The sequence below is a fragment of the uncultured Alsobacter sp. genome (assembly GCF_945952055.1).
GTDB lineage: Bacteria > Pseudomonadota > Alphaproteobacteria > Rhizobiales > Beijerinckiaceae > Alsobacter.
This window is the reverse complement of sequence record NZ_CAMFHB010000023.1, coordinates 53,920-96,669: the sequence shown is the minus strand read 5'-3', so window position 1 is coordinate 96,669 and position 42,750 is coordinate 53,920. Positions and strand designations below refer to the sequence as shown.

General features: G+C 69.2%; 42 protein-coding genes (1 of these 42 only partly in view). 19 read left to right on the top strand and 23 right to left on the bottom strand.

Annotation, left to right across the window (positions count from 1 at the left end; all coding sequences use genetic code 11):
- The 4 genes from Q0Q47_RS17735 to Q0Q47_RS17720 form a co-directional block, all read right to left on the bottom strand.
- Positions 1-825 (bottom strand): lyase family protein (locus tag Q0Q47_RS17735; protein WP_293862738.1); only part of this gene is annotated, 825 nt, incomplete at its 3' end.
- A complete protein-coding gene (gene rpe, locus Q0Q47_RS17730; RefSeq protein ID WP_293862736.1) occupies positions 822-1,499 on the bottom strand; it encodes a ribulose-phosphate 3-epimerase in 678 nt (225 codons plus the stop codon). The genes Q0Q47_RS17735 and rpe, both read right to left, overlap by 4 nt.
- A gap of 90 nt (positions 1,500-1,589) precedes the next feature.
- The gene (locus tag Q0Q47_RS17725; RefSeq protein WP_293862734.1) at positions 1,590-2,255 is read right to left on the bottom strand and encodes an EF-hand domain-containing protein; all 666 of its coding nucleotides are present in this window, start codon (positions 2,253-2,255) and stop codon (positions 1,590-1,592) included.
- Between the two features lie 114 nt (positions 2,256-2,369).
- Positions 2,370-3,329: a hypothetical protein gene (locus Q0Q47_RS17720; RefSeq protein ID WP_293862732.1), complete on the bottom strand. Its 960-nt coding sequence runs from the start codon at positions 3,327-3,329 to the stop codon at positions 2,370-2,372.
- Positions 3,330-3,435: 106 nt separating this feature from the next.
- On the opposite strand from Q0Q47_RS17720, the gene Q0Q47_RS17715 reads away from it, so the two are divergent.
- Complete coding sequence (locus Q0Q47_RS17715) at positions 3,436-4,692, top strand: FAD-binding oxidoreductase (protein ID WP_293862730.1); 1,257 nt, start codon at positions 3,436-3,438, stop codon at positions 4,690-4,692.
- A 271-nt stretch (positions 4,693-4,963) separates the two neighbouring features.
- On the opposite strand, the gene Q0Q47_RS17710 is transcribed toward Q0Q47_RS17715, so the two are convergent.
- A complete protein-coding gene (locus Q0Q47_RS17710) occupies positions 4,964-5,962 on the bottom strand; it encodes a P1 family peptidase (protein ID WP_293862752.1) in 999 nt (332 codons plus the stop codon).
- A gap of 120 nt (positions 5,963-6,082) precedes the next feature.
- Between Q0Q47_RS17710 and Q0Q47_RS17705 the strand changes: the two genes are divergently transcribed.
- Positions 6,083-6,811 carry a cytochrome c biogenesis CcdA family protein gene (locus Q0Q47_RS17705; RefSeq protein ID WP_293862728.1) on the top strand — a complete coding sequence of 243 codons (729 nt, stop codon included), beginning with the start codon at positions 6,083-6,085 and terminating at the stop codon, positions 6,809-6,811.
- Positions 6,812-6,826: 15 nt separating this feature from the next.
- Here Q0Q47_RS17705 and bmt read toward each other — a convergent pair whose 3' ends face one another.
- The 11 genes from bmt to Q0Q47_RS17650 all read right to left on the bottom strand — a co-directional run bounded on the left by bmt (position 6,827) and on the right by Q0Q47_RS17650 (position 18,345).
- On the bottom strand, positions 6,827-7,834 hold the full coding sequence (gene bmt / locus Q0Q47_RS17700; protein ID WP_293862726.1) for a betaine--homocysteine S-methyltransferase: 1,008 nt from the start codon (positions 7,832-7,834) through the stop codon (positions 6,827-6,829).
- 313 nt (positions 7,835-8,147) lie between these two features.
- Positions 8,148-9,263, bottom strand: a complete 1,116-nt coding sequence (locus Q0Q47_RS17695; RefSeq protein WP_293862724.1) for a branched-chain amino acid ABC transporter substrate-binding protein — start codon at positions 9,261-9,263, stop codon at positions 8,148-8,150.
- 153 nt (positions 9,264-9,416) lie between these two features.
- Positions 9,417-9,776 carry a DUF6867 family protein gene (locus Q0Q47_RS17690; RefSeq protein ID WP_293862722.1) on the bottom strand — a complete coding sequence of 120 codons (360 nt, stop codon included), beginning with the start codon at positions 9,774-9,776 and terminating at the stop codon, positions 9,417-9,419.
- A 10-nt stretch (positions 9,777-9,786) separates the two neighbouring features.
- Positions 9,787-10,560, bottom strand: coding sequence for an ABC transporter ATP-binding protein (locus Q0Q47_RS17685; RefSeq protein ID WP_293862720.1), 774 nt, complete (start codon positions 10,558-10,560; stop codon positions 9,787-9,789).
- Complete coding sequence (locus tag Q0Q47_RS17680) at positions 10,557-11,426, bottom strand: ABC transporter ATP-binding protein (protein WP_293862718.1); 870 nt, start codon at positions 11,424-11,426, stop codon at positions 10,557-10,559. Before Q0Q47_RS17680 ends, Q0Q47_RS17685 begins: the two co-directional genes overlap by 4 nt.
- Positions 11,426-12,982 (bottom strand): high-affinity branched-chain amino acid ABC transporter permease LivM, encoded by a 1,557-nt coding sequence (livM, locus tag Q0Q47_RS17675; protein WP_293862716.1) that lies wholly within the window; start codon positions 12,980-12,982, stop codon positions 11,426-11,428. The genes Q0Q47_RS17680 and livM overlap by 1 nt, the downstream gene beginning before the upstream one ends.
- A 3-nt stretch (positions 12,983-12,985) precedes the next feature.
- Positions 12,986-13,900: a branched-chain amino acid ABC transporter permease LivH gene (locus tag Q0Q47_RS17670; RefSeq protein ID WP_293862714.1), complete on the bottom strand. Its 915-nt coding sequence runs from the start codon at positions 13,898-13,900 to the stop codon at positions 12,986-12,988.
- Between the two features lie 313 nt (positions 13,901-14,213).
- On the bottom strand, positions 14,214-15,224 hold the full coding sequence (locus Q0Q47_RS17665; protein WP_293862712.1) for a 4-hydroxyproline epimerase: 1,011 nt from the start codon (positions 15,222-15,224) through the stop codon (positions 14,214-14,216).
- Between the two features lie 62 nt (positions 15,225-15,286).
- A complete protein-coding gene (locus tag Q0Q47_RS17660; protein WP_293862710.1) occupies positions 15,287-16,519 on the bottom strand; it encodes an FAD-binding oxidoreductase in 1,233 nt (410 codons plus the stop codon).
- A 165-nt stretch (positions 16,520-16,684) separates the two neighbouring features.
- The gene (locus Q0Q47_RS17655) at positions 16,685-17,104 is read right to left on the bottom strand and encodes a DUF126 domain-containing protein (RefSeq protein WP_293862708.1); all 420 of its coding nucleotides are present in this window, start codon (positions 17,102-17,104) and stop codon (positions 16,685-16,687) included.
- Positions 17,095-18,345, bottom strand: a complete 1,251-nt coding sequence (locus Q0Q47_RS17650; protein ID WP_293862706.1) for an aconitase X catalytic domain-containing protein — start codon at positions 18,343-18,345, stop codon at positions 17,095-17,097. The genes Q0Q47_RS17655 and Q0Q47_RS17650 overlap by 10 nt, the downstream gene beginning before the upstream one ends.
- 189 nt (positions 18,346-18,534) lie before the next feature.
- On the opposite strand from Q0Q47_RS17650, the gene Q0Q47_RS17645 reads away from it, so the two are divergent.
- The 10 genes from Q0Q47_RS17645 (at position 18,535) to Q0Q47_RS31165 (ending at position 28,448) form a co-directional block, all read left to right on the top strand.
- Entirely contained in the window at positions 18,535-18,984 is a 450-nt protein-coding gene (locus tag Q0Q47_RS17645; RefSeq protein ID WP_293862704.1) for a CoxG family protein, read from the top strand.
- Positions 18,985-19,235: 251 nt separating this feature from the next.
- Positions 19,236-19,733, top strand: a complete 498-nt coding sequence (locus Q0Q47_RS17640; RefSeq protein ID WP_293862702.1) for a (2Fe-2S)-binding protein — start codon at positions 19,236-19,238, stop codon at positions 19,731-19,733.
- A 153-nt stretch (positions 19,734-19,886) separates the two neighbouring features.
- A complete protein-coding gene (locus tag Q0Q47_RS17635; RefSeq protein WP_293862700.1) occupies positions 19,887-22,253 on the top strand; it encodes a xanthine dehydrogenase family protein molybdopterin-binding subunit in 2,367 nt (788 codons plus the stop codon).
- Between the two features lie 50 nt (positions 22,254-22,303).
- Complete coding sequence (locus Q0Q47_RS17630; protein ID WP_293862698.1) at positions 22,304-23,107, top strand: xanthine dehydrogenase family protein subunit M; 804 nt, start codon at positions 22,304-22,306, stop codon at positions 23,105-23,107.
- A 303-nt stretch (positions 23,108-23,410) separates the two neighbouring features.
- Positions 23,411-24,337, top strand: a complete 927-nt coding sequence (locus Q0Q47_RS17625; RefSeq protein WP_293862696.1) for a MoxR family ATPase — start codon at positions 23,411-23,413, stop codon at positions 24,335-24,337.
- Positions 24,338-24,341: 4 nt separating this feature from the next.
- A complete protein-coding gene (locus Q0Q47_RS17620; RefSeq protein WP_293862694.1) occupies positions 24,342-25,592 on the top strand; it encodes a VWA domain-containing protein in 1,251 nt (416 codons plus the stop codon).
- A gap of 145 nt (positions 25,593-25,737) precedes the next feature.
- Positions 25,738-26,061, top strand: coding sequence for an XdhC family protein (locus Q0Q47_RS17615; RefSeq protein WP_293862692.1), 324 nt, complete (start codon positions 25,738-25,740; stop codon positions 26,059-26,061).
- A gap of 45 nt (positions 26,062-26,106) precedes the next feature.
- A complete protein-coding gene (locus tag Q0Q47_RS17610; RefSeq protein WP_293862690.1) occupies positions 26,107-26,814 on the top strand; it encodes an XdhC family protein in 708 nt (235 codons plus the stop codon).
- A gap of 9 nt (positions 26,815-26,823) precedes the next feature.
- Entirely contained in the window at positions 26,824-27,840 is a 1,017-nt protein-coding gene (locus tag Q0Q47_RS31170; protein ID WP_367278262.1) for a molybdopterin-binding protein, read from the top strand.
- The gene (locus Q0Q47_RS31165) at positions 27,840-28,448 is read left to right on the top strand and encodes an NTP transferase domain-containing protein (protein ID WP_367278261.1); all 609 of its coding nucleotides are present in this window, start codon (positions 27,840-27,842) and stop codon (positions 28,446-28,448) included. The genes Q0Q47_RS31170 and Q0Q47_RS31165 overlap by 1 nt, the downstream gene beginning before the upstream one ends.
- 30 nt (positions 28,449-28,478) lie before the next feature.
- Here Q0Q47_RS31165 and Q0Q47_RS17600 read toward each other — a convergent pair whose 3' ends face one another.
- Positions 28,479-28,631 (bottom strand): DUF2256 domain-containing protein, encoded by a 153-nt coding sequence (locus tag Q0Q47_RS17600; protein WP_293862688.1) that lies wholly within the window; start codon positions 28,629-28,631, stop codon positions 28,479-28,481.
- Positions 28,632-28,734: 103 nt separating this feature from the next.
- Between Q0Q47_RS17600 and Q0Q47_RS17595 the strand changes: the two genes are divergently transcribed.
- From Q0Q47_RS17595 to Q0Q47_RS17565, 7 genes are all read left to right on the top strand, one after another.
- Entirely contained in the window at positions 28,735-29,487 is a 753-nt protein-coding gene (locus Q0Q47_RS17595; protein WP_293862750.1) for an SDR family oxidoreductase, read from the top strand.
- An 8-nt stretch (positions 29,488-29,495) separates the two neighbouring features.
- On the top strand, positions 29,496-31,022 hold the full coding sequence (locus tag Q0Q47_RS17590; protein WP_293862686.1) for a cryptochrome/photolyase family protein: 1,527 nt from the start codon (positions 29,496-29,498) through the stop codon (positions 31,020-31,022).
- Between the two features lie 252 nt (positions 31,023-31,274).
- A complete protein-coding gene (locus Q0Q47_RS17585; protein ID WP_293862684.1) occupies positions 31,275-31,544 on the top strand; it encodes an usg protein in 270 nt (89 codons plus the stop codon).
- A 200-nt stretch (positions 31,545-31,744) separates the two neighbouring features.
- Positions 31,745-32,764, top strand: coding sequence for an ABC transporter substrate-binding protein (locus Q0Q47_RS17580; RefSeq protein ID WP_293862682.1), 1,020 nt, complete (start codon positions 31,745-31,747; stop codon positions 32,762-32,764).
- Positions 32,765-32,815: 51 nt separating this feature from the next.
- Complete coding sequence (locus tag Q0Q47_RS17575) at positions 32,816-33,583, top strand: ABC transporter permease (protein WP_293862680.1); 768 nt, start codon at positions 32,816-32,818, stop codon at positions 33,581-33,583.
- 1 nt (position 33,584) lies between these two features.
- Complete coding sequence (locus Q0Q47_RS17570) at positions 33,585-34,343, top strand: ABC transporter ATP-binding protein (protein WP_293862678.1); 759 nt, start codon at positions 33,585-33,587, stop codon at positions 34,341-34,343.
- A 100-nt stretch (positions 34,344-34,443) separates the two neighbouring features.
- Positions 34,444-35,046 (top strand): exopolysaccharide biosynthesis protein, encoded by a 603-nt coding sequence (locus Q0Q47_RS17565; protein ID WP_293862676.1) that lies wholly within the window; start codon positions 34,444-34,446, stop codon positions 35,044-35,046.
- Between the two features lie 223 nt (positions 35,047-35,269).
- Here Q0Q47_RS17565 and Q0Q47_RS17560 read toward each other — a convergent pair whose 3' ends face one another.
- The 6 genes from Q0Q47_RS17560 to radC all read right to left on the bottom strand — a co-directional run.
- Complete coding sequence (locus tag Q0Q47_RS17560) at positions 35,270-37,501, bottom strand: EAL domain-containing protein (protein WP_293862674.1); 2,232 nt, start codon at positions 37,499-37,501, stop codon at positions 35,270-35,272.
- 105 nt (positions 37,502-37,606) lie between these two features.
- Positions 37,607-38,362, bottom strand: a complete 756-nt coding sequence (locus Q0Q47_RS17555) for a peptidase (RefSeq protein WP_293862672.1) — start codon at positions 38,360-38,362, stop codon at positions 37,607-37,609.
- A 122-nt stretch (positions 38,363-38,484) separates the two neighbouring features.
- Positions 38,485-39,297 carry a transglutaminase family protein gene (locus Q0Q47_RS17550; protein WP_293862670.1) on the bottom strand — a complete coding sequence of 271 codons (813 nt, stop codon included), beginning with the start codon at positions 39,295-39,297 and terminating at the stop codon, positions 38,485-38,487.
- A 58-nt stretch (positions 39,298-39,355) separates the two neighbouring features.
- The gene (locus Q0Q47_RS17545; RefSeq protein WP_293862668.1) at positions 39,356-40,297 is read right to left on the bottom strand and encodes an alpha-E domain-containing protein; all 942 of its coding nucleotides are present in this window, start codon (positions 40,295-40,297) and stop codon (positions 39,356-39,358) included.
- Positions 40,290-41,708 carry a circularly permuted type 2 ATP-grasp protein gene (locus tag Q0Q47_RS17540; RefSeq protein ID WP_293862666.1) on the bottom strand — a complete coding sequence of 473 codons (1,419 nt, stop codon included), beginning with the start codon at positions 41,706-41,708 and terminating at the stop codon, positions 40,290-40,292. The genes Q0Q47_RS17545 and Q0Q47_RS17540 overlap by 8 nt, the downstream gene beginning before the upstream one ends.
- A 351-nt stretch (positions 41,709-42,059) precedes the next feature.
- Positions 42,060-42,750 carry the 3' portion of a DNA repair protein RadC gene (radC, locus tag Q0Q47_RS17535; protein ID WP_293862664.1) on the bottom strand. 17 nt of this gene lie beyond the right edge of the window, so only the last 691 of its 708 coding nucleotides appear in the window; its start codon lies off the right edge, out of view — the gene reads right to left on this strand; it ends in the stop codon at positions 42,060-42,062.

Below are 42,750 nucleotides of genomic sequence, written 5' to 3'. Positions count from 1 at the left end.
GACCGGGTTGCGCTTGTGCGGCATCGCCGAGGAGCCCTTCTGGCCCGGCGAGAAGTATTCCTCGGCCTCCAGCACCTCGGAGCGCTGCAGGTGGCGCACCTCGATGGCGAGGCGCTCGATGGAGGAGGCGACCACGCCGAGGGTGGCGAAGAACATCGCGTGACGGTCGCGCGGGATGACCTGCGTCGACACGGGCTCGGGCTTCAGGCCCATGGCCTTGGCGACGTGTTCCTCGACGCGCGGGTCGACGTTGGCGAAGGTGCCGACGGCACCGGAGATCGCGCAGGTCGCGACCTCCTCGCGGGCGGCCACGAGCCTTGCGCGCGCGCGCTGGAACTCGGCATGGGCATAGGCGAGCTTCACGCCGAACGTGGTCGGCTCGGCGTGAATGCCGTGCGACCGCCCGATCGTCGGTGTCGTCTTTTGTTCGAAGGCCCGGCGCTCGAGGGCGGCGAGCAGCGCGTCGACATCGGCGATCAGCAGGTCCGCGGCACGGGTCAGCTGCACGTTGAGGCAGGTGTCGAGGACGTCGGACGACGTCATGCCCTGGTGGATGAAGCGCGAATCCGGGCCGACGAACTCGCCCAGATGCGTCAGGAAGGCGATGACGTCGTGCTTGGTCTCGCGCTCGATCTCGTCGATGCGCGCGACGTTGAACTCGGCCTTGCCGCCCTTCTCCCAGATGGTGCGGGCGGCCTCCTTCGGGATCACGCCGATCTCGGCCAGCGCGTCGCAGGCATGGGCCTCGATCTCGAACCAGATCCGGAAGCGCGCCTCCGGAGACCAGATCGACACCATCTCCGGCCGGCTGTAACGCGGAATCATGCTTCTCTCCTGGCTTGGGCCGCCTCGCGGATGGCCTCGATGTTGGCGGCGTAGGCGCTTGCGCCGCCCTTGAACACGGCGGAGCCGGCCACGAGCGCGTTGGCGCCCGCCGCCGCCACGAGAGGGGCCGTTTCGGGCGTGACGCCGCCGTCGATCTCGATGTCGATGGGCCGGTCGCCGACCATGGCCTTCACGCGGCGCACCTTCTCGACCACCTCGGGGATGAAGGCCTGACCGCCGAAGCCGGGGTTCACCGTCATCAGCAGGATCAGGTCCACGCGGTCGAGCACGTATTCGAGCACGCCCTCGGGCGTGCCCGGGTTGATCGACACCCCCGCTTTCTTGCCGAGCGAACGGATCGCCTGCAGCGACCTGTGCAGATGCGGGCCCGCCTCGGCATGCACGGTGATGATGTCGCAGCCCGCCTTGGCGAAGGCCTCGAGGTAGGGATCGCAGGGGGCGATCATCAGGTGGGCGTCGAAGACCTTCTGCGAATGCGGCCGCAGCGCCTTGATCACGTCCGGGCCGAAGGTGATGTTCGGCACGAAGTGACCGTCCATCACGTCGAGGTGGATCCAGTCGGCGCCGGCGGCGTCGATTGCGCGGACTTCCTCGCCCAGCCTGGAGAAGTCCGAGGCCAGGATGGAGGGGGCGATGAGGAGCGGACGGGTCATGTCCGCGCCGGTAGCACCCCGGGACCCGGGATGCAATTCGTCAGGTTGCGATTCGCACCGCGATCAGGAGAGGGCTCTCCTCGCGCTGCGTCAGGCGGCCGCGCTCTGCGTGGTGTCGGCGGTGGCCGTCGTGCCCGCCGTCGCGCTCGTCGTGGTCGACGTGGTGGTCGTCGGCGTCGACGCCGTCAGGCCCGACCATTCGTGACGATGGTGGCGGCCATGCCGGTTCTGGGCGGCGTTCTCCATGGCCGACTTCAGCTCGTCGGCCGAGATCTTGCCGTCCTTGTCCTTGTCGATCATGGCGAACAGGGCATCGAGCCCGTTCTTGCTGGCATCGACCTGCTTGCTGCCGGCCAGGCCCGCGGTGAGCTCGTCCATGGAGATGGCGCCGCTCTTGTCGGCGTCGAGCTTGTCGAACAGCTTGCTGGCGCGGTTCGACTGCTGGCTGGCCTCCTGCACGGAGAGCAATGCGCCGAAGGTGCGCGGATCGATGGCGCTCGCCGCCGCCGAGGAACTGTTGCGGGCCGTCTTCAGGCCGGTGGAGAGTTCGTCCTTGCTGATGCCGCCGCTCTTGTCCGCGTCGAGGGCGGAGAACAGCGCCGCCGGGTCGAAACTTGCCGGCCCCGTCGTCCCCGTCGGCAGATTTTGCCCGGTGGCGGAGGCGTCCTGGGTCCCCGCGGTGGAGCCGGACGAGGCACCCGACGATCGCGCCTGCAGCATCTTGAAGAGGCTGTAAGCGGTTGAAAGTCCTGCCATTCCCAAAGCTGCGACCATGACCGTCTCCTTCCTGATGCCCCGCCTCGGGGCGTCCGGCCCCGTCGAACCGGACGGGGTACTTGGCCAGGAGCCGTGCAACCGGCGGGCCAGCGCTCAGGGAGAGGCCTTGAGCCTTCGCACGAGCGGCCCGACGACCAGCGGCGCGCAGTAGATCGGGATCTGCAGGAGGGAGAAGAACAGGTAGGTCGTGGTGGGGCAGGCGGCGCCGAGGCTCGCGACGAGGAGCCCGCTGTTGCGCATGCCGGTGCCCAGGCCGAGCACGAAGGCGTCGGGGCGCCCGATGGGGCGCATCAGCGCGTAGGTGGTCGCCAGTCCGACCACCGCGATCCCGCTGCCCACGGCCAGATGGAGCGCGACCGTGCCGGGCGTGTTCAGGGCCGCGTCGATCACCCCGTCCATGGCGGCGATGGCGAACACGAAATAGATGAGCACGTTGAGGCCATCGAGTTCGTGGCGCAGCCGCGCCAGCCGCGGTGGGCCGACGAAACGGCGCAGGAGCAGCGCGAGCAGGCCGGCGCCGCCGAGCAGGGTGGCGAGGCGCAGGCTCAGCACGACCGGGTCGATCGGCACCGCGGCGCCGGCCACCAGCGAGGCCATCGAGGGCGCGATCAGCGGCGTTGCGGCCAAGGTGATCAGCAGGAGCGCGATGCCGATGCTGTTGTCGAGGCCGAGCAGGGCGGCATAGGCCGGAAACCCCATGAGCGGCGGCGCGGCCGCCACGAGGGCGATGCCGAGCAGGAGCCCGGGCTCGATGTGGTCGCGCCCGATCGCCATGACGGAGGGCAGGATGATCACCGGCATGCACAGCGTGATCCAGCCGGTCATCAGCACCAGTCGTTGCCTGGCCGCGAAGACGCGGCGCACGCCGGCGAAATCGGCCCTGGCGAAGGTGAGGGCCACGAACAGGAAGATCGTGACGGGCAGGACCGGCCGGAAGGTGTTGGCCAGGCCCGGCAAGGCGATGCCCGCGATGATCGCGATGGCGAAGCCGGCGGCGCCATGGCGGCCGACCCAGGCCAGGCTGCGGATCAGGGCTTGAACGAGACCGGTCACGAGATCCGCACGGCAGGAACGGGCTGAGGCAAAGCAGCCTGCTGACGCTGGCCCGTCCTGCCTCTATTGTCGCGGCGCAATCGAGCATGGAGCCACGGACAAAGCAATGCAGCGCGACGCAGTGGTGCTGGGCGCAGGGATCATCGGCCTGGCCACCGCCCTGAAGCTCCAGGATGCGGGCCGCTCGGTGGCGCTGGTCGACCGGCAGGAGGCGGGGCAGGGCACCAGCTTCGGCAATGCCGGCATCATCGAGCGCGCCTCGATCTATCCCTACGCCTTTCCGCGCCGGCTCGGCGACCTCGCCCGCTATGCCTTGAACGGCGCGCCCGAGGCCTACTACCACCCCTCCGCCCTACCCAAGCTGCTGCCCTTCCTGTGGCGCTTCTGGCGCGCCTCGGAGCCCGAGAGCCACGAGCAGGCGATGCGGGCGGTCCTGCCCCTCATCGAGAACTGCTTGGCGGAGCACGAGCCGCTGATCGCGGCATCGGGGGCGGAAGCGCTCCTGCGTCGTACCGGCTGGGTGAAGATCTTCCGCTCGCCGCGCAAGTTCGAGGAGGCGCTCGCGGCGGCGCGGCTGCTCAAGCCGTTCCGGCTTCACTTCGAGATCGTCGACGCGGCGGGGCTGGCGAAGCTGGAGCCGAACCTGCAGGAGACGCTGGCCGGCGCGGTGCACTACCACGACCCCGTCTGCGTGAGCGATCCGGCCGCCCTGTCGATGGCCTACCTGAACCTCTTCCGGGCGCGCGGCGGGGCTTTCCTTCACGGCGACGCGGCCACGCTGGTCCAGGAGAGCACGGGCCAGCAGAGTGCGGGCCGCTGGAGCGTGAAGACCGAGGCCGGACCGGTCGCCGCGCGCGACGTGGTGGTGGCCCTCGGGCCGTGGTCCGACACGGTCTATGGCCCGCTCGGCTACAGGCTGCCGATGGCCGTCAAGCGCGGCTATCACATGCACTACCGGCCGGCCGGCAACGCGGTCCTGAACCACACGCTGCTCGACGCCGACAAGGGCTACGTCCTGGCGCCGATGGCGCGCGGCATCCGCCTGACCACGGGCGCCGAGTTCGCGCTGCGCGACGCCCCACCCACGCCCGTGCAACTCGCCCGCACCGAACCGCACGCCCGGCGCCTGTTTCCGCTGGAGACCCGGCTCGACGCGAGGCCCTGGATGGGCAACCGCCCGGCCACGCCCGACATGGTGCCCGTCATCGGTCCGGCACCGCGACACCCCGGATTGTGGTTCGCCTTCGGCCACGCCCATCACGGGCTGACGATGTCGGCGGTCACCGGCCGACTGATCGCCGAACTCGTCACCGGCGCCACCCCGTTCACCGACCCCGCGCCCTACAGCGCGGCGCGGTTCTGAGCGACAGGCGATCCTGCAGTCTTCGGCAAGCCACCGCTTGCCGATGGCTTGCGCGCATCTCCCCTGCCGGCACCCATCTCTCCGCCGTCATGGCCGGGCTTGGCCCGGCCACCCACGACTTGCGGATGGCCCCGGCAAAGTCGTGGATGCCCGGGCCAAGCCCGGGCAGGACGTGCGGAGGGATAGCAGCCTGTTTCGGCCGAAGGTCCGAGGGCGGGAAAGCCACGGCCCTGGAGCGCCCGATCGCGTGACGGCCGCATCGTTCCGCCGCTCACCGGTTGGCGAAGCGGTCCTTCCAAGCGATCGGGGCGTCCGTGAACGGCAGCGACGTCGCCTCGTAGACGCCCCGGGCAACGGCGCGCGCGAGGCAGTCGGCGGCGGCCATCGCGATCTCCGCCAGGGCGGCCACGGGCATGGGGCCCAGCGGCTTGCGGCCGGTGGCGGCGGCGAAGACGAGGTCGCCGTCGAGCGGCGTGTGCGACGGGCGCAAAGCCCGGGCCATGCCGTGGTGGGCGGCATTGGCGACGCGCTTGCATTCCGCCTTGCCGAGGATGGCGTCGGTGGCGACGATGGCGATCGTGGTGGCCTGGTTGGGCGCCGCACCCTTGATGCGCAGCTCGAGCGCGTCGGCAGGCCAGGGATGCGGCAGGCCGAGGCCGCCGAACTCGCCGTTCTGCTCGAACGGCGCCGCCCAGAAATGCGGGCCGCTTCCCACGAGGGGCGAGCCGACGGCGTTGACCGCGACCACCGCGCCCACGGTGAAGCCCGAGGCCGTGCGCATGCTGGCCGACCCCAGCCCGCCCTTCACCGTCGACGTCGTGGCGCCGAAGCCGGCGCCGGCCGTACCGAGCTGGAAGTCCGCCGCGATCGCCTCGCAGGCGGCCGCGCCCAGGTCGAAATAGGGGGGCTTTCGGCCCCAGTGCTTGTCGCCGCCGTTCAGCAGGTCGAACAGGATGGCCTGGGGCACGATCGGCACGGTCATGTCGCGAATGCGGAAGCCTCGCCCGTGCTCGGCGAGCACCGCCTGGACGCCGCCCGCGGCATCGAGCCCGAAGGCGGAGCCGCCCGAGAGCACCAGGGCATCGACGCCGTCGACGGTCATCTCGGGCTCGAGCAGCGAGGTGTCGCGCGTCCCCGGCCCACCGCCCAGGATGGCCACCGCCGCCGGTGTCGGACGGTCGAAGACCACGGCCGTGACACCGGTCGCGCGGTCCGGATCCGACGCGTTGCCGACGAGCAGGCCGGGGACGTCGGTGATGAGATTTCGCAGAGGGGCTGTCATGGGCGCCATCCTGCGGGAGGCGGCGCGGGGCATCAAGCCCGCGTGGGTGTGAACACGGATGCGCGTGTGGTGCCTTGGTCGCGGGCGCCCGACACGCTAGAAGCGGGCATGGCCGATGTCTCGATCCCCGCGGCGGTGCTTGCTGGCGTGCTGAGCTTCCTCAGTCCCTGCGTGCTGCCGCTCGTTCCGCCCTACCTCTGCTTCCTCGCCGGCACGACCATCGAGGAATTCGCCGAAGGGGGCGAACGACGCGCACGGCGCGACGTGATGATCGTCGCGACCTTGTTCGTGCTGGGCTTCTCCACGGTTTTCGTGCTGCTCGGTGCCACCGCCTCGGTGCTCGGACAGGTGATCCGGCAATATCTCGACACGCTGTCGTGGCTCGCCGGCATCGCCATCATCGCGATGGGGCTGCACTTCCTCGGCGTGTTCCGCTTCGCCTTCCTCTACCGGGAGGCCCGCCTCACCGTCGAGAAGCCGGTCGGCATCTGGGGCGCCTACGTGATGGGGCTCGCCTTCGCCTTCGGTTGGACTCCTTGCATCGGCCCGATCCTCGCCGCGATCCTGGCGGTGGCCGGATCGGAGGACACGGTGGCCCGAGGCGCCTTGCTGCTGGGGGCCTATTCGGCCGGCCTCGGCATCCCGTTCCTCGTGGCCGGCCTCGCACTCGAGGCCTTCACGGGCTTCATGAAGAGCTTCCGCAAGCGCATGGGGCTCGTGGAGAAGGCCATGGGCGGCCTCCTCGTGATCACGGGCGTGGCCTTCCTGACCGGCAGCTTCACGCAGATGTCGTTCTGGCTGCTCGAGACCTTCCCGGTGCTGGGCAGGCTGGGCTGAGGACCGTCTCGGCGATCAGCCGCGCCGGCCCGAGCGGGTCCGCTCCTTGGCAGCCTTGGGGCGCGTCACCGGGCCGAGGCTCTCCTCCACCGCCTCGAAGGTCGGGCGGGGCGGGCGCACGCCCGCGTCGATCGCCTTGCGCATGGCGGCGATGTGGCTCGGCGACGTGCCGCAGCAACCGCCGATGATGCGCGCGCCCGACGCAATCGCGAGGTTGGCGTAGCACCCCATCAGTTCGGGCGTTCCGCCGTAGTGGACCTTGTCGCCCACCCACTGCGGAATGCCGCAATTGCCCTTGGCCACGAGCACGTCGCCCGGCGAGGCGGCGCTCATGGCGAGCGTGGAGACGACGAGATCGCCGGGGCCGATCCCGCAGTTGGCTCCGTAGGCGAGGGGAGCGACCGGCATGCGTGCGGCGATCTCGCCCATCTGTTCGGGCGTCACGCCCATCATGGTCCGGCCCGCGGTGTCGAAGCTCGCGGTGAAAACGTAGGGAAGGCCGGCCGCGATGGCGCCGCGCGCGGCCGCCTCGAGTTCCTCGGCGGCGGACATGGTTTCGATCCAGGCCAGGTCGGCGCCGCCCTCGGCCAGCCCGCGGCACTGCTCCGTGAAGGCTTCAACGGCCGCATCCATGGTGAGCGCGCCGAGCGGATCGAACAGTTCGCCCGTCGGGCCCACCGAACCGGCGACGATCACCGTGCGTCCCGAGGCGTCCGCGGCCTTGCGGGCGATCGAAGCCGCCAGCCGGTTGAGTTCGCGCGTGCGGTTTTCGAGGCCGTGGAGCTTCAGGCGATAGCGGTTGGCGCCGAAGCTGTTGGTCAGCACGATGTCCGAGCCGGCCTCGATGAAGGCGCGGTGCAGCGCCTCGACCTTGTCGGGATGCTCGACGAGCCAGGCCTCGGGCGGCTCGCCCGACTCCAGTCCCATGTCGAAGTAGTTCGTCCCCGTCGCGCCATCGGCGAGCAGGACTCCCTTCTCGGCGAGCAGGGCTGACAGGCGGTCGGCGGCAGGGCGATCGAGCATGGCAGGGCCTCGGCAGACAATCGCGCACTGCTACTTCACGACAGTGCGTTTGTCAAAACGGACGATTCGTGCCGTATACGGGACGGGGCCGTGTTTGGACCATAAACGCTCTGAATTCTCTCAGCCGTCCTGGCCAGGCTTGGCCCGGCCATCCACGACTTTGCTTGGGCCGTTCCGAAGTCGTGGGTGCCCGGGCCAAGCCCGGGCATGACGCGCGGAGGTGTTTCGGCTTTGCGTCAACCGACCTTTGTGTCGCGCCCAAAACAAAAGGGGCGCCTCGCGGCGCCCCTTCGCAAGCATCGCCGTGAAGCGATTACTTCTGCTCGACGTAGGTGATCTTGTCACCCTGCTTCTTCCACACGTACATCGTGTAGTCGGGGCGGGTGATGTCGCCCTTCTTGTCGTAGGCGATGTCGCCGATGACGGTCTTGAACGGCTTGCCGGAGTGCATGGCCTCGGCGACCTTCTTGGGATCGGTCGACTTGGCCATCTCGGCCGCCTGGGCGAGGATCTGCACCGCGGCGTAGCTGTAGAGCGTGTAGGCCTCGGGGTTGAACTTCTTCGCCTCGAACTTGGCGACGATGTCCTTGGCCTCGGGGCGCTTGCGCGGGTCCGGCGGGAAGGTCATCAGGGTGCCTTCGACGCCCGGGCCGCCGATCGTGGCGAACTCGTCGGAGGTGATGCCGTCACCCGACATCAGCACGGCCTTGACGCCCTGGTCGCGCATCTGGCGCACGATCAGGCCGCCTTCGGTGTGCAGGCCGCCCCAGTACACGACGTCCGCGCCGGACGACTTGATCTTGGAGATCAGCGCCGAGTAGTCCTTTTCGCCGGTGTTCACACCTTCGTAGAGGACTTCCTTCACGCCCTTGCCGTTCATCGCCTTCTTGGTCTCGTCGGCGAGGCCCTGGCCGTAGGTCGTCTTGTCGTGGACGACGGCGACCTTCTTGCCCTTCAGGGTCTTGGCGATGTAGTCGGCGGCCACGGCGCCCTGCTGGTCGTCACGACCGCAGGTGCGGAACACGTTCCACATGCCCTTCTCGGTGATCTTCGGGTTGGTGGCCGAAGGGGTCACCATGACCATCCCGTTCTCCATGTAGACGTCGGAGGCGGGGTTGGTGACGCCGGAGTTGAAGTGGCCGACCACCCACTTGACGCCGTCGCCAACGAACTTGTTGGCAACCGACACGCCCTGCTTGGGATCGGACACGTCGTCGCCGACGCTGACCGTGATCTTCTGGCCGAGGACGCCGCCCTTGGCGTTGATGTCCTCGACGGCCTGTTCGACGCCGTTCTTCAGCTGCGCACCGAAGGCCGCGTTCGGACCCGTGATCGGCCCGGCGACGCCGAGCTTGATCTGGGCCTGGGCCACGCCCGACAGGGCCATGACCGCGCCGAGCGCGATGCCCGTCATCAGCAGTTTCTTCATCAGATTTCCCCTCTGATCGATGGATCCCCGTGGAGACCCGGTTTTATCGCGTGCCAACCACCGGATGGGGCGGATCATTGCGCCTTTTTCGGTGGGTGTCACTCGAAAAGCTAAGCTCTTTTCGGCGTTTGAGAAGGCCTTGGCTGGTCCTTTTCAAGCCGCGCCCGCGGCCTTTTCGCGCCAGCTGAACGGACCGGTCTTCTCGTACATCCAGCGATACTGCGTGGTCATCTGCTGGGTGCGCCGATACCGGAAGCCGAGCATTCCCAGCACCATCAGGATCACGGTGTCGACCGCGTAGAACTGGAGGCTGAGAAGCGTGCCCTCGAACAGGGCGAAGTGGATGAAGCGCACGGCGCAGCCCAGCACCAGCATGTAGGCCGGCACCTGCCACAGGGGACGCCACGTCTGCGCGATCGACTTGCCCGTCGCCCAGGCGGCCGAGCCGCCCATGACGACCGACACCAGCAGGAACAGCCAGATCGAGCTTTCTTCGTAGAGGATGCCTGACATCGCCCGGTTCCTAGTGGTGTCCGCCTTCGAGATAGGCCGCCCGCACCTGCGGATCGGCCAGGAGCTCGCGGCCCGTCCCCGACATCGTGATGAGCCCGTTGACCATCACGTAGCCGCGGTGCGCGAGCTTGAGGGCGTGGTAGGCGTTCTGCTCGACGAGGAAGACCGTGAGCCCTTCCTTGCGGTTGAGGTCGCGGATGGCGTCGAAGATCTGCTTGACGATGAGCGGCGCCAGCCCGAGCGAAGGCTCGTCGAGGAGCAGCAGGCGAGGCCGCGCCATCAGCGCGCGCGCGATGGCCAGCATCTGCTGCTCGCCACCCGACAGCGTGCCGCCGCGCTGGGAGATGCGCTCCTTCAGCCGCGGGAACAGCGTGAACATGCGCTCGAGGTCTTGGTCGAAATGGGCGAAACCGTTGATGGAGGCGCCCATCTGCAGGTTCTCGTAGACCGTCATGCGCGGGAACACGCGGCGGCCTTCGGGCGACTGCGAGATGTTGAGCCGCGCGATCTCGTGCGTCGGCATGCGGGTGATGTCCCGCCCGTCGAACGTGATCGACCCTTCGCGAGCCCGCGGATTGCCGAAGATCGTCATCATCAGCGTCGACTTGCCGGCGCCGTTCGCCCCGATGAGCGTGACGATCTCGCCCTGGCGGACGTCCATGTCGACGCCCTTCAGGGCGATGATGTTGCCGTAGTAGGTCTTCACCCCACGGACGGCGAGGAGGGACGGACCCGGTGCCGCCGCGGCGGGCTTGCCGGCCATCGTGTCAGCCACAGTGCTCATCGGCCGGTCTCCGCCACCTGTTCGGCCACGCTCTCGACCTCGGCCTCGACGCTCTCGACCTCCTCGTCCTCGACGCCCAGATAGGCGGCGATGACCTTCGGGTCGTTCTGGATCTCCTTGGGCGTGCCGTCGGCGATCTTGGTGCCGTAGTCGAGCACGACCACGTGGTCGGAGATCTCCATCACCACCGACATGTCGTGCTCGATGAGGAGGATCGAGGTGTCGTGGTCCTTGCGGATCGAGCGCAGCAGCTCGTTGAGCTCCAGGCTCTCCTTCGGGTTGAGGCCCGCCGCGGGCTCGTCGAGGCACAGCAGCACGGGCTCGGTGCACATGGCGCGGGCGATCTCCAGCCGGCGCTGCGCGCCGTAGGGGAGGTCGCCGGCCGCATCGTCGGCCCGGTCGATGAGCCCGGTCTTCTCGAGCCAGTAGATCGCCTTGTCGATCGCCCGACGCTCATGCGTCTTGTACCCGCCGACGCCGAGCACGCCGAGGAAGGTCATGCCGGACGCGATCATCAGCGTGTTGTGCTGGGCGACGAGCAGGTTCTCGAGCAGGGTCATGCCCTGGAACAAGCGGATGTTCTGGAAGGTGCGGGCGACCTTGGCCTTCCAGTTGATCCTGAAGTCGGGCATGCGCTCCAGCAGCCACGTGCCGCCATTGGGATGGTTGAGCGACAGCATGCCCTCGGTCGGCTTGTAGAAGCCGGTGATGCAGTTGAACACCGTGGTCTTGCCGGCCCCGTTGGGACCGATCAGGGCGGTGATCTCGCCGCGGCGCGCCTCGAAGGAGAGGTTGTTGACGGCCACGAGGCCGCCGAAGCGCATCGTCAGGTGGTCGACCTTGAGAAGGGGAGTGGCGGTGGTCATCAGCCGTGGCCCTCCTTCACGAGCGAGCCGGAGACGCTCTTGGATTCCTTCAGGAACGCGGTGGGTTCACGCGTCGACACGAGGCCGCGCGGCTTCCACAGCATGATGAGCACCATGGCCAGGCCGAACAGCAGTGTGCGGTACTGCGTCGGGTCGAAGGACTCGCCGAAGATCAGCTTCAGGAAGTCCAGTTCGCGCAGGATCTCGAAGCCGCCGACCAGCGCGATCGAGGCGATCACGACGCCGACGAGGCTGCCCGTGCCGCCCAGCACCACGATGGCGAGTACCTGGGCCGACTCGATGAACGTGAAGCTTTCCGGCGAGATGAAGCCCTGGCGCGCCGCGAAGAAGCAGCCGGCAAAGCCGCCGAACATGGCACCCAGCGCGAAGGCCGTGAGCTTCGTGTTGGTTGTGTTGATGCCCAGCGAGCGGCAGGCGATCTCGTCCTCGCGCAGGGCTTCCCAGGCCCGGCCCACCGGCAGGCGCCGCAGGCGCAGCGTCACGAAGGCCGTGAGGAGGGCGAGGCACAAGATCACGTAGTACAGGAAGATCGTGCGGTAGATCGGGCTGAACTCCAGCCCGAAGACGGCCGCGAACCCCGTGTCCGACGCGTTGAACGGGATGCCGAAGAAACTCGGACGCGGGATGGTCGAGATGCCGGCATAGCCGTTCGAGAACTCCACCCAGTTGATCAGGACCAGGCGGATGATCTCGCCGAAGGCGAGCGTCACGATGGCGAGGTAGTCGCCACGCAGGCGCAGCACCGGGAAGCCGAGCAGGATGCCCCACAGGGCGGCCAGGATCCCCGAGATCGGCAGGCAGATCCAGAAGGACCACACGCCGAGCGTCGGGAACACCTCGGGAATCACCTTCGTGGCGAGCAGGGCGTAGCTGTAGGCGCCCACCGCGTAGAAGGCCACGTAGCCGAGGTCGAGCAGGCCGGCGAGGCCCACCACGATGTTCAGGCCCCATCCCAGCATGATGTAGATGAGGATCTGGATGCCGAAGTTGTCGATCCACTTGATCGAGCCGCCGGTGCCCGTGAGCCACAGCGCGAGGGCGGGATAGACGGCGATGAACCCGAGCGCCGCCGGCCCCACATAGGGCTGGATCGCCGAAAACCGCTCCAGGAAGGCCGGCGCCGCGGGCGCGCCCGCCTGCGCATCGACCCGCTTCTGCCACGCGAAGCCTGCCGCGATCAGGGCCGCACCGATCACGAACACGCCGACGGAGAAGCCGTCGAGCGCCTGACCGGTCGCCCGCGCGACGCCGCCGAGCAGGGTGAAGGAGCCCACGATCAGCAGGGTGCGGGTGAGCCCGTTGACGAACATCACCTGGATGTAGCGGGCCAGGAACACCCCGATGCAGGCCAGCAGCACCATGCCGTAGCGCGGTGCCAGGACGAGCTGGTTCTCCATGTTCTGCTCGGTGCGCAGCGCCACGATCGGCACCGAGAGACCGAGCATCACGAGGGCGGCAAACCCTGCTTCACGCAGCGCTTGCGCCTTCGTCGGCGCCTCGCGGGAGGCGGCGGCGGCTTGGGCGGAGGCGGCCATCGATCAGACCTTCTCGACTTCGGGCCGGCCCAGGATGCCGGTCGGCAGGAAGATCAGGGTGATGGCGAGGATGGAGAATGCCGCCACGTCCTTGTAGTCGATGGTGAAATAGGCCGACCACATGGTCTCGATGAGGCCGATGAGAAGGCCGCCGAGCACCGCGCCGGGCAGCGAGCCGATGCCGCCGAGCACCGCCGCCGTGAAGGCCTTCACGCCGGGCACGAAGCCGTCCGAGAAGCTCACCACGCCGTAGTACATGAGGTACATGACGCCCGCGACCGAGGCGAGCGCGGCCCCGATGACGAAGGTCAGCGAGATGGTGCGGTCGACGTCGATGCCGAGCAGCGCCGCCATCTTGCGGTCCTGCTCGCAGGCGCGCTGGGCGCGGCCGAGCGCGGTCTTCTGCACGAGGTACCAGAAGAGTCCGAGCAGCACCGCCGTGATGACCATGATCACGATCTGCTTGTAGGCCAGCACGACCGTGGTGGATCCCTCGCCCATGAGCACGAAGTTGCCCTGGATCATCGGGGGGAGGGGCTTGTTGCGCGGGCCCTGGATCACCTGGACGAAGTTCGCCAGGAAGATGGACACGCCGATCGCGGAGATCAGCGGGGCCAGCCGGAAGGATCCCCTCAGCGGCCTGTAGGCGACGCGCTCGATGGTCCAGTTCCACAGCCCTGTGAGGGCCATGCCGAGGATCAGCACCAGCACGAGCGCCGGGACGACCGCGAGGCCGAGCCAGGCCGTGAACACCATGAACAGGATCAGGGCGATGAAGCCGCCGACCATGAACACGTCGCCGTGGGCGAAGTTCACCATGCCGATGATGCCGAAGACCATCGTGTAGCCGATGGCGATGAGGCCGTAGATCGACCCCAGCGTCAGCCCGTTGATGAGCTGCTGGAGGAACACTTCCATGTCGTACGCCACTCCCCTCTCAAGCCGCTGACCGCGCGCCTTAGGCGTCGTTGTGGTGCGTGCAGGCTGGCCCTAGCAAAGGCCGTGCCCGTTCCCGGCGGATTGCTTGCCGAAGTCTTACCAAGGCGCCGTTCAGGCCACAATCATGCGCCGTCACGTTTCCGACAAAAAGCGGTTTGTGCCGGAAATCGGGACTGTGAGGGCGTTTTCCGCAGCAAAAGTGCGCGAAACCCCGCAGGCGTGAAATTCAATTCGAGGGAGCGGGCATCCATGAGGCTGAGGCGGGGCTGCTATTCGCTGCCCCAGCCAAGCTTCAGCCGCGGTCCTTCACCTGGAAACCGTGGGCGAGGGGGTCGCGGTCGTCGATGAAGATCGTGTTGTACCCCGTCATCCGGGCCCAACCCTCGATGGAGGGGATGATGGCGTCGTAGGAGCCGGCCCGGGTCGCGCGTTCCACCCGGCCCTTGAACATGGTGCCGATGATCGACTCGTGGACGAAGTCGTCGCCGGGCTTCAGCCGGCCCAGCGCGGCCCACTGCGCCATGCGCGCCGAGGTGCCCGTGCCGCAGGGCGAGCGGTCGATCGCCTTGTCCCCGTAGAAGACGGCGTTGCGGGCGTGAGCCTCGGGCTGCGTCGGCGTGCCGGTCCAAAGCACGTGGGAGAGGCCGTTGATGGCGGGGTTCTCCGGATGGACGAACTCGTAGGCCTTGCGGAACGCCGCCCGCACCCTGGGGCTCCAGCGCAGGATGTCGGAGGGCTCGACGTGCTCCAGGCCGGGGAAGTTCTTCTGTGGCTCGACGATCGCGTAGAAATTGCCGCCATAGGCCACGTCGACGACCAGTTCGCCGATGCCTTCGACCTCTGCCGTGATCTGGCGCGAGTGCAGGAAGGAGGCGACGTTGGTGATGCGCACGCTTTCGACGAAGCCGTCCTTCTCGACATAGCGCGCCTCGACCAGTCCGGCCGGCGTGTCGATGCGCAGGAGGCCCTTCTCGCGCGGCGTTACCAGCCCGCGCTCCAGCGCCATGGTGACGGTGCCGATGGTGCCGTGGCCGCACATCGGCAGGCAGCCGGACGTCTCGATGAACAGGAACGCGATGTCGCAGTCCGGACGCGTCGGGGGATACAGGATCGCCCCCGACATCATGTCGTGGCCGCGCGGCTCGAAACACAGGCCCGTGCGGATCCAGTCATACTCGGCCAGGAAATGCGCGCGCTTCTCCACCATGGTCGCGCCGACGAGCGGCGGCCCGCCGCCCGCCACCAGGCGCACGGGATTGCCGCAGGTGTGGCCGTCGACGCAGAAGAACGTGTGGGTTGCCATGGCCTTGAGTGACTTTCTTGCGGTTGTGATTCTGATTCAACGTCGCGTCGTAAGCCGCACCATCAAAACCGCTGCGGGCTGAAGGGCGCAAGATCGATGGGCGGCGGGCGACGGGCCAGCAGGTCGGCCACGATCCGGCCGGTCGCGGCGGACTGGGTGAGGCCGTAGTGCCCATGCCCGAAGGCGTAGACGACCCGGTCGGTGGCTCGCGCCGTGCCGATGACCGGCAGGGAATCGGGGATCGACGGCCGGAAGCCCATCCACTTCGTGCCGGTGTCGTAGGGCGGGCAGCCGCGCAGGAAGCGGCTGGCCTTCGCGTGCAGGGCGCGCGAGCGCTCGTGGTTGGGCGCAAGCTCCAGCCCGCCGAGTTCGACGGCGCCGCCGATGCGCAGGCCCGTCTCCATGGGGGTCGCCACGAAGCCGTGCCCGGGAAACGCGACGGGGCGGCTCAGCAGCCCGACCGCGTCCGGAAAGCTCACATTGTAGCCCCGCTCCGTGTCCAGGGGGACCGCGTCGCCCAGGCCCGCGGCCAGCGGCCTCGACCAGGCGCCGCAGGCGACCACGACCGCGTCGCCCTGCAGCGTGCGGCCATCCGCGAGGCGGACACGGGCCGGCGGGCCCGCCTCCACGGCGGTGACGTCGCCACGCTCGAACATGCATCCGCGCGCCAGGGCGGCCTCGAACAGCGCCTCGGTGAGGACCCTGGGATCGCTCACATGGGCGGCGTCGGGGAAGAACGCCCCGCCCACGATCGCATCGCCCAGCATCGGCTCGAGCTGCCTCAGCGCCGGCTGGTCGAGGAGGTCGCAGGCGATCCCGAGGTCCATCTGCTTGCGGAAGTGGGGCTTCGCCTCGTCGAACGCCGCGTGCGAGGCGAACACGAAGAGGCCGCCGCGGCGGTGGATGTGCCGGGCGAGGCCGAGGTCGCCGGACAGCTGCGTCCAGGCCGGCATGGCCAGCATCTGCAGCGAGACCAGCCCCTTGACCGAGCGCTCCAGGTTGCCCGGGCGCGACGCCCAGATCAGCCGCGCGAGCCAGGGCAGGATCTGCCACAGGTAGGACGGCCTGATGGCCAGCGGGCCGAGCGGGTCCAGCAGAAACTTCGGCACCTGCCGCAGCATCTTGGGCGACGCGATGGGGTCGATGTCGGTGTGGGCGAGCCAGCCCGCGTTGCCGCGCGACGCGCCGGCCGCCGGTCCCTCGCGGTCCACGATGGTGACCTCGTGTCCCTCGTCGCGCAGGGCGTGGGCCGAAGCGAGGCCGACGAGGCCGGCGCCGATGATGGTGATACGCATGCTGTTCGGGCCTGCCCGGGTTCGGTGCGTCCTTCGACACGCCCGCTGCGCGGGCTGCTCAGGATGAGGACCATTTTTGGTTCGAGATCAATCGTTTCTATCCGGCTGCCTCCTCTCAGCCCGGCCAGGACGCGGAGAGGGGGAGCTCAAACGAACCGGCGTCCATCATTGCGCCGTTGTGATCGCCCCATCCGCCCCCACGCTCACGCGCTTGCCAGCGAGCTCCTTCTGGACCGCCAGCGGCACCTTGACCGCCGGGGGCGTGGCCCACCCCATCTCGCGGGCCACGACGAGGCCGAGCAGAAGGATCGCGTCGGGCTCCGTCATCAGGATCGCAGCCGGGGCGATGCCGGCGTGAACGAGTTCGAGCAGCACGGCCGAGGCTGACGACGAGCCGATCGTGCCTGGCAAGGCGAGGACCTTGCCGCTGATGCACACGCCGTTCTCCGGATGGCGCGCGTCGATGATGTTTGCCGTCCGCGGGTCGACGCCGCCCCAGAAGCTGATGGGACGGGTGAGGGCGAGGACCTCGCCGGCTCCCGAACCGGGCAGGAGGACCGGGAAGGGGGAGTGGGTCACTGCCATAGCATCGGCTCCCGCACGAGGCGCCCGGCCATGGCGCTCTCGACGCAATCGGCCAGCGCGCCGTAGCGCACGGCGAGGCCAGTGTTGCCGGGCGCGTAGTGGGCGAACTTGCCCGAATTGGTCATGAGCACGCCCGTGGTGCGCTCGATGATCGGCGCCACGACCACGCAGCTGTCGGCGACGAAGGTGATGCCCTGGTCCTCCAGGGCGCGGCGGGTGCCGTCCGCGTCGATGGCGCGGATCACGTGGCGACCCGTGCAGGCGTAGAAGGGAACGCCGACCTTGCGCCCCGCCAGCAGGCGCCGCAATTCGAGCACCTCGTCGAGGGAGAGATGCGGGCTGCCGATCGCCACCGCGTCGACGCTGTCGTCGGCGGCGGTCGACAGCCGTGCCTCGGCGGCCTGGAGCATCGCGCCCGTCAGCACAACCCGCTCCACGGCGGCTCCGCCCGTGACGGTGGCGACGTCGGGCGCTTCGGGCGTCACGCCGGCCACGTGGAACAGGCCCACCCCGCCGGAAGACGCCGACGCCGCGCCCAGAGCCTTCAGCTTGTCCTCGCTGGCGTGACCCTGCAGGCCGTCGATGACGCCGACGGCGGTGCCGGCGTGAAGGCCGTACCAGGTCCCGAGCACAGGCCAGAAGGCCTCGCTCGCCTTGAGTGCCGCCGGAAGCCCGCTCGCATCCACCACGAATCGCGCGACGCGGTTCTCCGGACGGTGAAGGCCGTAGTCGGGGGCACGCGCGGTGATGGCGCAGGCGATGTCGAGGAAATCGCCGTAGCGGTTGGTGCGCGCGCCGAGCACGGAATTGCAGAACACCACCGCGTTCGATTCACCCCAGGCGACGTCGCTGCCGACCGCCGGCCGGTGGCCCGCCTGGTAGGGCGCGCAGGTCCACGTCGCGGCGCAGCCCATGGCCTCGTAGGCCTTCATCATGCGCCTGGCCATGTCGCGCTCGTGCGCCGGCAGGCGGTTGCGCGAACAGCCCACGAGATCGAGGGCGCCGACGTTCAAGGTCGACGGTACCGCCACCCGCGCCGCGCCCTCGACCAGCTTTTCGGCGAAGAGCGTGCCCGAATCGCCGTGATAGAGGGCCCCGTCGATGTGGGCGGAGGCCACCCGCAGCAGGCGCGGTGCGCCCATCAGGCGGGCGGACTCGGCCACGATGCGCATGGCCATGGCGCTGCCGGCGCCCCGCTCGCCGGCGGCCAACGCGCGTTCCTCGTCAGTCAGGGTCGTCATCTGTTCGTCACCTTCGTCGTCCTCGCACTATCGCGGACCAGCCGGAAGCGGTGCAAGGACGAAAGAACGAACCGGGCTCGCCTTGCGGGTGGCCGCCGGATGGGCTTTCATCCGCCTGCGCCGTTCCCGCAGAGGTTCCGGCCACGGGGCTGCCTTTGCGGCGGCCCGAGACCCAAGGAGACCGCATCCATGGCGATGACCATGTCCGGCGACTTCGTGTTGCCGGCCGACAAGCCGACCGTCTGGGCCAAGCTCAACGATCCCGAGGTTCTGAAGGCCTGCATTCCGGGCTGCCAGACGCTGGAAAAGACCAGCGACACGTCGTTCCAGGCGACGGCGAAGATCAAGGTCGGCCCGGTGGGCGCCACCTTCAAGGGCAAGGTCAACCTCACCGACATCGACGCGCCCAACGGCTATCGCATCAGCGGCGAGGGAGAGGGCGGGGTGGCCGGATTCGCCAAGGGCGGCGCCGTGGTCAAGCTGGAGACGGTGGAGGGCGGCACCAAGCTCACCTACGACGTGGAGGCCCAGATCGGCGGCAAGCTCGCCCAGCTCGGCGGCCGGCTCATCAACGGCGTGGCGAAGAAAATGGCCGACGAGTTCTTCGCGAATTTCGCCAAGGCCGTTTCGGCGGCCTAGCTGGCGTTTGCGCGAACATCTCGCAACCGCGAAGAAATGACGAAAAACGGCCCAAATCGGGCCGGTTTGTCGCGCCTCGCGGATGACGCATCCCGCTTGACCGCCGTTTCGGGGCGTACCACACTCCCGCGCACCGCATTGGGTGCTCCCCCGAAGCACCCCCGAGCCAGCCTTTTCGTCATGCCGCCGCGCGCCCTGCGCGGCCAACAATCCGGCGCTCCGCCGCGGGCGCCCATCCAAGGAGGACCATGATGGCCAACATCACCCTGACGGTGAACGGCAAGAGCGTCAGCGCGTCGGTGGATTCGCGCACCCTGCTCGTGTCGTTCCTGCGCGACCATCTGCGGCTGACCGGCACGCATGTCGGCTGCGACACCTCGCAGTGCGGCGCCTGTGTCGTCCATGTCGACGGACGCGCGGTGAAGAGCTGCACCATGCTCGCCGTTCAGGCTGACGGCTCGTCCGTGGTCACGATCGAGGGTCTGGCGTCGGCTGGCGGGGACCTGCATCCGATGCAGGCGGCGTTCCGCGAGCATCACGGCCTGCAGTGCGGCTTCTGCACCCCCGGCATGATCATGACCGCGGTCGACATGGTGAACCGCAAGGGCAGCGCGCTCGACGAGGCGACCATCCGCCACGAGCTCGAGGGCAACATCTGCCGGTGCACGGGCTACCACAACATCGTCAAGGCCGTGGAGGCCGGGGCCGCGGCCATGGCCGGCGGCGCGCAGAAGGTCGCGGCGGAATAAGAAGAGTGGGGCGAGCAGGGCGTAGCGAACAGCGAAGAGGGGCGATCGTGCACCCCACTCGCTACTCGCCATTCGCCACTCGCCCAGCGCTCCACCGCCGCAGTTTCCACGCCTAAGACGATAGCCGCCTCGACGCGGCGCCAGGAGGGAACAATGACATCGACCGGCATCGGCGCACCTGTTCGCCGCAAGGAAGACTTCCGCTTCATCACCGGCAAGGGCCAGTACACCGACGACATCAACCGCCAGGGCCAGGCCTACGCCTATTTCCTGCGCTCTCCCCACGCCCACGCCACCATCAAGTCGATCGACGCCTCCGCCGCCAAGGCGAAGCCGGGCGTGCTCGCGGTGCTGACGGGCGACGACCTCGCCGCCGACAAGATCGGCGGGCTGATCTGCGGCTGGATGATCCACAACAAGGACGGCTCGCCGATGAAGGCGGGCGCCCATCCGGCCCTGGCCCAGGGCAAGGTGCGCTACGTTGGCGACCACGTCGCCGTGGTGATCGCCGAGGACTACTCCACCGCCAAGGACGCGGCCGAGGCCATCGTGGTCGACTACGGCGTGCTGCCGGCGGTCGTCGACATGAACGCCGCGACCGGGAAGGGCGCGACCGTCGTCCATGACATCGCCCCCGACAACCGCGTCTACGACTGGCACCTCGGCGACAAGGCCGCGACGGATGCCGCCTTCGCCAGGGCCAAGCACGTCACCAAGCTCGATCTCGTCAACAACCGCCTCGTGCCCAACGCCATGGAGCCGCGCGCGGCGATCGGCGACTACGATGCGGGCAACGACGCCTTCACGCTCTACACGACGTCGCAGAACCCGCACGTCGCGCGCCTCGTGCTCTCGGCCTTCATCGGCATCGCACCCGAGCACAAGCTGCGCGTGATCGCGCCGGACGTCGGCGGCGGCTTCGGCTCCAAGATCTTCATCTACGCCGAGGAGACCGTCTGCGTGTGGGCGGCCAAGAAGGTGGGCCGGCCGGTCAAGTGGACGGCCGAGCGCACCGAGGCCTTCCTCTCGGACGCCCACGGCCGCGACCACATCACCCACGCCGAGATGGCGCTCGACGACAAGGGCAAGATCCTCGGCCTGCGCGTGAAGACGAAGGCCAACCTCGGCGCCTACCTGTCGACCTTCTCGTCCTGCGTGCCGACCTACCTCTACGCCCCGCTGCTGTCGGGCCAGTACGACATCCCGGCCATCTACTGCGAGGTCGAGGGCGTCTACACCACGACGGCCCCGGTCGATGCCTATCGTGGCGCCGGTCGCCCCGAGGCGACCTTCGTCATCGAGCGCATGATCGAGGTCGCGGCGCGCGAGACGGGCACCGATCCGGCCGCCTTCCGCAAGAAGAACTTCATCCGCAAGTTCCCGCACCAGACGCCGGTCATCATGGCCTATGACGCGGGCGACTACGTGGCCTCGCTCGAGAAGGCCCTCGACATGGCCGACTACAAGGGCTTCGGCAAGCGCCGCCGCGACAGCGCGCGGGCCGGCAAGCTGCGCGGTATCGGCTTCTCGGCCTACATCGAGGCCTGCGGCATCGCGCCGTCGGCCGCGGTGGGCTCGCTGGGCGCCGGCGTCGGCCTGTGGGAATCGGCCGAGATCCGCGTGAACCCGGTCGGCACCGTCGAGGTGCTCACCGGTTCGCATTCGCACGGCCAGGGCCACGAGACGACGTTCGCCCAGCTCGTGTCGGCGCGGCTCGGCATCGACATCGACCAGGTGGCCGTCGTCCACGGCGACACCGACAAGGTGCAGTTCGGCATGGGCACCTACGGCTCGCGCTCCGGCGCGGTCGGCATGTCGGCCATCAGCAAGGCGCTCGACAAGGTCATCGCCAAGGGCAAGAAGGTCGCCGCCTACGCGATGGAGGCCTCCGAAGGCGACATCGAGTTCAAGGACGGCCGCTTCTCGGTGGCCGGCACGGACAAGTCGCTGGCCTTCGGCGAGGTGGCCCTGCAGGCCTACATCGCCCACAAGTTCTCCGGCCAGGAGCTGGAGCCGGGGCTGAAGGAGGGCGCGTTCTACGACCCGACCAACTTCACCTTCCCCTCGGGCGTGCACATCTGCGAGGTCGAGGTCGATCCCGAGACGGGCGTCACCACGATTGCCAAGTGGACCGCGGTGGACGACTTCGGCAACGTCATCAACCCGATGATCGTCGAGGGCCAGGTCCATGGCGGCATCGCCCAGGGCGTCGGCCAGGCCCTGCTCGAGGGCGCGCGCTACGACAGCTCGGGTCAGCTCGTGACGGCCTCCTACATGGACTACTGCATGCCGCGCGCGGACGACCTGCCGTCGTTCTCGATCGGGACCACGGTCACCCCGTGCCCCTCGAACCCGCTCGGCATCAAGGGCTGCGGCGAGGCCGGCGCCATCGCCGCCCCGCCGGCGGTGATCAACGCCATCACCGACGCGCTCGGACACGAGGACGTGACCATGCCCGCCACCCCGCAGGTGGTGTGGCAGGCCGCCCAGAAGACGCTCCGCAAGCAGGCGGCTGAATAGGCGCCCGCTGGCATTCCTACATTCGCTGATCTCCGAAGGAGACCTTATCCATGTACGCCTTCTCCTATGTGAGCCCGAAGACGGTGCGTCAGGCGGCTTCCGCCCTGGCCAAGGCCGAGGACGGCAAGTTCCTCGCCGGCGGCCAGACGCTTCTGCCGACGATGAAGCAGCGGCTCGCCGCGCCTTCGACCCTCATCGACCTCGCCAAGGTCGACGGCCTGTCGGGCATCGAGCTGAAGGGCCGCGCGCTCGTCATCGGCGCCATGACCCGCCACGCGGACGTCGCCGCTTCGGCGGTGGTCCAGCAGGCGATCCCGGCCCTGGCGTCGCTCGCCGCCGGCATCGGTGACCCGGCGGTCCGCCATCGCGGCACCATTGGTGGCTCGATCGCCAACAACGACCCGGCCGCGGACTATCCCTCGGCCGCGCTGGCCCTCGGCGCGACGATCGTCACCAACAAGCGCAAGATTCCCGCCGAGGAGTTCTTCAAGGGCCTCTTCGAGACGGCGCTCGAGGACGGCGAGATCATCGTGAAGGTCTCCTTCCCGATCCCGTCCAAGGCGGCCTACGCCAAGTTCCGCAACCCGGCCTCGCGCTACGCCCTTGCCGGCGTCTTCGTAGCCAAGCGCGGTTCCGACGTGCGCGTCGCGGTGACCGGTGCGGGCTCGAACGGCGTGTTCCGTGCGACGGTCCTCGAGGACGCCCTGAAGAAACGCTTCTCGCCCAAGTCGCTGGAAGGCGTGACGCTGCCCGCCACCGGCCTCAACGGCGACATCCACGCCTCGCCCGAGTACCGCGCCAACCTGATCGTGGTCATGGCCAAGCGCGCCGTGACCGCGGCGGTGGGCAAGTAAGGGGCTTTTCGGCGCTTCTCACGTCGCCCCCATCCCTCCGCGCGTCATGCCCGGGCTTGGCCCGGGCACCCACGACTGAGCCAAGCTGGGCCAAAGTCGTGGATGGCCGGGCCAAGCCGGCCAGGACGGCGGAGAGGTGGCAGCCCGACGGAGAAGCGTCGTTTTCTCCCTCCGTGCCTCCGGCATGGCTGATCTTCTCGAGGCCGGGCTTGTCCCGGCCTTGTCCGTCTTTATCTGTGTTTTGCCCCCAGGCGTACCGGCGCTACTCTCCGGCAACCTGACCGCTCTTCCGAAAGACCCTCCATGGCCGTTGCCCTTCCCACCTCGATCGACGAGACCGTGAGCCTGCTCGCCGGCGGCCAGTACGTCGCCGACCGCGCGCTCGCCACCGTCGTGTTCCTGGCCCTGCGCATGGGCCGGCCGATCCTGTTGGAAGGGGAGGCGGGGGTCGGCAAGACCGAGATCGCCAAGGTTCTGGCCCAGACGCTCGGGCGCAAGCTCATCCGCCTGCAGTGCTACGAGGGCCTGGACGTCGCCTCGGCGGTCTACGAGTGGAACTATGCCGGCCAGATGATGGCGATCCGCCTCGCCGAGGCCGAGGGCGCGGTGGACCGCACCCGGCTGGAGGGGGATCTCTTCTCCGAGCGCTACCTCGTGAAGCGGCCGCTGCTGCAGGCGCTGGCTCCCGATCCCGCCGGTGCGCCGATCCTGCTCATCGACGAACTCGACCGCACGGACGAGGCCTTCGAGGCCTTCCTTCTCGAGATCCTCAGCGACAACCAGGTCACGATTCCGGAACTCGGCACGGTGAAGGCCGAGCAGCCGCCGATCGTCATCGTGACGTCGAACCGCACCCGCGAGATCCACGACGCGCTGAAGCGCCGCTGCCTCTATCACTGGGTGGACTACCCCGACACGGCCCGCGAACTCGCCATCCTGCGCGCCAAGGCGCCGAAGGCACCCGAGCGTCTGTCGAAGGAGATCGTCGGCTTCGTCCAGGCGATCCGCTCGCAGGACCTGTTCAAGGTCCCGGGCGTGGCCGAGACGCTCGACTGGGCCGCCGCACTCGTCGAGCTCGATGCGCTGGCGCTGGATCCGGCCATGGTCTCCGACACGCTGGGCGTCCTCCTCAAGTACCAGGACGACATCCAGAAGATGCAGGGTTCCGCCGCCAAGGTGCTGATCGACCAGATCAAGGCGGAGGCCTCTCCCTCACGCCGCGCCGGCTGAGCGCATGAGCCCCGGCAGCGATCCTGCAGAGCGCGATCCTCTGGAGCCGACCGGCGACGGCCGGCTCGCCGAGAACATCGCCTATTTCGCCCGCGCGCTGCGCGAGGCGGGGCTGCCTGTCGGGCCCGGCGCCGTGCTCGACGCGATCGCCGCGGTCGAGACGGCGCGGGTCGGCACCAGGGCGGACTTCTACTGGACGCTCCACGCCGTCTTCGTGAAGAAGCACGAGCACTCGGACGTGTTCGAGCAGGCCTTCCGCATCTTCTGGCGGCGCAAGGCGCTAATCGAGAAGATCATCGCGACGTTGTCGCCGCATTCGCCGGGCGTGAAGGAAGAGCCGAAGAAGCCCGACGCCGGCGCGCTGCGCGCCGCCGAGGCGCTGCTGAAGCAGAGCCGGCGCGAGGAGGAGCGCAAGGAGGAGGAGACCGAGTTCTCCGCCCGCCTCACGGTGTCCGAGCGCGAGATCCTGCAGTCGAAGGACTTCGCCCAGATGTCGGCGGAGGAGATCGCCAAGGCCCAGCGCGCCATCGCGCGCCTGCGCCTGCCGGACGACCGCATCCTGACGCGCCGCATGACGCCGTCGATCCACGGCAAGCGCGTCGACCCGCGCCGCTCGTTCCGCCGCTCGCTGCGGGCGGGCGGGGCCGTCATCGATCTCGCCTACCAGGAGCGCGAGACCAGGCACCCGCCGCTGGTAGCGCTGTGCGACATCTCCGGCTCGATGGCGGACTACACGCGCCTCTTCCTGCACTTCCTCCACGCGCTCACGGACGCGCGGCGGCGGGTGCACACCTTCCTGTTCGGCACCCGGCTCACCAATGTCAGCCGGGCACTGCGCAGCCGCGACCCCGACGAGGCGCTGGCCCTGTGCTCCTCGCAGGTCCAGGACTGGTCCGGCGGCACGCGCATCGCCACCTGCCTGCACGGTTTCAACCGGCAATGGTCCCGCCGGGTGCTGGGGCAGGGCGCGGTGGTGCTTCTGTTCACCGATGGGCTGGAGCGGGACGGCAACGACGAGCTCGCCGTGGAGATGGACCGCCTGCACCGGTCCACGCGCCGCCTCGTCTGGCTGAACCCGCTGCTGCGCTTCGGCGGCTTCGAGGCCAAGGCGCAGGGCATCCGCATGATGCTGCCGCATGTGGACGAATTCCGCCCCATTCACAATCTTCAGTCCATGGACGCGCTGGTGAAGGCGCTCGGCGAGGAAGGCTCCGCCGATGCCGATCCGCGGAAGTGGCTGAAGCGGGTGGCGTAGGTGGTTTCGGTGCTCGATGATGAGCATTGTGGAAAGAGGCGAGTAGCGAATGGCGAATAGCGAGGAGGGACGCGGGCCCATCCCGACACCCCCGTTCGCTCCTCGCCATTCGCTACCCGCTCCTTCAGGAACGATGGAGGCAAACATGCTTTCGACCGACGACGACATCCTCAACAGGGCCGAGTCCTGGCGCCGCGACGGCAAGGGCGTCGCCATCGCCACCGTTGTCGAGACCTGGGGCTCGGCGCCGCGGCCCGTGGGCAGCCACCTCGTCATCGACGAGGAGGGCAACTTCCTGGGATCGGTCTCGGGCGGCTGCGTCGAGGGCGCGGTGGTGACGGAGGCCATGGACGTGATCGAGAGCGGCGGATCACGCATGCTCGAGTTCGGCGTCGCGGACGAGACCGCCTGGCGCGTGGGCCTGTCCTGCGGCGGGCGCATCAAGGTGCTCGTCGAGAAGGTGTCCTGACCGGTGGCCCGCCGCCGGTTCCAAAGCTGACATGAGGGGCCTTCGATGGACCTGAGCCTGCTCTCCGCCATGAACGCCGAGCGCACCGCCCGGCGCGCCACGGTGCTCGTCACCAACCCGTCCACGGGCGCGCAGCGCCTGGTGAAGGAGGCCGACGTCGGCGCGGATCCCCTGGCGGACCTCCTGCGCGACCGGCTGCGGACGGGGCGCAGCGGCATGGCCGAGACGCCGGAGGGCGAACTCTTCCTCACCGTGCAGGTGCCGCCGGTGCGGATCCTCGTGACCGGCGCGGTGCACATCTCCCAGGCGCTCGCGCCGATGGCGAAGATCCTCGGCTTCGACGTCATCGTCGTCGACCCGCGCACAGCCTTCGCCACGCCCGAGCGCTTTCCCGACGTGGCCCTGCACGCCGAATGGCCGGACGTGGTCATCCCGACGCTCGGCATCGACCGCTACACCGCCTTCGTGGCTCTCACCCACGATCCCAAGATCGACGATCCGGGCCTGCGGATGGCTCTCGCCTCCGACTGCTTCTACGTGGGGGCGCTGGGCTCGCGGAAGACGCACGGCAAGCGGGTCGAGCGCCTGGCGGAAGCCGGCTTCACGCCCGAGCAGATCGGCCGGATCAAGGCGCCGATCGGCCTAAACATCGGCGCCATCAGCCCGGCCGAGATCGCGTTGTCGATTCTGGGCGAGATCACCGCCGCGCTGCGGCTCGATCCCGCCACGGGTGCCAAGCGGACGGCGGCCTGAGGAGATCCCATGCGCTTCGGAGCGGTTGTGCTGGAGGAGGCCCTGGGCGGCATCGCCGTCCACTCCGTGCGCCTGCCCGAGGGCGCCGTGAAGAAGGGCACCCTCATCGGGCCGGCGGAGGTGGCCAAGCTGCGCGCGGCCGGGCTCGACCGGGTCGTGGTCGTTCACTTCGATGCCGGCGACGTGGCCGAGGACGAGGCGGCCGGCCGGCTCGCCAGGGCCGTGGCCGGGGAGGGCGTGCGCGTCGAAAAGCCGGCGACGGGACGCAGCAACCTCTTCGCGGAGACGGCCGGCGTGCTGGTCGTGGACGGCGCGGCGGTGGATCGCATCAACACGGTCGACGAGGCCCTCACCTTCGCCACCCTGGCCGCCTGGAAGGCGGTCGAGGAGGGCGAGATGATCGGCACCGTGAAGATCATCCCCTTCGCCGTGCCCGAGGCGCTGCTGGCCCGGGCGCTCGAAGCCGCCGGGCCGGCGACGATCCGGGTGGCTCCGTTCCATCCGCTCAGGGTGGGAGTGGTCTCCACGCTGCTGCCGGGGCTCAAGCCCACCGTGGTGCGCAAGACCATCGGCGTCTTGCAGGGACGCCTGGGGCCCGCCGGCGCGAAGATCGTCTCCGACACCGAGGTGCCCCATGAGGCCGGCGCGCTGACCGGTGCGCTCGAGGCGCTCGCCCGCAGCGAGGTCGACCTGATGGTGGTCTTCGGCGCCTCGGCGATCACCGACCGGCGCGACGTCATCCCCGCGGCGATCGAGGCCGCCGGCGGTCGGGTCGAGCATTTCGGCATGCCGGTGGATCCCGGCAACCTGCTGCTCGTGGGCTCTCTCGGCGGCAGGCCCGTGCTGGGGGCGCCCGGTTGCGCGCGCAGCCCCAAGGAGAACGGCTTCGACTGGGTGCTCCAGCGGCTGCTCGCCGGCCTGCCCGTGACGCGCGCCGACATCATGCGGCTCGGCGTCGGCGGATTGCTGATGGAGATCGTGCAGCGCGGGCACCCAAGGGCCACCCCGCAAGCGGAGGACGACTGATGCGTTCGCAACTGGCCGGGATTGCCGCCGTGGTGCTCGCCGCCGGCCGCTCGACCCGCATGGGCGCCACCAACAAGCTGACGGCCGACTATGACGGCAAGGCGCTCGTGCGCCGCGTCGCCGAGGCCGCGCTGGAGACCGGGGCGAGCCCCGTCCTGGTCGTGTGCGGCCACGAGCGGGACGAGGTGTGCGCCTGCCTCGACGGCCTCGACGTCACCGTGATCGAGAACCCGGCCTTCGCCGAGGGCCTCTCCACCTCGCTGCGCGCGGGCATCGCCGCGCTGCCGGAGGACGTCGACGCCGCCGTCGTGATGCTCGGCGACATGCCGCTGGTGCGTCCCGTCCACGTCCGGCGCCTGGCGGCCGCCTTCGAAGCCGAGCCCGGCGGCATCGCCGCCGTGCCGGTGCACGACGGCGAATGGGGCAACCCCGTCATCCTGGCCCGGGCGCTTTTCGCCGAGGTCGCGACCCTCGAAGGCGATGCCGGCGCCCGCAAGCTCCTGCAGGCCCACAAGGACAAGGTCATCGAGGTGCCGATCGGCGAGGACGCCGTGAGCACCGACATCGACACGCCCGAGGCGCTGGAGGCGCTGAGGGCGAGGCCCTGAACGCGTCGCTATGCCGAACCGGGACGGGTCTCACCGGGTCCGCTTCGCGTCTCCTCGGCACCGGTCCGAGCAGTACTTCACCTCGTCCCACACGCGCTCCCATTTCTTGCGCCAGGCGAAAGGCCGGGCACAGGTCGGGCAGGTCTTGATGGGCAGGTCGGACTTCTTGCGCATCTTGGGCATGCACCTGCTACGCGCCGGGTGCGACACCGGTTCACGGCCGATGATCCGCCGCAGCGCTTGAACCGGGCGGGGCCGCCGCTAGGTGCCCCACCTCCTGGGACTGATGGAGAGTGGCGTGGCAGCACCTGTGGTGATCTTCGGCGGAACGGGCGGCATCGGCGCGGGCATCGCGCGGGCGCTCGTGGCACAGGGGCAGGCGGTGCACCTGGTGGCCCGGGACGGGGCACGCCTGTCGGCTCTCGCATCCGAGCTCGGCTGCGGCTCGAGCGTCGCCGACGTGGAGGACGCGGCAGCGGTGCGGGCGGCCCTGGCGGCGGCGGCCGAGGCGGGCGGCGGCGCGCTCCAGGGGCTTTGCTACGCGGTCGGCACCATCAATCTCAAGCCGCTGGGCCGGCTGGAGGACGCGGATTTCGAGCGCGACTTCCGGATCAACGCGCTCGGTGCGGCCCGCGCCGTGCGCGAGGCCCTGCCGGCCCTGCGCAAGGCCGAGGGCACGGCATCGGTGCTGCTGTTCTCGACGGTCGCCGCTAGCCAGGGCTTTTCGGCCCACGCCTCCGTCTCCATGGCGAAGGGCGCGGTGGAGGGGCTCGTGCTGGCGCTCGGCGCCGAACTCGCGCCGCGCATCCGGGTGAACGCGATCGCGCCGTCGCTCACCCGCACCCCGCTGGCGAGCCCGCTCACCGGCAACGAGAGCATGGCGGGCGCCATCGCCCAGATGCACGCGCTGCCGCGGCTGGGCGAGCCCGACGACGTCGCGCCGCTCGCCGCGCTCCTCCTGTCGCCGGGGTCCGGCTGGATCACGGGGCAGGTCATCGGCGTCGATGGCGGGCGCTCGACGCTGCGCACCAAGGGCTGAACGAGCGCATGGGAGTCCTGCGTTTCATCCTCGGCGACCAGCTCACCCGCTCGATCAGCTCGCTCGACGGGCTCGATCCCGAGGCCGACGTCGTGCTGATGGTCGAGGTCGCGCAGGAGACGACCTATGTCGGCCACCACAAGCAGAAGATCGCGCTGATCCTCTCCGCCATGCGGCACTTCGCCGAGGAGCTCCGGGCGGAAGGCCTTCGCGTGGACTATGTGCGCCTGGACGATCCCGACAACACCGGGAGCTTCGGCGGCGAGCTGGCCCGTGCGGTGGAGCGGTGGCGGCCCGAGGCGATCATGGTCACCGAGCCGGGCGAATGGCGCGTGCTGGAGGCCATGCAGGACTGGCGGGAGCTCCTCGGCCTGCCGGTGCACATCCGCGACGACGCTCGCTTCCTGTGCTCCCGTGCGGCCTTCGCCCGCTGGGCCGAGGGGCGCAAGCAGTACAGGATGGAGTTCTTCTACCGCGAGATGCGGCGCTCGACCGGCTTGCTGATGGACGGGGAGGAGCCCGCCGGCGGCCAGTGGAACTTCGACCACGACAACCGCAAGCGCCTGCCGGCGAACGTGCACCCGCCGCGGCGGGTGCGCTTCGAGGCCGATGCCATGACGCGCGAGGTGCTCGACCTCGTGGCGCGGCGCTTTGCCGGTCACTTCGGCGATCTGGAGCCCTTCGGCTGGCCGGTGACCCGGGAGCAGGCGCTGGAGGCGTTGGACCATTTCGTCACGGATGCTCTGCCGCTCTTCGGCGACTACCAGGACGCGATGAAGACGGGCGAGGCGTTCCTGTTCCACGCCCTCCTGTCGCCCGCCCTGAACCTCGGCCTGCTGACCGCGCAGGAGGTCTGCGCCGCCGCGGAGGCGGCGTGGAAGGCCGGAACGGTCCCGCTGAACGCGGCCGAGGGCTTCATCCGCCAGATCCTCGGCTGGCGCGAATATGTCCGCGGCATCTACTGGCTGCGCATGCCGGCCTATGCGCAGACCAACGCGCTCGAAGCCAGGCGGAACCTGCCCTGGTTCTACTGGTCCGGCGAGACGGACATGAACTGCCTCGCGCAGACCGTGGCCGACACCCGCCGCCACGCCTATGCGCACCACATTCAGCGCCTCATGGTCACCGGCAATTTCGCGCTGCTCGCCGGCGTCGAGCCGCGACAGCTCGAGGAGTGGTACCTCGCGGTCTACGCCGACGCCTACGACTGGGTCGAACTGCCCAACACCCACGGCATGGTGCTGTTCGCCGACGGCGGACTGCTCGCGTCGAAACCCTATGCGGCGTCGGGGGCCTATATCGACCGGATGTCCGACTACTGCGGCGGATGCCGCTACGACCCCGCCGTGAAGTCCGGCCCGAAGGCCTGCCCCTTCAACCCGCTCTACTGGAACTTCCTGCTCGAGAACGAGCAGCGCCTGGCCCGCAACCCGCGCATGGCGATGCCGTACCGCACGCTGGCCGGGATGAAGCCTGAAAGGCGGGACGAGATCCGCCGCGACGCCCAGGCCGTGTTCGAGCGGCTGGGGATCTGAATTTTTCTGTTTGCCTCGTCCTCTCCACGTCCTGCCCGGGCTGAGCCCGGGCAGGACGTGGAGGGAGCGAGGAAGCGTCTCAGGGCGCCCCCTGCGCCTGTCAGCACTCTCCCGCTCCTGCTGCTAGTCTCCTGTGATTCAAAGGGAATTTACAATTCCCGTGAGATCGTGAACCATCTTGGTCGTGACAGGTTCTCCGGGAAGGCTCGGGGCAGGGGCTTCGGGCTCTCTCTGGTGAGAGAAGGAGGTTCCATGGTCTCCCCCGACTTCATCAAACAGCTCAACGGCTATGGCTTGACCACGGCCAAGATCCTCTATCGGCTTCCCGATCACCCTGTCCTGCTGCAGAGCTACGTCTGGCAGGACTACGACGTCGCCCCCGACTTCCCCGTGCTCAACGGCTTCCTGTCGTTCTGGCAGACATCGCTCGAAGGAGCGCTCCACTCGGTGGAGGTGGCCCACGCCAAGCTCATCCGTCCGGCCGAACTGCGGCTGCACGGCAGCGAGTTCCGGCTCCACTAGACCCCCACACGCCCAGGCCCTCGGAGCTGGCCGCGGTGTCGCGCGCGCCGTTCGCACGACTCTGACCGGAGGCACAAAAAACATATACAAATGTAAAATATGAAAAAACACGCGTCGTCTTGTTTTTTAGCGTGGCGACGGCTACATCCGGCAACCGAACAGGGGCCCGACCGTTTGCGCGGGACCGAGCCGGAGACACCATGATCACGCGCCGTGCCTTTGCCGCAGCCGCCCTCGCGGCGCCCGCCATCGCGACCCTTCCGCGTGCCGCCATGGCCGCCCGCACGCTGCGCGTGGGGATCATCCCGATCCTCGCTGCCGCTCCCATCATCGTTCTCGACAGGGAAGGCTGGGCCAAGGAAGCCGGGCTGGAGCTGAAGTTCGTGACCTTCGAGTCCGGGCCCAACATGATCCAGGCGCTCGCCTCGGGCACGCTGGACGTCTACGTCGCCGGTGTCGCGCCGCTCGCCGTCGCCCGCGCCAAGGGCATCGACATCCGCGTCGTCGCCACCACCGCGGTCGAGGAGCTCGTCATGGCGGCGGGCCCGAAGCTCGCGCCGTACTTCAAGCCGGGTGTGCCGGCGGCCCAGGCGCTGGCGGCCTTCCGCAAGGACACCGGCAAGGCGGCCAAGCTCGCCACGCAGCCCGCCGGCTCCGTGCCCAACACCACCATGCAGCACTGGCTGTGGGAGGTGGCGAAGGCCGACAAGGCCGACGCCGAGGTGGTGCCGATGGGCATCGACGCGACGCAGCAGGCCCTGCTCACGGGGGCCGTCGACGGCGCCGTCATTCGCGAGCCGGCGGTGACCATCGTGACCCAGCGCGACCCGCGCCAGAAGCTCGTGGCGCTGGGCGGCGAGATGTTCCCCAACCAGCCCGGCACCGTCGTGGCCCTGACGGGGGCACTCGTCGACAAGGAGCGGCCGGTGGCCCAGGCCCTCGTCGACATGACGGTCAAGGCCGTCGACCTGATCAAGGCCAACCCCGACCGCGTCGCCCCGCACATCGAGGCGGTGCTCGGCAAGGGCATCGTGGACACGGCCACGATCAAGGCCGCGCTCACCTCGCCGGCCAGCAAGTTCACGGCCGATCCCAACCGGATCGTCGATGCGACCCGCGCCATGCAGGCCTACCAGGTGAAGCTCGGGTCGCTCGACAAGGAGTATCCGCTGGAGGGCCTGTTCGACCCGTCCTTCTTCCAGAAGGCACCCAAGTCTTGAAGCCTCACCACGTCTCGAGCGGATCCCCCGTTCTGGCCGCCGGCGCCTGACATGGCTCGGCTCACCCTGCGCGCCGGGCGTCCCCTGGCCCTCGGCGCCGCCGGCCTGGCGGTGTTCCTGATGCTGTGGCAGGCGGCCGTGGTCACGGGGCTCGTGCCCCGGGCCTTCCTGCCCGCGCCCTCCGACATCCCTCCCGCGTTCCTCAAGGAACTCCGGTCGGGCTTCTGGTTGTCCTCCATCCAGAACAGCCTGGGCCACTACCTCGGCGGTCTCGTGCTCGGGGCCGCCCTGGGGATCGCCAGCGGCCTCATGACGGGCCAGAGCCGGGTGGCCGAGGAGAGCGTGTCGTGGGTCGTGCGCCTGCTGCGCCCCATCCCCGGCCTCGCCTGGGTGCCCTTCGCCATCATCTGGTTCGGCGTGTCGACGGCAGCGGCCGTGTTCATCGTCGGCGTGGGCGTGTTCTGGATCTGCTACTTCGCCACGCTCTCGGCGGTTCGGGCCGTGGACCGCGACCTCCTGGAGGTCGCCGACGCCTACGGCTTCCGGTCCATGCCGCAGAAGCTCGTGAAGATCGTGCTACCGGCCGCCGCGCCGGGCATCCTGGCCGGGCTGCGCACGGCGCTGGGCCAGGCCTGGATGGCCGTCGTCGCGGCGGAGATCTTCGGCGTGGCGGGGTTGGGCCAGCGCATGATGCAGGCCTCCAGCCTGCTCGCGACCGACATCGTGGTCGTCTACATGATCACCATGGCCGCCCTCTACGGCCTCGTCGACACGGTCTTCGTGATCGTCCAGAACCGTGTTCTCGCGTGGAAGGCCTGACATGACGGCCGCCGTCACCCTCACCGGCATCGGGCTCACCTTCACGCGCGACGGGCGCGCGACCGAGGTCCTGCGTGGCCTCGACCTCACCGTCAACCGCGGCGAGTTCGTCGCGATCGTCGGCCCCTCCGGGGTGGGCAAGTCCACCCTGCTGCGCGTCATCGCCGGCCTGGCGCGCCCGACCGCGGGCTCGGTCGCCGTGGCGCCGCCCGCGCCCGACTGCGTGCTCCCGGTGGGCCTCGTCTTCCAGGACGGCCGGCTGCTGCCCTGGCGCAAGGTGCGCTCCAACGTCTCGTTCGGCCTCGAGCGCTCGTCCATGAACGCCGAGGCGCGCCGGGCGAGGGCGGATGCGGCGCTCACCCTCGTCGGCCTCGCCGCCTACGGCGATCGCTATCCCCACGAGCTTTCCGGCGGGCAGCGTCAGCGTGTCGCGCTGGCGCGCGCCCTGGCAGTCGATCCCGAGATCCTGCTCATGGACGAACCCTTCAGCGCGCTCGACGCCATGACGCGCGAGACGTTGCAGGATGAGTTGCAGCGCATCGCCGTGGAGACCGGCAAGACGGTCCTGTTCGTCACCCACGATATCGAGGAAGCCGTGTATCTGGCCGATCGCGTGATCGGGCTGGCGGGTACGCCGGGGATGCTGCAGGTCAGCCAGTCCATCGTCCTGCCGCGTCCGCGCAAGCGCGGGGATGCTCTGCTGCGGGAGGCTGCCCAGGCCCTGCGGGCCGAACTCGCCGCGGAATCCGCCGCACTCTGATCGCCGTCACGGCATCGACACGGCTTGGCCGCATTGATCCTGTGCGTTATGCAAAGCGCCGGTCCCGCCCGGGGCCAGTGAGGATGACGTTCTGGTACCCATGCCGGCGGCTGCGTCTCGTACTTCCGACCTTCTGGCCGGCCTCGTTCGCGATGCGACGGGCGACCGCGTGACCGTGCGCAGCATCGTCGGCGCGCTCGGCGAGCGCGCGCACGCCCTGCTCATCGTGGTGCTGGCGCTGCCCAATTGCCTGCCCATGCCGCCGCCCATCCCGCTGATCTGCGGCCTGCTCCTGTGCTTCGTCGCCCTGCAGATCTTCCTCGGCATGCCCGCGCCGTGGCTGCCCAAGACCCTCCTCGACCGCACCCTGGCGCGCAAGGACGTGGAGAAGGCGGCCGAACGCGCGGTGCCGTGGCTGCGCTCGCTGGAGCGCGTCGCGCGCCCGCGATTCCTCGTGCTCGCCTCGTCCCTGGCGCTGCGGCTCATCGCCATCGCGCTGCTCGCCTTCAGCATGGCGCTGATCTTCGCCGCGCCGTTCATTGGCCAGATCCCGCTCGGGATCGCCATCGCGCTCGTCGGCATCGGCCTCGTCGAGCGGGACGGCTATGTCGTCATCGGCGGCCTGTGCATCGGGGCTTTCGGCACCAGTCTGTCGCTGGGCTTCGTGATCGCGCTCGTGGCCAGCGCGACGGCGATCTTCTGACGCTCAGCCCTCGGCACACGCGCTTTCGGCCGCTGCTCAGAGCTTGTGGCCCTTTCGGTGGTCCAGCTGGCACCTCCCTCTCCGCGTCATGGCCGGGCCTGGCCCGGCCACCCACGACTGACGCGTGGCCCCGGCAGAGTCGTGGTTGCCCGGGCCAGGCCCGGGCAGGACGGCGGAGGGGTGGTCGCGCGCTCGCGACGTCAGATGCAGCGCGCCGTGAGCCTCAGGCGGACAGCCGTTCGGCGCTGCGGGCGACGCCGAGCATCGCGTCGATCTCGGCGGCTGGGAGGGGCCTGCTGAGCAGGTAGCCCTGGAGCTGGTGGCAGCCCACGGCCTGCAGGAAGCGCTGCTGCTCGGCCGTTTCCACGCCTTCGGCGGTCACCGTCAGGCCGAGAGCCCGGCCGAGATGGACGACGGAGTGCACGAGGATCGCGCTTTCGCCGGTCGTCTCCATGGCCTCCAGGAAGGACCGATCGATCTTGATCTTGTCGAAGGCGAAGCGCCGCAGGTAGATCAGCGAGGAATAGCCGGTCCCGAAATCGTCCAGGGCGAAGCGGAAGCCGAGCGAGCGCAGCTCCACCATGGCGTGCTCGGCCACGTCGGCGTCGTCGACGATGACGCCCTCGGTCAGTTCCAGCTCCACCCGGGTCGGATCCATGCCCTCCTCGTCCACGATGTGCGCCGTGCGCGCCACGAAGTCGGCCTGACGGAACTGGATGGGCGACACGTTCACGGCGACGCTGATGCCGGGCCAATGCCGGCCGTCGCGGCAGGCCTGGCGCAGCACCCATTCGCTGAGCTGGGTGATGAGGCCCCGTTCCTCGGCCATCGGCACGAAGGTGGAGGGCGGGATCATGCCGTGCACGGGATGGGGCCAGCGCACCAGGGCCTCGACGCCCAGGATCGTGCGCCCGTCGGGCGAGTATTGCGGCTGGTAGTGGACCCTCAGTTCGTTGGCGGCGATGGCCGCGGCGAGGTCCTCGTCCACGGCCTGGCGCATGATCAGGGCGTGGTCCATGCCGATCTGGAAGAAGGCGTAGCGGTTGCGGCCGTCGTTCTTGGCCCGGTAGAGCGCCTGGTCGGCGAGCTTCATCAGCGTGTCGCGCTCGCGCCCGTTCTCCGGCGCGATCGCGATGCCGATGGTCGCGCCCACCATCACGTTGGCGGCGCCGACGTCGAAGGGCTCGCGCATCGCCTCCAGGATTCGATGGGCCAGGGCGGCGCAGTCATGGGCCGAGCGGACATGCGTCTGCATGATCGCGAACTCGTCGCCGCCGAACCGGGCCAGGAGATCGGCCCCGCGCAGCGCGTCCGTGAGCCGGCGCGCCACGATGCGCAGCAGCACGTCGCCGGCCTCGTGACCATGCGTGTCGTTGACGTCCTTGAACCGGTCGAGATCGATGAACAGCACGGCGACGCCGTCGGTGTGGTCGTCAAGGCGGGCCAGCGCCGCGTCGAGCCGGGCCGCGAAGAGGCTGCGGTTGGGCAGGCCCGAAAGCGGGTCGTGCAGGGCGAGGTGCGTGGCCCGCGCCTCCCGGTTGACGAGATCGGTCGTCACGAAACGCACATGGGCGAACATGAAGGCCGAGAACAGCCCGATGGCCAGGAGGGCGATGACGATGGAGGGCAGCACGCGCTCGAGCACCTGGTCGCCCGGCCGGACCGGGCGCCACACGAGCGTCGCGCGCATCATGCTCTGCCCATCCAGCACGGGCAGCGCCCAGGGCGCGATGGGGCCGCCGGCGGTGACCTCCTCGATGTGCAGGTCGGCATAGTTGCCGCGCAGGATGTCCTCGCGCAGCGACGCGAGCGAAAGCGGGCGGATGCCGACCGCGACGAGGCCGCCCGTCGGATCGTCCTGCTCGCCGAGCATCGGCACCGCCACCAGGATCCGGAGCATCCCGCCGTCGAAGGCCAGGCGGGACACGCCTGCCTTGCGCGCGACCGTCGCCGGATCGGCCCCGGAGGTGAAGATCGGGTCGCGGCGCAGCGCGAGTTGTCCGAGCTTGTCGCGCAGCTCGGCGAGTGCGGGGGCCAGCAGGTGCAGCCGCGCGTCGAACCGTCGCTGGTCGGCCGGCTCCGCGCCGGCGCGGCCCGTGACCACGATGTTCTCCGGCGTGACCACGAAGCTGGCTTCGAAGCCCAGCACCTGCTCCAGGGGCTCGCCGATGGCCGCCTGGGCCGCGCGGGGCGAAATGGGGTGGGTGAGTGCCGTGACGGCCGCGGGCGTGCCGACGACCCGCGCGAAGCGCTGCAGCGTCTGCCGCTTTTCCGTGTCGAGGGATGCGCTCAGCGTGGCGAGCTGCTGGTCGGCGGCCAGCTCATTGGTGCGCTGGCCGGTCCAGACCAGTCCGCCGACCGCCAGAGCCAGGAGCGACAGCAACACGGCCGCGACCGGCCACACGATGCGCGCGGTTGCGGAGCTGGGGCTCGTTCGGGACTGGCTCCAGGTCATCCATGGAATCCGGCGGGGTCATCCCCGACCGCACAGGGATAAGCCGGGAACTGTTACCAGCCGCTTGACCCTTAACGTGAACGATGCGGGAAGGTTTGAGCGACTTCAGTCCGCCGGGTCGCGGGGCTTGTAGGGCGGGGGCGGGATGGCGATGTGGGCCGCCCGCAGCGCCGCCGACCAGCGCTCGCGCAGGTCGTGAAAATAGGGCTCCCCGGCCTCGATTCGATGCAAAAGGTCGGGTTCCAGCGCGTCGCGACGCATGGTCACCACGTCGATGGGCAGGCCGACCCCCAGATTCGAGCGCATCGTCGAGTCCATGGAAATCAGCCCGAGCTTGAGCGCATCGCCCAGGCTGGTGTTGAAGGTGACGGCGCGGTCGAGGATGGGCTTGCCGTATTTGTGTTCGCCGATCTGCAGATAGGGCGTCTCGACGCCGCATTCGATGAAGTTGCCGGCGGCATACATCATGAAGAGACGCGCAGGGCTGCCCTTGATCTGCCCGCCGATCAGAATCGACACGTCGAATTTGATACCGGCCTCGTCGAGGCTGCGCCCGTCCACCTCCCGCACGCGGTGGATCGCCCGGCCCACGAGCTGCGCCGCCCGGAACATGGACGGCGCGTCGTACAGCGTCTCGACCTCCCCGGTGTTGGGGTTCTCGATTCCCTCGGACACGAAGCTCACGACCGATTGGGAGATCGACAGGTTGCCCGCCGTGGCCAGCGCGATGATCCGCTCGCCGGGCTTCTCGAACACGTGGAGCTTGCGAAACGTCGAGATGTTGTCGAGGCCCGCATTGGTGCGGGTGTCGGCGATCATCACGAGGCCCTCGCGCACGAGGATGCCCGCACAATAGGTCATGGCGTTTGCCCGTCTTCCATATGGCCGCCGTTATAGCCGGTGGAACCGGCCAGCGATACCGTTGCAGGACAAGCACTTTCCGGCGCGTTTACGCCGTTGCGCGCGCGGCCCCGCGGACCGTCTCAGTTCTGGCTCTGGCTCTGGGCCATGACGCGCACCGCGCTGGCCTGCCTTTCGTCGCCACCGCCGTGGTGGGACCCGCGAACGGGAGCGGCGCCGGCGCAGTCCAGCCCCATGGCGACCCGCACATGGGCGGTGGACGGGCAGGTGCGGTTGGCGGTGTCGAAGGCGACCCAGCCGAGACCCTCCACATGGGCCTCGGACCAGAAATGGACGCCGGAGCCCGCGCCGGGGACCTCCTGCCACAGGTAGCCGCTGATCGTCCGGGCGGGAATGCCCAGGTGGCGGGCCGCCGCGACGAAGAGGTGCGCGTGACCGGCGCTGTCGGCCCTCCCTTCGGCGAGGGCCTGTGCGGCCTCCTGCGGGCCGTCGGCGGCGATGGCGAGCGTGTCGCCGACCTTGGCCATCAGCCCGTGCAGGCGCGACAGCGCTTCCGGGCCCGACGCGCCGGCGACGTCGTCGGCCAGCGCGCGCACCGCGTCGTCGGCGGTGGTCAGCGGCGTGTCGCGCAGGAAGAGCGGGGGTGGGAAGCGCTCCACCGTGCCGCGCACGATGCCCGCCGTGTCGTGGGTCTGGACCTCGCCGTCCACCGTGACGACGAGCCGGGTCAGAGGTCCCCCGACGCTGAGCAGGTGGGTCACGTTGCCGAACGCGTCCTCGCCCGGCTTCAGCCGGCTGTCCAGGTCCACGTCGATGCGCCAGTGCACCACGAACTGGCCGTCGTGGTTCCTGGGCGTCAGCCGCAAAGTCTGGATCAGGGACTTCGCCGGCAGCGCGTAGTCGTAGGTGGTCTGGTGCGAGACGTGGATGCGCATCGAAGAGCCTTGCGGAGCGGGCCGGCGGCGACCGGGGAGGGCGCAGCCGGCCGGGTCGTCACACCAGATACTGGTCCGTGATGGCGGAGCCCAGCTTGTTGTTGTCGACGATGAAGTTGTCGATGAACTCGTGCAGGCCGGTCTTGAACACCTCGTTGATGGTGGTGTTCTCCAGCCGCGTCAGGATGCTGCGCGACAGGCGCTGCGACACGCCCTGCCGCCCGTAGCGCTGGCCGAGATCGTCGAGGAAGCGCACGATGTTCTCGTAGGACGACGCCAGCGAGCGCGGCATCTGGCGATTCAGGATCAGCAGGTCGGCCACGAGCCAGGGCTTCAGGCTCTCGCGGTAGACCCAGTGATAGGCCGTCAGCGCGGACACCTCGCGCAGGATCGTCGACCACTGGAAATAGTCGAGGCTGCTGCCGACCCGCTCCGATTCCGGCAGCAGCAGGTGGTACTTGACGTCCAGGATGCGGGCCGTGTTGTCGGCGCGCTCGATGTAGACGCCCAGGCGCGAGAACCAGTAGCTGTCGCTGCGCAGCATCGAGCGGTAGGCGGAGCCGTCGAAGGCGAGCGACACCGACTTCACCCACTCCAGGAACCGGCCGGTCTGTTCCCGGCTCATGCTGACGCTGTCGTATTTGCGCAGTTCCAGGTAGGCGCCGTTGATGGCCTCCCACATCTCCGCCGTGATCGCGGTGCGCACGGCGCGGGCGTTCTGGCGGGCGATCTCGATGCAGCTGCGGATCGAGGACCGGTTGTCCGAGGAGAAGGCCAGGAAGGTGGTGACGTTGCGCTCGTTCACCTCCGTGAAGCTCTCGTCGTAGGCCTCGCTGGCGCCCACCGTCAGCAGCGCCGTCCGCCATTCGTTGCCCACGCCGCCATAGGCGGCGGGCAGGGTCGACAGCCGCTGCGTTGCGTCGAGCACCCGCGCGATGAACTCGGCCCGCTCCACGTAGCGGGACACCCAGTAGAGGTTGTCGGCAGTGCGGCTAAGCATCGAGCACCCAGGTGTCTTTCGTGCCGCCGCCCTGGCTGGAATTGACGACGAGCGAGCCTTCCTTCAGCGCCACGCGGGTGAGCCCGCCGGGCACGATGCGCACCTTGTCGGAGCCCGACAGCACGAACGGCCGCAGGTCGACGTGGCGGGGCGCGACGCCCGAGGCCACGAAGGTGGGGCAGGTGGAGAGCGCCAGCGTCGGCTGGGCGATAAAGCCGTCCGGCGCCTGCTTCAGCTTGCGGCGGAACTCCTCGATCTGCTGGCGCGAGGCGTGCGGTCCGACCAGCATGCCGTAGCCGCCGGAGCCGCTGACCTCCTTCACCACCAGTTCGGGCAGGTGGTCCATCACGTAGCTGAGGGCCTCTTTCTCGCGGCAGCGCCAGGTCGGCACGTTCTTGAGGATCGGCTCCTCGCCGGTGAAGAAGCGGATGATCTCCGGCATGTAGGTGTAGACGGCCTTGTCGTCCGCCACGCCCGTGCCCACCGCGTTGGCCAGCGTCACGTTGCCCGACTGGTAGGCGCTCATGAGGCCGGGCACGCCGAGGATCGAGTCCGGGCGGAAGGCGAGGGGATCCAGGAAGTCGTCGTCGATGCGCCGGTAGATGACGTCGACGCGCTTGGGCCCCTGCGTCGTGCGCATGTAGACGATGTCGTCGCGCACGAAGAGATCCGAGCCTTCGACGAGCTCGATGCCGAGCTTGTCGGCCAGGAACGAGTGTTCGTAGAAGGCGGAGTTGAACTGGCCGGGGGTCAGCAGCACGCACACCGGATCGCGCGAGGCCGAGTTCGGCGCCACCGAGCGCAGCGTGGCGAGCAGGCTGTCGGGGTAGTTCTCGACCGGCGCCACGCGGTGATCGGCGAACAGCTCCGGGAAGAGCCGCATCATCACCTCGCGGTTCTCCAGCATGTAGGAGACCCCGGACGGCGTGCGGGCATTGTCCTCGAGGACGTAGAAGTCGTCCTGGTCGACGCGGACGATGTCGATGCCCGCGATGTGCACGTAGATGTCGTGCGGAACCTTGCGGCCCGCCATCTCGGGCCGGAAGCCCGGGTTGCGGTAGACGAGGTCCTCGGGGATGACGCCCGCCTTCAGGCACTCGCGCGGGCCGTAGACGTCGGCCAGGAAGGCGTTGAGGGCGGTCACCCGTTGGACGAGACCCTTCTCCAGCTTCTGCCACTCGGGCTTGGTGATGACGCGCGGAATGATGTCGAAGGGGATCAGGCGCTCCGTGGCCTCGGCATCTCCGTAGACCGCGAAGGTGATGCCGATGCGGCGGAAGAACAGTTCAGCCTGGCTGCGCCGCAAGGCGATGTGATCGGCCGGCACGGTGTCGAGCCATCGCTTCAGCCCTTCATAGGCCTCGCGGACGGATCCCCCCGTGCCATTCATTTCGTCGAACGCCGACGCCATTCAGGTCCCCCTCAGCCGGTTCGCGGGTTCACGATACCGGTTCCATGGTCAAGCTAACCGCAAAGGGCGTGCCAGCGAAGAAAATTGCGCATGGATCCGAGCCTATGTCGGTCGGTGGCCCGATCATGCCTGCTCAGACGGGGCCTCCTCGTTGATTTCTGGCCTGCTGCCTCCCTCAGCCGTCCTGGCCGGGCTTGGCCCGGCCATCCACGACTTTGCTGGGGCCATGTCGCTCGTCCCTGGCAAAGTCGTGGATGCCCGGGCCGAGCCCGGGCAGGACGCCGAGAGTGGGTGCTACCGCGACCGGCAGGAGTGGAGTGCCTGCTCTTTGGGCAATTGCACTGGCAAGTCTCAAATCAGTCCCAGCCCCTTCATGCTGGCATGGCCCTGGCGGCCCACGATGATGTGGTCGTGGACGGAGATGCCCATCGGCTTGGCGAGGTCGGCGATCTCGCGGGTCATGCGGATGTCGGCCTGGGAGGGGGTGGGGTCTCCGCTCGGATGATTGTGAACGAGGATCACGGCGGAGGCGGAGAGCTCCAGCGCCCGCTTGATCACCTCCCGCGGGTAGACGGGCGTGTGGTCCACCGTTCCCGTCTGCTGCACCTCGTCGGCCAGGAGGCCGTTGCGCTTGTCGAGGAACAGGATGCGGAACTGCTCCTTGTCGGCGAAGGCCATGGCGGCGCGGCAGTAGTCGATCACGGCGGCCCAGGAGGAGAGCACCATGCGCTTGGCCACTGCCCCCTTGGCCAGCGCCAGTCCGGCGGCCTCGACCACCTTGACGTCGACGGCGGTCGCTTCCGCCACCCCCTTCACCTCCATGAGACGACCCATCGGGGCGCCGAGCACCTCGGCGAGGCTGCCGAAGCGGGTGAGCAGGTCCTTGGCCAGGCCCTTCACGTCGCGGCGCGGGATCGACCGGGCCAGGACGAGTTCCAGGAGTTCGTAGTCCTCCAGCGCGGCTGCGCCGGCGCGGAGGAAGCGCTTTCTCAACCTCTGGCGGTGGCCATGGCGGTGGTCCTCCCCGCCGTCGTGGTCGGGG

Coding starts and splice junctions, on each gene's coding strand:
- rpe (WP_293862736.1), bottom strand. CDS start 1,499: ATGACCCGTCCGCTCCTCATCGCCCCCTCCATCCTGGCCTCGGACTTC.
- Q0Q47_RS17725 (WP_293862734.1), bottom strand. CDS start 2,255: ATGGCAGGACTTTCAACCGCTTACAGCCTCTTCAAGATGCTGCAGGCG.
- Q0Q47_RS17715 (WP_293862730.1), top strand. CDS start 3,436: ATGCAGCGCGACGCAGTGGTGCTGGGCGCAGGGATCATCGGCCTGGCC.
- Q0Q47_RS17705 (WP_293862728.1), top strand. CDS start 6,083: ATGGCCGATGTCTCGATCCCCGCGGCGGTGCTTGCTGGCGTGCTGAGC.
- bmt (WP_293862726.1), bottom strand. CDS start 7,834: ATGCTCGATCGCCCTGCCGCCGACCGCCTGTCAGCCCTGCTCGCCGAG.
- Q0Q47_RS17695 (WP_293862724.1), bottom strand. CDS start 9,263: ATGAAGAAACTGCTGATGACGGGCATCGCGCTCGGCGCGGTCATGGCC.
- Q0Q47_RS17690 (WP_293862722.1), bottom strand. CDS start 9,776: ATGTCAGGCATCCTCTACGAAGAAAGCTCGATCTGGCTGTTCCTGCTG.
- Q0Q47_RS17685 (WP_293862720.1), bottom strand. CDS start 10,560: ATGAGCACTGTGGCTGACACGATGGCCGGCAAGCCCGCCGCGGCGGCA.
- Q0Q47_RS17680 (WP_293862718.1), bottom strand. CDS start 11,426: ATGACCACCGCCACTCCCCTTCTCAAGGTCGACCACCTGACGATGCGC.
- livM (WP_293862716.1), bottom strand. CDS start 12,982: ATGGCCGCCTCCGCCCAAGCCGCCGCCGCCTCCCGCGAGGCGCCGACG.
- Q0Q47_RS17670 (WP_293862714.1), bottom strand. CDS start 13,900: ATGGAAGTGTTCCTCCAGCAGCTCATCAACGGGCTGACGCTGGGGTCG.
- Q0Q47_RS17665 (WP_293862712.1), bottom strand. CDS start 15,224: ATGGCAACCCACACGTTCTTCTGCGTCGACGGCCACACCTGCGGCAAT.
- Q0Q47_RS17660 (WP_293862710.1), bottom strand. CDS start 16,519: ATGCGTATCACCATCATCGGCGCCGGCCTCGTCGGCCTCGCTTCGGCC.
- Q0Q47_RS17655 (WP_293862708.1), bottom strand. CDS start 17,104: ATGGCAGTGACCCACTCCCCCTTCCCGGTCCTCCTGCCCGGTTCGGGA.
- Q0Q47_RS17650 (WP_293862706.1), bottom strand. CDS start 18,345: ATGACGACCCTGACTGACGAGGAACGCGCGTTGGCCGCCGGCGAGCGG.
- Q0Q47_RS17645 (WP_293862704.1), top strand. CDS start 18,535: ATGGCGATGACCATGTCCGGCGACTTCGTGTTGCCGGCCGACAAGCCG.
- Q0Q47_RS17640 (WP_293862702.1), top strand. CDS start 19,236: ATGGCCAACATCACCCTGACGGTGAACGGCAAGAGCGTCAGCGCGTCG.
- Q0Q47_RS17635 (WP_293862700.1), top strand. CDS start 19,887: ATGACATCGACCGGCATCGGCGCACCTGTTCGCCGCAAGGAAGACTTC.
- Q0Q47_RS17630 (WP_293862698.1), top strand. CDS start 22,304: ATGTACGCCTTCTCCTATGTGAGCCCGAAGACGGTGCGTCAGGCGGCT.
- Q0Q47_RS17625 (WP_293862696.1), top strand. CDS start 23,411: ATGGCCGTTGCCCTTCCCACCTCGATCGACGAGACCGTGAGCCTGCTC.
- Q0Q47_RS17620 (WP_293862694.1), top strand. CDS start 24,342: ATGAGCCCCGGCAGCGATCCTGCAGAGCGCGATCCTCTGGAGCCGACC.
- Q0Q47_RS17615 (WP_293862692.1), top strand. CDS start 25,738: ATGCTTTCGACCGACGACGACATCCTCAACAGGGCCGAGTCCTGGCGC.
- Q0Q47_RS17610 (WP_293862690.1), top strand. CDS start 26,107: ATGGACCTGAGCCTGCTCTCCGCCATGAACGCCGAGCGCACCGCCCGG.
- Q0Q47_RS31170 (WP_367278262.1), top strand. CDS start 26,824: ATGCGCTTCGGAGCGGTTGTGCTGGAGGAGGCCCTGGGCGGCATCGCC.
- Q0Q47_RS31165 (WP_367278261.1), top strand. CDS start 27,840: ATGCGTTCGCAACTGGCCGGGATTGCCGCCGTGGTGCTCGCCGCCGGC.
- Q0Q47_RS17600 (WP_293862688.1), bottom strand. CDS start 28,631: ATGCCCAAGATGCGCAAGAAGTCCGACCTGCCCATCAAGACCTGCCCG.
- Q0Q47_RS17595 (WP_293862750.1), top strand. CDS start 28,735: ATGGAGAGTGGCGTGGCAGCACCTGTGGTGATCTTCGGCGGAACGGGC.
- Q0Q47_RS17590 (WP_293862686.1), top strand. CDS start 29,496: ATGGGAGTCCTGCGTTTCATCCTCGGCGACCAGCTCACCCGCTCGATC.
- Q0Q47_RS17585 (WP_293862684.1), top strand. CDS start 31,275: ATGGTCTCCCCCGACTTCATCAAACAGCTCAACGGCTATGGCTTGACC.
- Q0Q47_RS17580 (WP_293862682.1), top strand. CDS start 31,745: ATGATCACGCGCCGTGCCTTTGCCGCAGCCGCCCTCGCGGCGCCCGCC.
- Q0Q47_RS17575 (WP_293862680.1), top strand. CDS start 32,816: ATGGCTCGGCTCACCCTGCGCGCCGGGCGTCCCCTGGCCCTCGGCGCC.
- Q0Q47_RS17570 (WP_293862678.1), top strand. CDS start 33,585: ATGACGGCCGCCGTCACCCTCACCGGCATCGGGCTCACCTTCACGCGC.
- Q0Q47_RS17565 (WP_293862676.1), top strand. CDS start 34,444: ATGCCGGCGGCTGCGTCTCGTACTTCCGACCTTCTGGCCGGCCTCGTT.
- Q0Q47_RS17560 (WP_293862674.1), bottom strand. CDS start 37,501: ATGACCTGGAGCCAGTCCCGAACGAGCCCCAGCTCCGCAACCGCGCGC.
- Q0Q47_RS17555 (WP_293862672.1), bottom strand. CDS start 38,362: ATGACCTATTGTGCGGGCATCCTCGTGCGCGAGGGCCTCGTGATGATC.
- Q0Q47_RS17550 (WP_293862670.1), bottom strand. CDS start 39,297: ATGCGCATCCACGTCTCGCACCAGACCACCTACGACTACGCGCTGCCG.
- Q0Q47_RS17545 (WP_293862668.1), bottom strand. CDS start 40,297: ATGCTTAGCCGCACTGCCGACAACCTCTACTGGGTGTCCCGCTACGTG.
- Q0Q47_RS17540 (WP_293862666.1), bottom strand. CDS start 41,708: ATGGCGTCGGCGTTCGACGAAATGAATGGCACGGGGGGATCCGTCCGC.